This is a genomic window from Salinibacillus xinjiangensis (assembly GCF_009649735.1).
Taxonomy (GTDB): domain Bacteria; phylum Bacillota; class Bacilli; order Bacillales; family Alkalibacillaceae; genus Salinibacillus; species Salinibacillus xinjiangensis.
On record NZ_WJNH01000007.1, the window covers coordinates 57,469 to 113,970 of the forward strand.

74 protein-coding genes and 2 pseudogenes (2 of these 76 cut by a window edge) are annotated in these 56,502 nt (G+C 38.9%); 66 read left to right on the top strand and 10 right to left on the bottom strand.

Annotated elements, in window-relative coordinates:
- From GH754_RS11470 to GH754_RS11480, 3 genes are all read left to right on the top strand, one after another.
- Positions 1-761, top strand: partial view of a carbon starvation CstA family protein gene (locus GH754_RS11470; RefSeq protein WP_153728847.1) — the 3' portion only. Its footprint begins 691 nt before the window's first position; 761 of the gene's 1,452 nt are visible here — the last part of the coding sequence; its start codon lies off the left edge, out of view; it ends in the stop codon at positions 759-761.
- A 516-nt stretch (positions 762-1,277) separates the two neighbouring features.
- Positions 1,278-1,703, top strand: a complete 426-nt coding sequence (locus tag GH754_RS11475; RefSeq protein WP_153728848.1) for a disulfide oxidoreductase — start codon at positions 1,278-1,280, stop codon at positions 1,701-1,703.
- Positions 1,704-1,705: 2 nt separating this feature from the next.
- Complete coding sequence (locus GH754_RS11480; protein WP_153728849.1) at positions 1,706-2,116, top strand: thioredoxin family protein; 411 nt, start codon at positions 1,706-1,708, stop codon at positions 2,114-2,116.
- Positions 2,117-2,161: 45 nt separating this feature from the next.
- On the opposite strand, the gene GH754_RS11485 is transcribed toward GH754_RS11480, so the two are convergent.
- Positions 2,162-2,665 carry an antibiotic biosynthesis monooxygenase family protein gene (locus GH754_RS11485; protein WP_153728850.1) on the bottom strand — a complete coding sequence of 168 codons (504 nt, stop codon included), beginning with the start codon at positions 2,663-2,665 and terminating at the stop codon, positions 2,162-2,164.
- Positions 2,666-2,847: 182 nt separating this feature from the next.
- Here GH754_RS11485 and GH754_RS11490 point away from each other — a divergent pair, with 182 nt between their 5' ends.
- The 4 genes from GH754_RS11490 to hemY all read left to right on the top strand — a co-directional run bounded on the left by GH754_RS11490 (position 2,848) and on the right by hemY (position 8,520).
- The gene (locus GH754_RS11490; protein WP_153728851.1) at positions 2,848-5,016 is read left to right on the top strand and encodes a transglycosylase domain-containing protein; all 2,169 of its coding nucleotides are present in this window, start codon (positions 2,848-2,850) and stop codon (positions 5,014-5,016) included.
- 93 nt (positions 5,017-5,109) lie between these two features.
- Positions 5,110-6,168 carry a uroporphyrinogen decarboxylase gene (gene hemE, locus GH754_RS11495; RefSeq protein WP_228550243.1) on the top strand — a complete coding sequence of 353 codons (1,059 nt, stop codon included), beginning with the start codon at positions 5,110-5,112 and terminating at the stop codon, positions 6,166-6,168.
- 14 nt (positions 6,169-6,182) lie between these two features.
- Positions 6,183-7,127 carry a ferrochelatase gene (gene hemH, locus GH754_RS11500; protein ID WP_153728852.1) on the top strand — a complete coding sequence of 315 codons (945 nt, stop codon included), beginning with the start codon at positions 6,183-6,185 and terminating at the stop codon, positions 7,125-7,127.
- Positions 7,120-8,520 carry a protoporphyrinogen oxidase gene (hemY, locus tag GH754_RS11505; RefSeq protein WP_153728853.1) on the top strand — a complete coding sequence of 467 codons (1,401 nt, stop codon included), beginning with the start codon at positions 7,120-7,122 and terminating at the stop codon, positions 8,518-8,520. Before hemH ends, hemY begins: the two co-directional genes overlap by 8 nt.
- Before the next feature lie 206 nt (positions 8,521-8,726).
- Here the strand turns inward: hemY and yhfH are convergent, their stop codons facing one another.
- On the bottom strand, positions 8,727-8,855 hold the full coding sequence (gene yhfH / locus GH754_RS11510; protein ID WP_153728854.1) for a protein YhfH: 129 nt from the start codon (positions 8,853-8,855) through the stop codon (positions 8,727-8,729).
- A 119-nt stretch (positions 8,856-8,974) separates the two neighbouring features.
- On the opposite strand from yhfH, the gene GH754_RS11515 reads away from it, so the two are divergent.
- Together GH754_RS11515 and GH754_RS11520 are read left to right on the top strand one after the other, a co-directional pair.
- Positions 8,975-9,712, top strand: a complete 738-nt coding sequence (locus tag GH754_RS11515) for an MBL fold metallo-hydrolase (protein WP_323741986.1) — start codon at positions 8,975-8,977, stop codon at positions 9,710-9,712.
- Positions 9,713-9,836: 124 nt separating this feature from the next.
- Positions 9,837-10,841, top strand: a complete 1,005-nt coding sequence (locus GH754_RS11520; protein ID WP_153729080.1) for a lipoate--protein ligase — start codon at positions 9,837-9,839, stop codon at positions 10,839-10,841.
- 59 nt (positions 10,842-10,900) lie between these two features.
- On the opposite strand, the gene GH754_RS11525 is transcribed toward GH754_RS11520, so the two are convergent.
- Positions 10,901-11,464 (bottom strand): hypothetical protein, encoded by a 564-nt coding sequence (locus tag GH754_RS11525; RefSeq protein ID WP_323741987.1) that lies wholly within the window; start codon positions 11,462-11,464, stop codon positions 10,901-10,903.
- 274 nt (positions 11,465-11,738) lie between these two features.
- Here GH754_RS11525 and GH754_RS11530 point away from each other — a divergent pair, with 274 nt between their 5' ends.
- From GH754_RS11530 to GH754_RS11555, 6 genes and pseudogenes are all read left to right on the top strand, one after another.
- The gene (locus GH754_RS11530) at positions 11,739-12,950 is read left to right on the top strand and encodes a CynX/NimT family MFS transporter (protein WP_153729081.1); all 1,212 of its coding nucleotides are present in this window, start codon (positions 11,739-11,741) and stop codon (positions 12,948-12,950) included.
- A 215-nt stretch (positions 12,951-13,165) separates the two neighbouring features.
- Positions 13,166-14,707: a fatty acid--CoA ligase family protein gene (locus tag GH754_RS11535; RefSeq protein ID WP_153728857.1), complete on the top strand. Its 1,542-nt coding sequence runs from the start codon at positions 13,166-13,168 to the stop codon at positions 14,705-14,707.
- A gap of 176 nt (positions 14,708-14,883) precedes the next feature.
- Positions 14,884-15,906 carry an ABC transporter substrate-binding protein gene (locus tag GH754_RS11540; protein ID WP_153728858.1) on the top strand — a complete coding sequence of 341 codons (1,023 nt, stop codon included), beginning with the start codon at positions 14,884-14,886 and terminating at the stop codon, positions 15,904-15,906.
- Positions 15,907-15,920: 14 nt separating this feature from the next.
- Complete coding sequence (locus tag GH754_RS11545; protein WP_153728859.1) at positions 15,921-16,919, top strand: ABC transporter permease; 999 nt, start codon at positions 15,921-15,923, stop codon at positions 16,917-16,919.
- A complete protein-coding gene (locus GH754_RS11550; RefSeq protein ID WP_153728860.1) occupies positions 16,912-17,709 on the top strand; it encodes an ABC transporter ATP-binding protein in 798 nt (265 codons plus the stop codon). Before GH754_RS11545 ends, GH754_RS11550 begins: the two co-directional genes overlap by 8 nt.
- Positions 17,710-18,703: 994 nt before the next feature.
- A pseudogene (locus GH754_RS11555) lies at positions 18,704-19,916 on the top strand (glutamate synthase-related protein).
- 82 nt (positions 19,917-19,998) lie between these two features.
- On the opposite strand, the gene GH754_RS11560 reads toward GH754_RS11555, so the two are convergent.
- Together GH754_RS11560 and GH754_RS11565 are read right to left on the bottom strand one after the other, a co-directional pair.
- Entirely contained in the window at positions 19,999-20,586 is a 588-nt protein-coding gene (locus GH754_RS11560) for an SCO family protein (protein WP_153728861.1), read from the bottom strand.
- 101 nt (positions 20,587-20,687) lie between these two features.
- Complete coding sequence (locus GH754_RS11565; RefSeq protein ID WP_153728862.1) at positions 20,688-21,149, bottom strand: DUF3939 domain-containing protein; 462 nt, start codon at positions 21,147-21,149, stop codon at positions 20,688-20,690.
- A 242-nt stretch (positions 21,150-21,391) separates the two neighbouring features.
- On the opposite strand from GH754_RS11565, the gene GH754_RS20100 reads away from it, so the two are divergent.
- Entirely contained in the window at positions 21,392-21,604 is a 213-nt protein-coding gene (locus GH754_RS20100; RefSeq protein ID WP_153728863.1) for a competence protein ComK, read from the top strand.
- Here the strand turns inward: GH754_RS20100 and GH754_RS11575 are convergent.
- The 4 genes from GH754_RS11575 to GH754_RS11590 all read right to left on the bottom strand — a co-directional run bounded on the left by GH754_RS11575 (position 21,601) and on the right by GH754_RS11590 (position 24,384).
- Positions 21,601-23,040, bottom strand: a complete 1,440-nt coding sequence (locus tag GH754_RS11575) for a recombinase family protein (protein ID WP_153728864.1) — start codon at positions 23,038-23,040, stop codon at positions 21,601-21,603. The genes GH754_RS20100 and GH754_RS11575 overlap by 4 nt on opposite strands.
- Positions 23,037-23,405: an ImmA/IrrE family metallo-endopeptidase gene (locus GH754_RS11580; RefSeq protein ID WP_153728865.1), complete on the bottom strand. Its 369-nt coding sequence runs from the start codon at positions 23,403-23,405 to the stop codon at positions 23,037-23,039. The genes GH754_RS11575 and GH754_RS11580 overlap by 4 nt, the downstream gene beginning before the upstream one ends.
- A gap of 145 nt (positions 23,406-23,550) precedes the next feature.
- On the bottom strand, positions 23,551-24,015 hold the full coding sequence (locus GH754_RS11585; RefSeq protein ID WP_153728866.1) for a hypothetical protein: 465 nt from the start codon (positions 24,013-24,015) through the stop codon (positions 23,551-23,553).
- Positions 24,016-24,384, bottom strand: coding sequence for a helix-turn-helix domain-containing protein (locus GH754_RS11590; protein WP_323741988.1), 369 nt, complete (start codon positions 24,382-24,384; stop codon positions 24,016-24,018).
- Between the two features lie 167 nt (positions 24,385-24,551).
- Here GH754_RS11590 and GH754_RS11595 point away from each other — a divergent pair, with 167 nt between their 5' ends.
- The 18 genes from GH754_RS11595 (at position 24,552) to GH754_RS11680 (ending at position 34,014) form a co-directional block, all read left to right on the top strand.
- A complete protein-coding gene (locus GH754_RS11595) occupies positions 24,552-24,800 on the top strand; it encodes a helix-turn-helix domain-containing protein (protein WP_153728867.1) in 249 nt (82 codons plus the stop codon).
- Positions 24,801-24,955: 155 nt separating this feature from the next.
- Positions 24,956-25,219: a hypothetical protein gene (locus tag GH754_RS11600; protein ID WP_153728868.1), complete on the top strand. Its 264-nt coding sequence runs from the start codon at positions 24,956-24,958 to the stop codon at positions 25,217-25,219.
- A 4-nt stretch (positions 25,220-25,223) separates the two neighbouring features.
- Positions 25,224-25,973, top strand: a complete 750-nt coding sequence (locus GH754_RS11605; RefSeq protein ID WP_153728869.1) for a Rha family transcriptional regulator — start codon at positions 25,224-25,226, stop codon at positions 25,971-25,973.
- The gene (locus GH754_RS11610; protein WP_153728870.1) at positions 25,970-26,107 is read left to right on the top strand and encodes a hypothetical protein; all 138 of its coding nucleotides are present in this window, start codon (positions 25,970-25,972) and stop codon (positions 26,105-26,107) included. The genes GH754_RS11605 and GH754_RS11610 overlap by 4 nt, the downstream gene beginning before the upstream one ends.
- Before the next feature lie 73 nt (positions 26,108-26,180).
- Positions 26,181-26,459 (top strand): helix-turn-helix domain-containing protein, encoded by a 279-nt coding sequence (locus GH754_RS11615; RefSeq protein ID WP_323741989.1) that lies wholly within the window; start codon positions 26,181-26,183, stop codon positions 26,457-26,459.
- Entirely contained in the window at positions 26,456-26,740 is a 285-nt protein-coding gene (locus GH754_RS11620) for a hypothetical protein (RefSeq protein WP_153728872.1), read from the top strand. Before GH754_RS11615 ends, GH754_RS11620 begins: the two co-directional genes overlap by 4 nt.
- 340 nt (positions 26,741-27,080) lie before the next feature.
- Positions 27,081-27,338: a hypothetical protein gene (locus GH754_RS11625; protein ID WP_153728873.1), complete on the top strand. Its 258-nt coding sequence runs from the start codon at positions 27,081-27,083 to the stop codon at positions 27,336-27,338.
- A 101-nt stretch (positions 27,339-27,439) separates the two neighbouring features.
- Positions 27,440-29,407 (top strand): hypothetical protein, encoded by a 1,968-nt coding sequence (locus GH754_RS11630; protein ID WP_153728874.1) that lies wholly within the window; start codon positions 27,440-27,442, stop codon positions 29,405-29,407.
- A 1-nt stretch (position 29,408) separates the two neighbouring features.
- Positions 29,409-30,344: a recombinase RecT gene (locus GH754_RS11635; protein WP_228550244.1), complete on the top strand. Its 936-nt coding sequence runs from the start codon at positions 29,409-29,411 to the stop codon at positions 30,342-30,344.
- Entirely contained in the window at positions 30,344-31,045 is a 702-nt protein-coding gene (locus GH754_RS11640; protein ID WP_153728875.1) for an MBL fold metallo-hydrolase, read from the top strand. The genes GH754_RS11635 and GH754_RS11640 overlap by 1 nt, the downstream gene beginning before the upstream one ends.
- Positions 31,046-31,058: 13 nt before the next feature.
- Entirely contained in the window at positions 31,059-32,123 is a 1,065-nt protein-coding gene (locus GH754_RS19445) for a Lin1244/Lin1753 domain-containing protein (RefSeq protein ID WP_194841340.1), read from the top strand.
- A 5-nt stretch (positions 32,124-32,128) separates the two neighbouring features.
- Positions 32,129-32,341, top strand: a complete 213-nt coding sequence (locus GH754_RS11650) for a helix-turn-helix domain containing protein (RefSeq protein WP_153728876.1) — start codon at positions 32,129-32,131, stop codon at positions 32,339-32,341.
- Positions 32,341-32,514 (top strand): hypothetical protein, encoded by a 174-nt coding sequence (locus GH754_RS11655; RefSeq protein ID WP_153728877.1) that lies wholly within the window; start codon positions 32,341-32,343, stop codon positions 32,512-32,514. The genes GH754_RS11650 and GH754_RS11655 overlap by 1 nt, the downstream gene beginning before the upstream one ends.
- 249 nt (positions 32,515-32,763) lie before the next feature.
- The gene (locus GH754_RS11660; protein ID WP_153728878.1) at positions 32,764-32,970 is read left to right on the top strand and encodes a hypothetical protein; all 207 of its coding nucleotides are present in this window, start codon (positions 32,764-32,766) and stop codon (positions 32,968-32,970) included.
- Entirely contained in the window at positions 32,970-33,242 is a 273-nt protein-coding gene (locus tag GH754_RS11665) for a MazG-like family protein (protein WP_228550245.1), read from the top strand. Before GH754_RS11660 ends, GH754_RS11665 begins: the two co-directional genes overlap by 1 nt.
- A 4-nt stretch (positions 33,243-33,246) precedes the next feature.
- Complete coding sequence (locus GH754_RS11670) at positions 33,247-33,453, top strand: hypothetical protein (RefSeq protein ID WP_153728879.1); 207 nt, start codon at positions 33,247-33,249, stop codon at positions 33,451-33,453.
- Positions 33,454-33,457: 4 nt separating this feature from the next.
- Positions 33,458-33,616, top strand: coding sequence for a hypothetical protein (locus tag GH754_RS11675; protein ID WP_153728880.1), 159 nt, complete (start codon positions 33,458-33,460; stop codon positions 33,614-33,616).
- Positions 33,613-34,014: a DUF1064 domain-containing protein gene (locus tag GH754_RS11680; protein WP_323741990.1), complete on the top strand. Its 402-nt coding sequence runs from the start codon at positions 33,613-33,615 to the stop codon at positions 34,012-34,014. The genes GH754_RS11675 and GH754_RS11680 overlap by 4 nt, the downstream gene beginning before the upstream one ends.
- Before the next feature lie 98 nt (positions 34,015-34,112).
- On the opposite strand, the gene GH754_RS11685 is transcribed toward GH754_RS11680, so the two are convergent.
- On the bottom strand, positions 34,113-34,586 hold the full coding sequence (locus tag GH754_RS11685; RefSeq protein WP_153728881.1) for a CBO0543 family protein: 474 nt from the start codon (positions 34,584-34,586) through the stop codon (positions 34,113-34,115).
- A 306-nt stretch (positions 34,587-34,892) separates the two neighbouring features.
- On the opposite strand from GH754_RS11685, the gene GH754_RS19810 reads away from it, so the two are divergent.
- The 32 genes and pseudogenes from GH754_RS19810 to GH754_RS11840 form a co-directional block, all read left to right on the top strand.
- Positions 34,893-35,024, top strand: a complete 132-nt coding sequence (locus tag GH754_RS19810; protein WP_267206660.1) for a hypothetical protein — start codon at positions 34,893-34,895, stop codon at positions 35,022-35,024.
- Positions 35,025-35,088: 64 nt separating this feature from the next.
- A complete protein-coding gene (locus GH754_RS11690) occupies positions 35,089-35,286 on the top strand; it encodes an XtrA/YqaO family protein (RefSeq protein WP_153728882.1) in 198 nt (65 codons plus the stop codon).
- Complete coding sequence (locus GH754_RS11695; RefSeq protein ID WP_153728883.1) at positions 35,283-35,924, top strand: hypothetical protein; 642 nt, start codon at positions 35,283-35,285, stop codon at positions 35,922-35,924. Before GH754_RS11690 ends, GH754_RS11695 begins: the two co-directional genes overlap by 4 nt.
- A 277-nt stretch (positions 35,925-36,201) precedes the next feature.
- Positions 36,202-36,651, top strand: a complete 450-nt coding sequence (locus tag GH754_RS11700; protein WP_323741991.1) for a helix-turn-helix transcriptional regulator — start codon at positions 36,202-36,204, stop codon at positions 36,649-36,651.
- 150 nt (positions 36,652-36,801) lie between these two features.
- A complete protein-coding gene (locus GH754_RS11705) occupies positions 36,802-37,011 on the top strand; it encodes a hypothetical protein (RefSeq protein ID WP_153728884.1) in 210 nt (69 codons plus the stop codon).
- A 92-nt stretch (positions 37,012-37,103) separates the two neighbouring features.
- Positions 37,104-37,298 (top strand): hypothetical protein, encoded by a 195-nt coding sequence (locus GH754_RS11710; RefSeq protein WP_153728885.1) that lies wholly within the window; start codon positions 37,104-37,106, stop codon positions 37,296-37,298.
- A gap of 59 nt (positions 37,299-37,357) precedes the next feature.
- Entirely contained in the window at positions 37,358-37,720 is a 363-nt protein-coding gene (locus GH754_RS11715; RefSeq protein WP_153728886.1) for a DUF1878 domain-containing protein, read from the top strand.
- 71 nt (positions 37,721-37,791) lie between these two features.
- Positions 37,792-38,529 carry a phage terminase small subunit gene (gene terS / locus GH754_RS11720; RefSeq protein ID WP_153728887.1) on the top strand — a complete coding sequence of 246 codons (738 nt, stop codon included), beginning with the start codon at positions 37,792-37,794 and terminating at the stop codon, positions 38,527-38,529.
- A complete protein-coding gene (locus tag GH754_RS11725; RefSeq protein ID WP_153728888.1) occupies positions 38,522-39,829 on the top strand; it encodes a PBSX family phage terminase large subunit in 1,308 nt (435 codons plus the stop codon). The genes terS and GH754_RS11725 overlap by 8 nt, the downstream gene beginning before the upstream one ends.
- 11 nt (positions 39,830-39,840) lie before the next feature.
- Positions 39,841-41,331 (top strand): phage portal protein, encoded by a 1,491-nt coding sequence (locus GH754_RS11730; protein WP_153728889.1) that lies wholly within the window; start codon positions 39,841-39,843, stop codon positions 41,329-41,331.
- Positions 41,331-42,434, top strand: a complete 1,104-nt coding sequence (locus tag GH754_RS11735; RefSeq protein ID WP_153728890.1) for a phage minor capsid protein — start codon at positions 41,331-41,333, stop codon at positions 42,432-42,434. The genes GH754_RS11730 and GH754_RS11735 overlap by 1 nt, the downstream gene beginning before the upstream one ends.
- 252 nt (positions 42,435-42,686) lie before the next feature.
- Positions 42,687-43,274 carry a phage scaffolding protein gene (locus GH754_RS11740; protein WP_153728891.1) on the top strand — a complete coding sequence of 196 codons (588 nt, stop codon included), beginning with the start codon at positions 42,687-42,689 and terminating at the stop codon, positions 43,272-43,274.
- An 18-nt stretch (positions 43,275-43,292) separates the two neighbouring features.
- Complete coding sequence (locus GH754_RS11745; protein ID WP_153728892.1) at positions 43,293-44,276, top strand: major capsid protein; 984 nt, start codon at positions 43,293-43,295, stop codon at positions 44,274-44,276.
- Between the two features lie 20 nt (positions 44,277-44,296).
- On the top strand, positions 44,297-44,632 hold the full coding sequence (locus GH754_RS11750) for a hypothetical protein (RefSeq protein WP_153728893.1): 336 nt from the start codon (positions 44,297-44,299) through the stop codon (positions 44,630-44,632).
- 14 nt (positions 44,633-44,646) lie between these two features.
- Positions 44,647-45,030, top strand: coding sequence for a head-tail connector protein (locus tag GH754_RS11755; RefSeq protein ID WP_153728894.1), 384 nt, complete (start codon positions 44,647-44,649; stop codon positions 45,028-45,030).
- The gene (locus GH754_RS11760; protein ID WP_153728895.1) at positions 45,020-45,355 is read left to right on the top strand and encodes a putative minor capsid protein; all 336 of its coding nucleotides are present in this window, start codon (positions 45,020-45,022) and stop codon (positions 45,353-45,355) included. Before GH754_RS11755 ends, GH754_RS11760 begins: the two co-directional genes overlap by 11 nt.
- Positions 45,355-45,705, top strand: a complete 351-nt coding sequence (locus GH754_RS11765; RefSeq protein WP_153728896.1) for a minor capsid protein — start codon at positions 45,355-45,357, stop codon at positions 45,703-45,705. Before GH754_RS11760 ends, GH754_RS11765 begins: the two co-directional genes overlap by 1 nt.
- A gap of 10 nt (positions 45,706-45,715) precedes the next feature.
- Positions 45,716-46,108, top strand: coding sequence for a phage tail terminator protein (locus tag GH754_RS11770; RefSeq protein ID WP_194841341.1), 393 nt, complete (start codon positions 45,716-45,718; stop codon positions 46,106-46,108).
- A gap of 6 nt (positions 46,109-46,114) precedes the next feature.
- A complete protein-coding gene (locus GH754_RS11775) occupies positions 46,115-46,549 on the top strand; it encodes a phage tail tube protein (protein WP_153728898.1) in 435 nt (144 codons plus the stop codon).
- A gap of 10 nt (positions 46,550-46,559) precedes the next feature.
- Positions 46,560-46,814 (top strand): annotated as a pseudogene (locus GH754_RS20105) (fibronectin type III domain-containing protein); the annotation flags it as partial.
- 43 nt (positions 46,815-46,857) lie between these two features.
- The gene (locus GH754_RS11785; protein WP_153728899.1) at positions 46,858-47,256 is read left to right on the top strand and encodes a hypothetical protein; all 399 of its coding nucleotides are present in this window, start codon (positions 46,858-46,860) and stop codon (positions 47,254-47,256) included.
- Positions 47,257-47,261: 5 nt separating this feature from the next.
- Complete coding sequence (locus GH754_RS11790; RefSeq protein WP_153728900.1) at positions 47,262-47,921, top strand: Gp15 family bacteriophage protein; 660 nt, start codon at positions 47,262-47,264, stop codon at positions 47,919-47,921.
- On the top strand, positions 47,922-50,072 hold the full coding sequence (locus GH754_RS11795) for a phage tail tape measure protein (protein WP_153728901.1): 2,151 nt from the start codon (positions 47,922-47,924) through the stop codon (positions 50,070-50,072).
- A gap of 4 nt (positions 50,073-50,076) precedes the next feature.
- Positions 50,077-51,498, top strand: coding sequence for a distal tail protein Dit (locus GH754_RS11800; protein WP_153728902.1), 1,422 nt, complete (start codon positions 50,077-50,079; stop codon positions 51,496-51,498).
- A gap of 11 nt (positions 51,499-51,509) precedes the next feature.
- Positions 51,510-54,023 carry a phage tail spike protein gene (locus GH754_RS11805; protein ID WP_153728903.1) on the top strand — a complete coding sequence of 838 codons (2,514 nt, stop codon included), beginning with the start codon at positions 51,510-51,512 and terminating at the stop codon, positions 54,021-54,023.
- Positions 54,020-54,163, top strand: a complete 144-nt coding sequence (locus GH754_RS11810; RefSeq protein WP_153728904.1) for a hypothetical protein — start codon at positions 54,020-54,022, stop codon at positions 54,161-54,163. Before GH754_RS11805 ends, GH754_RS11810 begins: the two co-directional genes overlap by 4 nt.
- The gene (locus tag GH754_RS11815; RefSeq protein ID WP_153728905.1) at positions 54,120-54,527 is read left to right on the top strand and encodes a DUF1617 family protein; all 408 of its coding nucleotides are present in this window, start codon (positions 54,120-54,122) and stop codon (positions 54,525-54,527) included. Before GH754_RS11810 ends, GH754_RS11815 begins: the two co-directional genes overlap by 44 nt.
- Before the next feature lie 216 nt (positions 54,528-54,743).
- Positions 54,744-54,956, top strand: a complete 213-nt coding sequence (locus GH754_RS11820; protein WP_153728906.1) for a hypothetical protein — start codon at positions 54,744-54,746, stop codon at positions 54,954-54,956.
- Positions 54,957-55,017: 61 nt separating this feature from the next.
- On the top strand, positions 55,018-55,308 hold the full coding sequence (locus GH754_RS11825; protein WP_153728907.1) for a hypothetical protein: 291 nt from the start codon (positions 55,018-55,020) through the stop codon (positions 55,306-55,308).
- Complete coding sequence (locus GH754_RS11830; RefSeq protein ID WP_153729085.1) at positions 55,292-55,537, top strand: phage holin; 246 nt, start codon at positions 55,292-55,294, stop codon at positions 55,535-55,537. Before GH754_RS11825 ends, GH754_RS11830 begins: the two co-directional genes overlap by 17 nt.
- Positions 55,538-55,576: 39 nt before the next feature.
- The gene (locus GH754_RS11835) at positions 55,577-55,900 is read left to right on the top strand and encodes a DUF6527 family protein (RefSeq protein ID WP_153728908.1); all 324 of its coding nucleotides are present in this window, start codon (positions 55,577-55,579) and stop codon (positions 55,898-55,900) included.
- 22 nt (positions 55,901-55,922) lie between these two features.
- Positions 55,923-56,502 carry the 5' portion of an N-acetylmuramoyl-L-alanine amidase gene (locus GH754_RS11840; RefSeq protein WP_153728909.1) on the top strand. 230 nt of this gene lie beyond the right edge of the window, so only the first 580 of its 810 coding nucleotides appear in the window; its start codon is at positions 55,923-55,925; its stop codon lies off the right edge, out of view.

A 56,502-nucleotide genomic window follows, 5' to 3' on the forward strand; every position in this document is an offset into this window, starting at 1 on the left:
TATTCTTAACCATCTCTTGTGGAGCATTATCTGGTTTCCATGCAACACAAACACCAATTATTTCTCGTACAACACAGGCTGAAAAGCAAGGACGTAAGATTTTCTACGGTATGATGATTGCTGAAGGTGTTATTGCGATGATTTGGGCAGCTGCCGCTATGAGCTTATTCAATGGTTCAACAGGACTAAACGAATTAATTGCAAATGGTGGGGCCGCTGCAGTTGTTAGTGAGGCGTCTACTCTAATGCTTGGTGCTGTTGGTGGTACCCTTGCTGTGATTGGTGTAATTGTGCTTCCAATCACATCAGGAGATACAGCCTTCCGTAGTGCTCGGATGATCATTGCTGATTATGTTAGTTTCTCACAGAAGAAAATCGTCAATCGTTTATGGATTGCAGTTCCGTTGTTTGCGATTTCCTTTGCATTAACCAAAATTGATTTCGAATTGCTATGGCGTTACTTCTCATGGGCTAACCAGTCCACGGCTGTCATTGCCTTGTTTGTCGGGGCCATGTACCTGTATATTGCAAAGAAAAATTACTGGATTCCGTTAATTCCAGGTATGTTTATGCTTATGGCAACGACAACATACATTTTGAATGCACCAATAGGATTCGGAATAGAATTGAGCACATCTTACGTGGGAGCAGCTATCATTTCCGCTATTCTAATCGCATTGTTCTTCTACGCTGCCAAAAAGAATCGCGCGAATAGCATTCCATTAGAGGATGATGTTTCAGGATGGAATAAAGTAGCATAATAGAGAAGGCTAGGGCAACGCATCTCAAAGGTGCGTTGTTTTTTATTTATGTGCTTACAATGGGGCATGGGGGGGGGGGGGGGGGGGGGCGGAGCGGAATTATGTGTGGTTTCGACTGTATTACGAGAATCCTGACGGAATTATAAAGTGATCTGGCATGAATATCATATGGTGACAGAAAGAAGGTGATAAGTGACAGGAAAAGAAGCGAAGTTGACGTGAATAGAAGCGAACCCAACAGGTTAATCGACAAAACTAACTGATATAATTACAAAAGTCGATCGAATGCCATCCTGGTGAAGATACAATAACAAGAAATGTGAGCAATATGACGGGATTCCTATTGTAACTGACAGAATAAACTAGTTAACTGAACGAATTCAAGCAAAACTAACAGGATCTCCCACTCTAACCCGCAAAGCAAGAAACTCTTCTATTGAAAATAAACATGGTATGATAAGATAGAATAAAAATTCTTACAATAGACTGAAAGATTAACATGTGAGGAGTTCTGCCATGACAGTAAATAAAACGATTGAAAATTTACTTCTTATCATGTGGGGAGTAGCTTTTATTGCAACATGTGGAAGTTTATTTTACTCTGAAATTATGCATTATGAGCCTTGCAAATTATGTTGGTTTCAACGGATTCTAATGTATCCTTTGGTTATCATTTTAGGTACGGCTATAGCGAAAAAGAACCTACATATGGCATGGCCGGGATTCATTCTTAGTTTAATTGGTGCACCACTGGCGTTATATCATTACATCGTACAAAAAGTAGAAAGTGCATCTACAGGCGACTTTTGTGGTCAGGTATCCTGCACAGCTGAGTATGTGAACTATTTTGGTTTTGTTACTATTCCGTTTATGTCCTTTGTCGCATTTACAGCCATTCTCATTATGTATATGGTTATATTGGTGAAAGGTAAGGAGAGATAATTATGAAAAAGCTAATCATCTTTGGAGCAGTCATTGTGGTTTTGTTTGGAGCTTTGATTTTTGTGGTTCAGTATCAAAAAAATCAGGATGCGGATTTGTACAATAACCAAATCACACCTGGTGAATTGCAGCTGTCATTAGATGAAGGGGAAAATAAAACGATTTATTTTTACAGTCCTGAATGTTCACACTGCCAAAAGGCTACTCCAGTGGTTGTACCGCTAACAGAGGAATTAGGTGTGAATATGGAGAAAGTAAACGTTCTTGAATATGATGAAGCTTGGAATCAGTTTGATATTAAGGCAACACCAACCATTATTCATTATGAAAATGGGGAAGAGGCTGCACGCCTTGTTGGTGCTAAACCAGAAGAAGAATTTCGGGCATTTTTTAAAAATGAAGTTTTGAATTAAATAAAAAGCTAGACAGTTAGAAGCTCAGCTAACTGTCTAGCTTTTTTATTCCCCTACTACCATGTGATATTGAGTAACATAAGAGTCGCCTGCACTATAGGATGGTTTTTCCTGTTTTTTTGCATCCTGCTGTTTATGGGCTTCCTTGAAGGAGAGAGAGTTTTTCCAAGAGATAAAGCTATCCTCATCTGCCCATTGACTAAGTACGATATAGGTATTCCTTTGTTCAGGACGGAGAATACGTAGGGCTTGAAATCCAGGCATATCTTCAATTTTTCCACTGCGGTTTTTAAATCGATCCTCAAAAATAGGTCTGCCTTCGTCGGTGACCGGAATATGGTTCATCACTACAAAGCCTTCATCCTGCATTTCACCAACCATATCTACTGTTTCGTAAATACGTTCTTCCTCAAAGACCTCGTCATTGTTCCCTTCATAATAGGCTAATCCACTAGTAACGTTTTGCATAACTTGAATATTGGCTTCGGGGTATTTTTGTTTGATTTTCAGTAAATAATCTACGGTTCCACTCGTCATTAAGACCTTCATATGCCATGCTCCTTTCTCTTACTATTATATTCAGTTTCACATATTTTGTCCGAGGTAAACCTCCTTTTTCCATCATAGCCAAATTATCCCCAATTATAGACATTTTGTTATTAGATTCGACATTCTTATCGTATAATAAGAGTATAGTGTAAAATTTGCATCGGAATAAGAGGTGCATGTCAATGAAACAACGTAGTGGGAAACATAATGCCTCAAAAAAGCACCCCGCCTTGAAGTGGGGTGGGATTCTCATTTTAAGCACCCTGCTTCTAGGTGTCATCGGATACCTTATTATTATTATCGGTGGGAAAATGGTTGTAGATGACCGAGGATTTGTTTTTTCCGAGGCAACGGTCATTGAGACAGCTGAAGGAGTTGAGGTTGCCACCTTATATAGTGAAAATCGGACCTTTATCCCAATTGACCAAATCCCCAAGCATGTGCAAAACGCTTTTATAGCCATTGAGGACCAGCGATTTTATGAGCATGCAGGAGTCGATATGGTTTCGGTTGGACGGGCCTTATATAAAGATATTCTAGCGCTTGAAAAGGTGGAAGGTGCAAGTACTATCACCCAGCAATTAGTGAAAAACTTATTTTTAACCAATGATAAATCCTGGCTCCGTAAGACCAAGGAAGTAATGGGGGCAATTTACCTAGAACGAACGCTAAGCAAGCCGAAGATTTTAGAGTACTACTTAAATGAAATTTATTTCGGTCATGGGGTTTATGGTATTGAAAAAGCAGCTCAGTTTTATTTTGGGAAGAGTGTTTCTGAACTTACTTTGTCAGAAGGAGCTATGTTGGCTGCGATTCCGAAATCTCCTACACATTATTCACCTATTGACCATCCTGAACAAGTAAAGGAAAGACGAAATCTGGTGCTTGCAAGCATGCAGGACCTGAATATGATTGATGCTCAGGAAATGACCTCCCTACAAGGGCGAACTACAGAAATTAATCAGGGAGAACAGGTAGAGCGCCCATGGATTGAATCCTATGTTGATCTTGTCTTAAAGGAAATGGAAGATAAATATCATATTAGCGCCAAGGAGGTTTATCGTGGTGGCTATAAGATTGTAACGGGGATTAATCCAACCATTCAAAAGGTAGCTTATGAACATTTTCAGAATGACCAATATTTTAACGGCTCAACCGAGGGGATGGAGGGTGTATTTATCTTAATGGACCAAGAAACAGGTGCCATTGTCGCTGCTCTTGGCGGAAGACAGTTTGAACGTGGGGACCTAAATCGGGTTTTTGTGAAGCGACAGCCTGGGTCTATCTTTAAACCACTTGCTGTTTATGGCCCTGCTTTGGAAACGGGAGATTACCATCCATACTCGTTGCTAGTAGATGAAAAGCTTACATATGGAGAAACATATACACCGGAGAATTTTAATGATGTATATGAAGGGCGAGTTTCCATGTATGATGCTGTTAAGGATTCTAAGAATGCAACTGCAGTTTGGCTGTTAAATGAAATGGGGGTACCCTTTGCCAAACAATATTTATCATCAATGGGCATGAAGATTCCTGATAAAAATTTATCAATTGCCTTAGGTGGGCTAACAGAAGGGATAACACCATTGGACATGGTCAAGGCGTATCGTGCCTTCGCTCATAAAGGAAGTACAGTAGAGCCCTATACAATCCTAAAGGTTAAAAATCGTGATGATGAAATATTAGAGAAGGCAGAGATCCAGGAAAAAGAAGTATTTCATCCACAAACGGCCTGGAACATGACCAAGATGCTCCAAGCGGTTGTCAAAAGTGGAACTGGAAGTAGTGGAAATTTTCCCAAAGCATTGGCAGGAAAGACAGGTTCAACAGAGCATCCCCATCATCCAAAAGCCTATAAAGACGTTTGGTTTACCGGCTATACCCCGCAGTTTGTCGGGGCCGTTTGGATGGGGTATGATCGAACGGATGAGGATCACTATGTGAAGTCTGGTAGCCGTATGCCGACAGAACTGATGAAGGACATTTTAACTGAGGTAGATAAAGAGCAGAATTTAGCAAGTCATTTTAAGCAGCCCGACAATGTTCATGATCTTCCTGATCCGATATCCCTTCCCGAAATCACTGATCTTCATGCTGAAAAAACATTTGGCTTTTTTAAAGGGGTATCAGCTAAGCTAACGTGGACCCCAGTGGAGGATGAGCGTGTGGTGTATCATGTTTATCAAAGAACCAATGATGGATCAGAGCGGATTGGGACAGTAGAAGGACAGGGAGAATTTCAAGATTTTGATTTACGAATGTTTGATGAGAAAACTTATTATGTCATACCGTATAATCCATTGACGAAACAAGAGGGTAAGCGTTCCAATGAAGTGACCTTAGATTAGGGCTTAAGCTCTTCAAATAAGGCAATTTGGTGACAAACATAGCGCTTTTGTGTACAGTCAAAAGGAATTAGTTTACCATAGAGTAGGTATGAGATGATAGAAATAAAGGGTGAACACTTTATGCAGTTTAATGATACGATTTTAAAAGCTTATCGTGGGGAAGAAACATCCTACGTTCCATTATGGTTTATGCGTCAGGCAGGGAGGTCTCAGCCTGAATATCGCAAACTTAAGGAAAAATACTCATTATTTGAAATTACCCATCAACCGGAGCTGTGTGCCTATGTGACGAAGCTTCCCGTTGATCAATACGATGTAGATGCTGCAATTTTATATAAGGATATTATGTCCCCATTACCTCCAATTGGCGTAAATGTGGACATCAAGCCTGGGGTTGGACCTGTGATTGATAATCCAATCGGTTCCAAGGCAGACATTGACCGTTTAGGTGAAATTGATCCTGAACACGACGTTCCATATGTGTTGAAAACGATTGAAATATTAGCGCGTGAGCAACTAAATGTCCCACTAATTGGATTTAGTGGTGCCCCATTTACTCTAGCCAGCTATATGGTAGAGGGTGGTCCATCGAAAAATTATAATAAAACAAAAGCAATGATGTATGGAGATTCTACAACTTGGTTTGCTTTAATGGATAAGCTCGGCGACTTAGTGATTCGCTATTTAAAAGCGCAAATCCATGCTGGCGCCAAGGCGGTACAAGTGTTTGATTCTTGGATAGGGGCTGTGAATGCCGACGACTATCGTTATTTTATCAAACCGACAATGGACCGTATCTTTACAGAACTTAAAGATGAAGGGGTGCCAACTATTATGTTCGGCGTAGGGACAGGTCACCTCATCAAGGAATGGAATGACCTGCCTGTTGATGTCATCGGATTAGACTGGCGTACCTCGATTCAACAAGCCAGAGCAATGGGTATTACAAAAACCGTACAAGGAAATTTAGACCCAGCTGTATTAATGGCTGATTGGTCAATTATTGAAGATCGTGTAAAACGCATATTAGATCAGGGAGTTAGTCAACCAGGATATGTCTTTAACCTAGGGCACGGTGTATTTCCAGAAATTCACCCTGAAACATTAAAGCGATTAACAGCATTTATTCATGAATATACTGCGCAATCTTAAAAGAGGTGTTGGAAATGGCAAAGAAAAAAGTAGGATTATTAGTAATGGCATATGGGACTCCATATGAGGAAAAAGATGTGGAGCGTTATTATACGCACATTCGACATGGAAGAAAGCCAACATACGAAATGCTGGAGGATTTAAAAAACCGATATAAGGCAATTGGTGGAATTTCTCCACTAGCCCGAATTACACAGGAGCAAGCTAAGTCCCTAGAGCAAAAATTAAATGAACTGCAGGATGAGATGGAATTCCACATGTACTTAGGTTTGAAGCACATTGAGCCCTTCATCGAGGATGCTGTGAAGCAAATGAACGATGATGGCATTGACGAAGCGGTAAGTATTGTTCTAGCCCCTCATTACTCAACCTTTAGTGTGAAAGCCTATAATGGTCGAGCACAGGAAGAAGCTGAAAAGTATGGCATCCAGATGTCATCAGTTGAGGATTGGTATGATGAGCCAGGTTTTATTGATTATTGGGTCGAGCAAATCAATAAAGTATACGCAGAAATGACAGACGAACAACGAGACAAGGCCGTGCTTATCGTTTCTGCGCATAGTTTACCAGAGAAGATTTTGCAAAATGGTGATCCATATCCAAAGCAATTGCAATCAACTGCTGATTTGATTGCCGAAAAGGCTAATATCAAGAATTATGAAATCGGCTGGCAAAGTGAAGGGAATACACCCGATCCATGGCTAGGCCCTGACGTTCAAGATTTAACCAGAGATTTGTATGAACAAAAAGGTTATCGTACATTTGTGTATGCACCTGTTGGATTTGTTTCCGATCACTTAGAGGTACTTTATGATAATGACTATGAATGTAAGGTTGTTTGTGACGAACTAGGGGCAGATTATTTCCGTCCTGAAATGCCAAATAGTCACCCTCAATTTATCGGAACTTTAGCAGATGTTGTACTTAGAAAAGTCCAAAGCGGGGATCATCATGAGTGATAAGCAAATTGTCATAGTCGGCGGTGGGATAGCAGGTCTAACCGCTGCCTACTATTTGCAAAAGGAGATCAAGAGCAAGCAACTCCCCTATAAGCTTCGATTGATTGAAGCAAGCAATCAATTAGGTGGAAAAATTCAAACCGTACACAAGGATGGCTTTACTATTGAACGTGGTCCGGATTCCTTTTTAGCACGAAAGGAAAGTGCTGCTCGGCTAGCTAAAAATGTCGGATTAGGGGATGAACTTGTTCGGGTTTCATCAGGAAAATCCTATATTTTAGCGAATGGAAAGCTTCATAGCATGCCAAAGGGTGCATTTATGGGGATACCAACTCAGATTACACCATTTGTTTATTCTAGTTTGTTTTCCATACCGGGTAAGCTACGAGCTGCTGGTGATTTCATACTTCCTAAGGGGAAACCACGGGAGGATCAATCATTAGGAGCCTTTTTCCGTCGACGGTTAGGAGATGAAGTGGTAGAAAACTTAATTGAACCACTACTCTCAGGGATTTACTCCAGTGATGTCGATCGTCTGAGCATGATGGCTACATTTCCAAATTTTTATCAATTGGAGCAAAAGTATGGCAGCTTAATTAAAGGTCTGAAAAAGACGATGCCTAAGCCGTCTAAGGCTAGTCCGAAAAAGAAACAAGGGATGTTTTTAACATTGAAAAACGGTTTGACGTCCTTAGTTGATGCCCTTGAGCAAGATTTTGGGGGGATTGTCACTAAGGGTGTAGCTGTTAGTCATTTGACGAAGAATGATCAAACCTACGAGCTTTTATTAAGCAATGAGGAAAAAATTACCGCTGATGCTGTAGTGATGGCAGCGCCTCACAAAGCAGCACAAAAAATATTAAGCCAATACAACTTTATGAATGAATTTAAAGATATGCCAGCGACCTCAGTTGCAAATGTGGCGATGGCTTTTGATGAGAAGGATATTCAAAAGGATATTGATGGGACAGGCTTTGTCGTCTCACGTAATAATGACTATCGAATCACAGCGTGTACGTGGACACATAAAAAATGGCCGCATACAATACCAGAGGGAAAGGCGCTTGTGCGTTGTTATGTAGGTCGTCCTGATGATCAGGAGGTAGTTGATTTCTCTGATGAAGAGATTGAAAAAATTGTCCTGAATGATTTGAATAAAACGATGAACATCACAGCAAAGCCATTATTTAAAGTGGTCACACGGTGGAAAAATGTCATGCCCCAATATACGGTAGGTCACAACCAGCGTGTGGAACGTGTACAGACCAACATGCAACAGCATATGCCAGGTGTTTTTTTAGCAGGGAGCTCCTTTAAAGGAATTGGATTACCCGATTGTATTGATCAAGGAGAAAAAGCTGTAGAGGATGTATTGGCACATTTAAGTGAATAATCTATAGTTCCTTCTAAGCCTTTTGAGTTAATCAAAAGGCTTTTTTATAATCAAATTTAGAATATAACAGTAGATCAGTGAATGGTTTGTAGTGATTTGCTGTATTATAACAGTATGGTTTAAATTACACAGAGAAGTAGAGCAGTTTTATAACTGCTCTACTGGAGAGGAAATTTGCACATTATCTTTTTAACGTTCCATTAAACTTATCGAGCTGGATGATCACATTCATCACAAAGATTCCCATAACAATCGGCTTTCTCGTCAATCTGGCTACCGCAGTTCATACACTTTTTCTTTGGTAAATTACGGAAAAATTCTAAAATACTCGGCAAGGTTAATCCCTCCACTGTGTGTGTTATTTGATGTTGATTTACTTACATTGTATTATAACACAATGGAAAACGCAATATTCTGTTTTATAACAATTTTATTTTTTTGGGGAGGAATAAAAGTGAATGTCCAAATTATTGGTTATTGGGGTGCTTTTCCTGAGGCGGATGGTGCCACGTCATGCTATTTAATCGAAAAATCTGGTTATAAATGTTTATTGGATTGTGGAAGTGGTGCTTTATCGAGATTACAAAAGTATATGAATCCATTTGAATTAGATGCGTTACTTTTATCCCATTATCATGCTGACCATGTTGCAGATGTAGGTTCATTACAATATTTATATCTTGTTCAAAATATGATTCAAAGTAAAGATAAAGTGTTGCCAATTTATGGTCATCAGCTGGATCAGAATAAATTTTCATCTCTAAGTCATAAAGCAACGAAGGGGATCGCTTATGACCTGAACTCAACTTTAACTTTGGGGCCATTACAAATTCGGTTCCTAAAAACGCATCACCCTGTACCTTGCTATGCGATGAGAATCACAGATGGAGAAACCACAATCGTTTATACTGCAGATACGAGTCACTTTGAAGGATTGGTCACGTTTAGTGAGGGTGCTGATTTGTTAATTGCCGAATGTAGTTTGTATGCCGGGATGGATGGGAGTGGTCCAGGTCACATGACTAGCGAGGAGTGTGGAAAGTTAGCCCAAGCCGCGGGAGTCAAACAGCTTTGGCTCAGCCACCTCCCACATTTCGGTGACCAGCAGAAATTGAAAATAGTAGCCAAGCAGCAATATCAGGGCCCTATCCAAATCGCTAAAGAAACTCTATCCTTTAACGCTTTACCATAGGGGGGGACAGGCCCTAACTGCTTTAAAGCGCTAAAGCGAGGTGGGTTATGTTTTGATTTATTGAGGGCTTATCATTAAAATAGGTAATGAGTATGATTATAGGTTAGGAGGCGCATCACATATGATGTACTTTATTGATAATGAAGGAATTACAGATCCACGAATTAATTTAGCAATCGAAGAATATGCACTAAATAACATGGATATTGAGGGTGGCAATACCTATTTACTGTTTTACATAAATGAACCATCCATTATCATCGGTCGTAACCAAAATACGATTGAAGAAATTAATACGGACTTTGTGGAAGAGAATGGAATTAAAGTCGTTCGCCGTTTATCTGGTGGTGGAGCTGTTTACCATGACCTGCAAAATTTAAACTTTAGCTTTTTAGCTAAGGACGATGGCGATAGCTTTCACAACTTTGCTAAGTTCACTCAGCCGGTGGTTGACGCTTTACGAGAGAATGGAGTAAATGCTGAGCTATCTGGACGCAATGACCTCGAAGTAGATGGCCGTAAAATTTCTGGGAATGCTCAATTCTCCACCAAAGGCCGTATGTTTAGCCATGGAACATTAATGTTTGATTCTGAAGTAGAAAATGTTGTGAGATCCTTAAAAGTAAAATCAGAAAAAATTAAATCCAAAGGAATTAAATCAATCCGTAGTCGTGTAGGAAATATTTCTGAATATCTAAACGAAAAAATGACAATGGACGAGTTCAAAAATATGATCCTTCGTTATATTTTTGATGTTGAAGATGTAAAGGATGTTCCTAGATATCAGCTTACCGAAGAGGATTGGAAGAACATTCATGAATTATCTGAAAAGCGTTATCAGCAATGGGAGTGGAACTATGGAAAATCTCCTTCATTCGATATTCAACATTCAAAACGAATTGAAGGTGCTGGTACCATTGATGTTAGGCTTGACGTGAAAAGAGGAATTATTGAGGACTGCAAAATCTATGGTGACTTTTTCGGTGTTGGAGATGTCAAAGATATTGAACAAAAATTAATTGGTACCCGTTATGAACGTGACGCTATTTTTGAAGCATTCGAGGATGTAGATCTAAAGCATTACTTTGGTAATGTAACATTAGAAGACTTTGCAACTCTTGTTTACTAAGTGATTTTCCTATAGCATAATAATAAGCATGTGGTTTCGATGACGAAACCACATGCTTATTATTTTGAGTGAACCTCAATGGTTAGAGAAGTGACCGCATGGTTATTTTGTTGCACTGTTAATTGAACCTCTCCACTCTCTACAAACATATATGGAGAGCACCGATAGACTTCCTTAATTCCATATTTATTTTGTAGCTTATCGGGTTCAATTATGGAAACGGTTGGCCACCAAATTTCTTCTTTTCCAGAAGGGTATTCAACAATAAGTTGCACATTCTGATTCAACCCCAATTCTTCCCATGACGCCAAATAAAGATTAGTAGCTTGACCCTGACGTACAAGGCTGTCTGAAAAATACCCTAATTCACCAATCTCTCCAAATATCGTATATTCGTTATCCTCTATCGTAATATCTAAAAAGGGAGGTTGATAGGTTATGCTGTAATAAATTCCATAGGAAATGGATAAAAGGGCTGCAATTGACATACCTATCATAAATTTTTTATAGGTACCTTTTTTAAAAGAACTCATCATAGCAGAGGTAGGTGCGACTTTGTCAGCTATAATAAATATGGCAACAATTCCTAACAAGATAATACCAATGAGAATATACAAGCCCACAACGTCCCCTTTCCCCAAAATGTAATCATCATTTGATTCAGTACTTTCGTATACGAATATCCCATTTGAAAGGTTTCAAAATATATTCCTAAATTTATCCATTGCTTTCCTCATTATAACTTATATACTATGAAAATAGAATTATTTTAAGAAAATTTAATACATTTGAAATATAAAGTAAAATAGTGTTGACTTAAAATGATTTGACATGAACAATAGAAGATATTGCTTCATGTTATTGAAAAAGGAATATACGGAAGAGGAGATTGTGTTTATGAAAAGCACTTCCATTACTCAAACGCAACCAGTAACCACACGGAATGCTTTATTAGTATTTGGCATTATTCTAGTTTCATTTAATTTACGCCCTGCCATTACAGCTGTTGGTCCATTAATTGGGTCCATACGCCAAGACTTGGGCATTTCAAATGGTATAGCGGGATTTCTTACAACCTTACCCCTACTTTCTTTTGCGGTATTTTCTTTCTTAGCTCCGCGGCTAGGTATCCGATATGGTCAGAAAATGATGATATTAGCTGGTTTAATAGCATTACTAATGGGTATTTTGGTTCGTTCCATAGGGATGGTTCCAACTGTGTTTATTGGAACCATGCTAGTAGGGGTTGGCATTGCTATTATGAATGTCCTACTGCCGAGTATCATTAAAACTCACTATCCTGAAAAAATTGGGCTAATGACTGGAACCTATACAGCCTCAATGAACGTCTTTGCAGCTTTAGGTTCTGGCATAAGTATTCCACTGGCTGTTCATCTTGGACTTGGATGGGAGAAATCTCTTCTCTTTTGGGCATTTGTCTCGGTTCTAGCTATGGTCGTATGGGGGCCTCAAATCAGAAAGTCTTCAGAGCAAAAAAGGAATTATCAACCTAAATTAGACCTCTCGGAACCCTCGATTTGGCGATCTGCTATTGCCTGGCAAGTGACTGTTTTCATGGGGCTACAATCGTTCCTTTTTTATTGTACGATTGCCTGGCTACCTGAAATATTAAATGGAAGTGGCCTAGATATTTCCACAGCAGGGTGGATGGTTTCCATTATGCAGTTAGCAGGCATACCAATGGCGTTTTTTACTCCTATTCTTGCTGACAGATTTCGAAACCAAAAGGTGATTGTAATACTTATTGGCATCGTTTATTTTACTGGTGTCGCCATTTTATTTGTTGATGGAGGAAATTTTGTATTCGTTACGTTAAGTGTTCTTTTAATTGGTCTCGGGCAGGGAGCTTCCATTAGCTTATCTTTAGTACTTTTGAGTCTACGGGCTAGCAGTTCAGAGCAGGCTGCCCAACTTTCTGGAATGGCACAATCTGTAGGTTATTTATTAGCTGCTATAGGACCAACCTTAGTGGGGGGCTTATTTGACTGGACACATTCGTGGACTATTCCATTGCTATTATTCATGGCAATCGTTATCATCATGGTCGGAGTCGGTCTTGGTGCTGGACGGGATCGAAGCTTATATTGAGTAAAATTATCAAATCGTGTTGGATAAACATGTAAACCTTTTCTTGTACATATCCTGTTCCTATCTTATAATAGAGGCAGGTCCTTATACTATCATATTAGTTGATAGTATAAGAAAAAACTTAGGCTATTAGTAATAGCCCAAGTTTTTTCTTATTATACCAATATGAATGATTATTCATTCATATTTTAAAATTGCTGGGGAGGGATTATTACATGAACTTAAGTGATCAACTAACATGGACAGCTAAGAATCACTTAAGGAAGACCGCTTATATTTTCCAAGGAGAAGAAAAAACATACCAAGAACTAGAAGGAGCTGTGACTAAGTTTGCCTCAAGCTTAAAGCAATTAGGGTATGGGAAAGGAGACCATATCGCATTAGTAGTGGGAAATACGCCACATTTTGTGATTAGCCTATACGGCGCACTTCGAATTGGGGCAACTGTTATCCCGATTAATCCCATTTATACACCTGATGAGATTTCGTACATTATTAATAACGGGGATGTAAAGGGTGTTATTACGTTAGACGTCATATTAGAAAAATTTGAGCATATGGAAAAGTTGATTCCAAATGTCAAGCATTACATTGTTGGTGAGACCAATCCAGAGCTAGAATTTTCAGAATCTCCCTTATCTTCAAAATTGAAATCGTTTACACAGATTGTCCAGGAGGGATCGATAGAACTGGAGAGACCAAACTTAAATGATGAGGATACCGCTGTTGTTCTTTATACATCTGGAACGACTGGCAAACCAAAAGGGGCAATGCTTACCCACAAGAATTTATTTTCAAACGCAAAGGACGTTGCGGATTACTTACAAATTGGACCAAGTGATAAGGTGATTGCGGCTTTACCAATGTTCCACGTTTTCTGTTTAACGGTTGCCCTAAATGCTCCACTCATGAATGGGGGAACTGTACTCATTATGCCGAAGTTTTCACCTGCTGAGGTGTTTAAGGAAGCAAAGAAACACCAAATTACCGTTTTTGCAGGTGTTCCAACGATGTACAATTACTTACTTCAACAGCCTGATGGAGATGTATCAGCTTTTGAGAGCATGCGCCTCTGTATATCGGGTGGAGCGGCCATGCCTGTTGCTTTATTAGAGAACTTTGAGAAAAAGTTTAATGTGAAAATATCAGAGGGGTATGGACTATCGGAAGCATCACCAGTAACGTGCTTTAATCCTCTTGATCGCGAGCGGAAGGCAGGTTCAATTGGACAGAGTATAATAAATGTTGAGAATAAGGTTGTAGATGAATTTGGTGAAGAAGTTCCTGTTGGGGAAGTAGGGGAGCTCGCGGTTCGAGGACCAAATGTAATGAAGGGCTATTATAAATTGCCAGTAGAAACTCAAGCTACGTTAAAGGATGGTTGGTTATATACTGGTGATATGGCCCGTATGGATGAAGAAGGTTATTTTTACATTGTAGACCGTAAGAAAGACTTGATCCTTGTTGGCGGCTACAACGTTTATCCGCGTGAAGTGGAGGAAGTATTGTACGATCATCAGCAGGTCGCTGAAGTGGCGGTCATCGGCGTTCCTGATCCTGATGCAGGTGAGGCAGTTGTGGCATTTGTTGTCTTAAAAGAAGGAGAACAGGCAAGTGAGGATGAATTATTTACTTACAGCTCACAACGACTAGCCAAATATAAGGTACCAAGCAAAATTGAATTTTTGGATGAGCTACCAAAAAATACAACTGGAAAAATCTTGCGTAGGGCTTTGAAGGATGTTGTACGAAATTAATGTAATACGTGTATAAAGGGGGTGGGCGACCATCCCTTTTTTTATTTTTACTATAAATCTACTTACATCGTAAATTTAGGCTTGAAAATTAGGTTAATATTCTTTACACTTTAATACATAAAAGCATAAACGCATAAAAGCATAAAAGCGCCGAAGTGCTAAAGGGGGAGCTTGTAATGAAAAAATTAGGAATGATTCTATTATTTGGTTTACTATTATTCCTTGCAGCTTGCGGTACTGATTCAGAAGATACTTCATCCTCTGATGAGCAAGGTAATGCAAGTGGTGGGGAAGATGCAGGTTCTAAAGAATATGTGGTTGGAGTACTCCAGCACGTTGAGCATCCATCATTAGATGCTGCAACAGAAGGGTTTAAAGCCGCATTAGATGAGTCGGATTTGAATGTGCAATTTGAAGAAGAAAATGCACAAGGGGATTCTAAAAATAACCAATCGATTGCTAGTAAATTTGTTGGTGATGAAGTAGATTTAATATTTGCAAATGCAACACCAAGTGCTCAAAGTGCTGCCAATGAAACGGAAGAAATTCCAGTCGTGTTTACATCTGTTACCGATCCAGTTGGCGCAGGACTAGTAGATAGCATGGAAAGCCCAGGTGGAAATGTAACAGGAACTTCAGACTCTAATCCAGATGCGATTCCAAGTACAATGCAGCTAATTAAGGATATGGGCTATGAAACTGTAGGTACAGTTTACAATTCAGGAGAACAAAACTCTGTTACACAGATTGAGCAAATGAAAAAAGTAGCCGATGAGCTAGGATTGACAGTAGAAGAGGCAAGCGCTGCTACCTCTGCTGACGTAAAACAAGCGGCCGAATCACTTGTTGGGGAAGCTGATGTATTTTATATCATCACAGACAATACAGTTGTGAGTGCACTTGAATCAGTTATTATGGTCAGTGAACAGGAAAAGCTTCCACTATTTGTTGGTGAACTAGATTCTGTTGCACGTGGAGGGTTTGCCGCTTATGGATTTGATTATTACGATATTGGTTACGAAGCAGGTCAAAAAGCCATACAAATATTAAAAGGTGAAAAAGAACCTGGTGAAATTCCAGCAGAATATCCACAAAACTTAATCCTTAATGTAAATGAGGATGCAGCAGCAAATATGGGTGTAGAAATTACAGATGAGATAAAAGAACAAGCAACAATTGTCCAAACACAACAAGAATAAAAGGGTGAATAATTATGGTTGGTGCACTTTATGGTGCCTTTGAGTCTGGACTTATATATGCCTTAATGGCTTTAGGTGTTTACTTAACATTTCGAGTGCTAGACTTTCCGGATTTAACAGTAGATGGAAGCTTTGTTACAGGTGGAGCCGTTAGTGCGATTATGATTGTAAATGGTTCAGACCCCTTTCTAGCCACGTTGCTAGGAGGGGTTGCTGGCTTTCTCGCAGGCTGTGTAACAGGACTTCTCCATACAAAGGGGAATATCAATCCTTTACTAGCTGGGATATTAATGATGACGGCCTTGTATTCTATTAATCTTAGAATTATGGATATGCCAAATATACCACTGCTCAATCAATCTACTATTTTTACAAAGATTGAAGCATGGTGGAATAGTCTTCAGTTAGATGAAATTCTCATGAAACCATTTACGGCTTTAGGAATTTCCGATTACGCTCCAAGAACGTTTCTAGTGATTGTTAGTATGGTCGTTTTCGTAATAATCATTAAATTTGTGATGGATTGGTTACTGCAAACAGAAGCAGGATTAGCACTAAGAGCAACAGGAGATAACATTCGCATGGTAAGAAGTTTATCCGCTAATACAAACCGCTACATTGTGATGGGATTAGGGCTTTCCAACGGCCTTGTTGCTATTAGTGGGGCTCTTATCGCTCAATACAATGGCTTTGCTGATGTCAATTTAGGAATTGGGATGATTGTCGTCGGTTTGGCGTCGGTTATTATTGGGGAAGGGCTATTTGGTACAAAGAAAATTGCCCGAACCACTCTTGCCGTTATTTTAGGTGCTATTGCTTATCGAATCATTATTGCATTAGCTCTACGGGTTGATTTTGTCGATGCTAGTGATATGAAGCTGATCACAGCGGTGATTGTTGTTGCTGCACTTGTAATACCTCATTGGTGGAAGCAAGTAAAAGAAAACAACCGAAGACATACAAAGAAGAGACAGTTACATCAGAATGGAAAGGGGGAAAATACACATGCTTAACTTAAAACAGCTAGAGAAGGTCTTCTATGAGGGCACCCCTGATGAAAAGAAAGCCTTGCAAGGTGTAGATTTAACCTTAAATGAAGGTGATTTTGTCACTGTCATTGGTAGTAATGGTGCGGGGAAATCAACCTTGCTTAATATTATTGCGGGCGTTTTATTCCCGGATTTTGGTGCAATTACGATTGATGATAAGGATGTTACCTTTATACCAGAGCAAAAACGTTCCAAATGGATTGGCCGTGTATTCCAAGATCCCATGGCCGGTACGGCGCCTAATATGACGATTGAGGAAAATCTAGCTCTAGCATTAGGGCGAACGAAGAAACGTTCATTCTTACGTGGTGTGAATGCCAAAAGAAGAGAGGAGTTTCAGGACCTACTATCGTCCATTGATATTGGCTTAGAAGATCGTTTAAATACGAAGGTCGGGCTCTTGTCAGGCGGTGAACGTCAAGCGCTCTCACTTGTTATGGCGACCTTTACCAAACCAAGAATTCTCCTCTTGGATGAACACACAGCAGCACTTGATCCGGCTCGAGCAGAACTCATAACGAACATCACAAAGGATATTGTGAAAAAGCATCAGCTCACAACATTGATGGTGACACACCAAATGGATCAGGCGATTGAGCTAGGAAATCGACTATTCATGATGGATGCAGGACAAATTATTTTTGATGCAGATGAAAAACAGAAGAAAGATTTAACTGTTGAGCAATTGATTGAAGAGTTTCAAAAAATCAGAGGAAAACAATTTACAAACGATCGGGCCATGTTGTCTGTATAAGAAAAGGAAAAGGTCGGTGTATTCACTGACCTTTTCCTTTTTTGTTTATGCTTTTTCTAAGAGAATGTTGTTTTTGACTTAAAAGAGATAAAATGCGACATAGTTAGACTTTTTTAGTGTTGCTTAAGTCGTTCTGATGATTATTGAGTGCATGCATACCGTTCCGGCAGAATACTCCGCTTTCCATGGGCGCGGCCTCAGCCTCCTCGGAAGCCCAGACCGCTTCCTGCGGGGTCTTCACCACGCTTCTTCCCATAGGAGTCTCCGTATTCTGCCTCCACTATTGAAGTGTTCTGATGAATGCAAAGTTAAAAAGCTTTTGATTAACCAATAGTTCAGCTCTAAATAAACGAATGAGGCAATGTTTTAGCGGAGGAAATACACGGAGACTCCTGGTCGGTTAAAAACGGCCACGTCCTGTGGCCAACACCGACACTTGAACGTCAGGTTCTTCGTGGGAGAAAAGAGACAGGTGAGACCCCGCAGCGAGGGTACGACGTTGAATGGACTCCTTTGCTCCCTTGCGCCGAGAAAGCCTACTTCGAAGCGATACGAGTAGACGCAGGCGCACACGAACTTCGAGGAGGCTCACCGCTCGCCCGCGGCAAAAAAGACACTATGAAAACGACCAAAGGGAGTTTGAGTAGATGTCGCACTTGTGCCCTTGGGTGAAAGCGAAGTGTATTTCCGGAGCGATGGTTGTGCACTCATCTTATCGATCATTGGAAAATACGCTAGAGTTACGTCGCATTTTATATCTACTGCACAGTACAAAAGGCAGTAAAGTTTTACAGAAACAGCCTTTATTTAAAATGAAAGTTTGGTCTGCTGATTAAATAATCGAAACTGATGTGCTAGATTGATTACTGGCTATATCATACTTAAAATATACAATCAGGATATTAATATTCCGTAGTATTCTTTAGGCGGATATTTTTTTGTTGCAATATACATGCTAAGCATATAAACAATATGCTAAAGGTGGAATTGTGGCATGAATTTAGCAAACGTAATGACAGTAATTGGATTTATTGTCGTTCTTCTAATTATACTGATTCTAATTGCAAGTGGCATTTATTTATATTTTGTGGATCGCACACAAAAGCAGCATCCAATTCTACGAAATTACCCATTAATAGGCCGGGCACGTTATCTTTTTGAAAATATTGGCCCCGAACTACGGCAGTATTTTTTTAATAGTGATACTGAGGGGGAGCCCTTTTCACGGAACGAGTTCCAGCACATCGTACGGAAATCAAAATATAAGCGTGATGTAATTGGTTTTGGCTCCCAGCGCGACTTTGAAGAAGAGGGTTACTATGTACGGAATTCCATGTTTCCGAAGTTGGCGGACGAAATGAAGATGGACAGGGAGACCAAGGTGAAGACGAAGCGATATCTCCTGATTAAAGATTGCCAGAATCCGTATGGTTGAACCATTTAAATCCATTGACAGTCCGAACAGGTTCCCTGAATTTAATGATTATCCATCCCTTTTTGACTTTATCGAACGGGTGAGGGAGCATTCTGGCAAGCCTGTTGGGATGAAGGTGGTAATCGGCAGTCATTCAGAGGCAGATGAACTAGCAAAACATATTCGGGACACTGGAATGGGTCCGGATTTCATTACAGTTGATGGCGGTGAAGGAGGAACAGGAGCATCTTATCAGGAACTCACCGACAGTGTCGGCCTGCCGATTCGATCAGCCCTACCGCTTGTACACCACGCACTACAAAAATACGATGTTCGTGATACTATTAAGATTTTTGCCTCTGGTAAACTAAGCTCACCTGACCGTGTTGCCATGGCACTTGCAATGGGAGCAGACTTGGTGAATATCGCACGTGGATTTATGATAACTGTGGGGTGCATCCAGACACTTCAATGCGCTTCAAATATGTGTCCTGTTGGTGTTGCAACGACCGACCCGGATTTACAGAAGGCCTTGGTAGTTGACGAGAAAAAACACCGGACAGCAAACTATGTCATTACGATGCGTAAAGGATTATACCGAATTGCGGCTGCAGCAGGAATTGACTCTCCAACCCAATTCAGACGTGAACACGTCGTCTATAAGGATGAAAAAGGGAAAACATGGTCCATGGATGACATCTATCAGAAAATGGTTGCGCCTGGAAGTGAGGGGCAGCGAATGCTTGATTTAGCAAAGAGGATGTATGGGACTATCGGGCAAGCCACTATGTAGAGGTTAAAATTTATAAAAGGTAAAAAACATCGACTTTCACCAATACTGGTCTTAAGTCGATGTTTTCTTTCGCATTCCTTATTTAATCTACTAAATCAGTGACACGGTCGTATACCCGTTCTTTGTCAAATGCCTCACCCATAGGAAACTTTTCAATTAGCTGGTTATCTTCATTCAACAAGTATGCAAATGAGGTGTGGGTAATAAAATCAGTTCCGACATCTTTAAATTGAAAACGAAATGGCTCAGCTAGCCTTTCCGTATCTTCTAAACTTCCGCGCAGAAATACCCAACCGTCATTTTCTTTAATTCCATAACGATCCATATATTCTTGGATTTCTTCTCTCGTATCATTCTCTGGGTCAATCGTAACAGATATATATTCTATCTTATCCTTAAATACGCCATCCTCTTCAAACATCTTCTTTAAGTGCATCATTCGTTGTGTCGTTAATGGACATACATCAGGGCACTTGGCATAAAAGAATTCTACTAGCTTTACCTTTGGCTCCATTTCTCTAAAGGAATAACTTTCTCCACTAACCGTCTCCATCGTAATGTCTTCAGGTAGCTCAATTCCTGCATCACGCCAAAACTCGAGATATAAAATTCCTAAGGCGATTCCAACCGCAATCACAGTTGCGAAAATGACATTATACTTCTTTGGCATAAAATCTCCCCCAAAACCACTTTAAATCATCTAAGCTACTTTCATAATAGCTTGAATAGGCGAGGTATAGCGGGGAGAGATGTGAAAAATAATCGACGATTCTATTTCGGTTTTGTGTACGTCACTAAGAATTCCTCATCTGTTATATAAAAAGCTTGATCGGGGCGCCGAGGTAAAAGGTTTAATTTTTCCAGTTTAAAATAACTAACCTTCTCATATGGATCCCCGTCAATCACGGGTACCTCCTTCGTTTGCTCTATATACTGGTCGACAGCCCTTTGAATCAAATCCAAATCCATTGCTAATTGTTTCTGACTTTCTGGAAATAGTTCGTAGGTTTCCTTAGACATATAGTAGGTTTCTTGTGGGATGCATTTCAAGAACGGGGCTAATAAGGAATAATCAAGCGTTAAATCATCCTTAATAATAACGGATAATGGAACATTAGAATGGAGCTGGTCTCCGTATTGACGTATCGCTTGGCGTAACTCATCAATGGTCACCGAGCGAATAGGGTATGTCGCTTTAGCTTGATTCTCTTTCTTGTTTTTTCTCCAAATCATATTGAATTTCCCTTTCCGTTTATTTTTTATTATAGACAACTTTAGCCCATAGAGGAAAATTTGTTAAAAATCCTTTTTTGTTGTAAGTATTTTATAAAAATTTAATTTTGTGAAGACGAAATTAAGAAAATAAAGCTTACATAACCAATATTTTTCTGAAAACATATTATTTTCTGAGTATATCATTTTTCTTACTTTTATGATATATTATGGAAGAAAAATAGGAGAAAGGAATGAAATGAATGACCTTGTTGAAAAAAGAATATGAAATCACCCCATTTACACTCGCAGTCATTCCAGAACGAATTGACGATATTCGAACCGGAACACGAGTACTGGAGGAGCATAACCAGTATGTTTTGCGATACAGTCCAAGGAAGATCATGGACAATGCGTGCAAATTCTTTGGCAGCAGTTTGCGAGGTCTCAAAGTTATGGTGGTAATCAAAATTTAATAAAATTCTACATTTTTAATGTAAAATTCTTTGTTTTCATCATAATCGTATTCAATGTTCTTTACCACGATTTGCACAAGGTTTTTCTTATTCCGATCATCTAGATTGTTCCAATTTGAAGTAAACTCCTGGAGGGTTCGATAAAACTCCTCCCGATCTATCGATACATTTTCTTCAGATTGCACATTACTTAAAATCGCTTTTGCTTCTTCCTCAATTTTATTTTCCTCGCGCATTCTCTTTTCGAAGTCACTGTCACTCATCCCCATGTTGTTAGCCCATGCGTACTGCCATTTCTTTTTGCGCTTTTCGACTTCTTTAAGGTCCTTCTCAGCTTGTTTGATTTCAGCCGATTTATCTTCTGCTTTTATATTACTAACAGAAACTTCTTTCGCTTCATTTTCTAAGTTTATTTTCTTCATGCAATGAATAAACTGCTTTTCTAATTTTCTTTCAGATATTGTCTTTACTCCTGAGCATTGACCGGTTTTTTTGTGTAAGCAACGATAATTTTTGTAAGAGACTTTTTCGCCTTTTGCGTTTTTTGTATACACTCTATACCCAGTTAAAGAATAACCACACTTATTACACTTCAATTTTCCTGAGAAGATATGATCACTATATATTTGCATAGGTGAAAGGCCCCTACGCTTTTCAATCGTCTTTTGAACCCTTTCAAAAGTTTCTTTATCGATTATAGGCGGGTGAGCATCCTCAATCATTATTTCGTTTTCGGTTCCTTTTAACCAGGTAGCTGTCCCTTTATATGTTGGATTACGTAGTAACTGTATTAAGGGTTTATCGTTCCAAGTATTACCGTCCCTTGTAGTGATGTTCCTGGCATTTAAGTACTTACAAACACTGTTTGCTCCCTTACCATCTAAATAAAGCCTAAAAATCAGTCTAACAATCTCTGCTTCATCATCTTTTAAGGATAAAACTCCATCTTTAAGCGTGTACCCAAAAGGTCTTTGGTTATGTGTATACTTTCCTTGTCTAGCCTTTTCCTGCAACCCCATACTAATACGCTCAGCCATGTTTTCTCTTTCAAATTGCGCCAATGCAGCCACCAACGTGATAAACATTCTTCCCATAGCTGTTGAAGTTTCATAAACCTCTGTAGCCGATTCAAATTTACAACCGTATTTTTCAAATGATTCTAGCAGCTTGTACAAATCTAATACGGATCTAGTCAATCTATCTAACTTATAAACTAATACACACTCAATTTCTCCGGTCTCTATATCTTTCAGCATACGTTTTAGTTCAGGTCTGTTTGTATCTTTAGCTGAAATCCCTTCATCTACATAAAAACCTACGATATCCCAACCCTGAGATACACAATAAGCCTTTAATCGTTCCCTTTGAGCAGAAATTGAATAACCGTGCTTGGCTTGTTCATCTGTACTTACACGTATGTAGATACCAGTTTTCATATCACCACACCCCCGTTAAAGATTCTTTGCACAAACATCCCCATTCGTTTTTTAGCAAAACAATAATCTACATTAAATGTCTCCATGATGTTGTATACATTTACATCCTTCAATTCCAACAACATAAAGGTTGGAGCACAAAAATGATGGGCAAAATTTATGGATTGCCATTCTTGTAAATCTCTAAAAGGCAATGGCATATTTAATTGATTACCTTCGTGCCATAAAACATGACATAGTTCATGACCAAAATCTTGCCATTCTTTTTGCTTGGAAGACTTTTTGAGAACAATGTTGTTTCCAAAGCGAAAACTTGAATCTCCGTAATAAATGTTTATATTAAGTTTTCGTGCAATTTCCTCCATTTCTAATTGAGACGGCTTTTCTATTGATAGATACGAGTATAATTGATTAATATAATCTTCAACGTGTGTATATATTTCAATAACCCCCTACAAATGAGAATATACGTTCTGTTTTCGCCTGAAAAGAAAACCCCTAATTATGGGGTTATTCTGCAATATATAATTTGTCAGTTTCATCTAGCCCAGTGATTGGCAGCCCCTCACTCCTGTAAGCAATCCTCGAATCCAATATCAGACCTCCGTATTCTGAATCATCAGAAGGGGAGTGAATCCTTATATAAGCTGCGTATGTATTCAAACCTTCAAAGGTATCGGAGTTTATAATTTCCTTTGAAAGATGTTCAGCTAATTCTTTTAGTTCTTGCTGTTCTTCAGATTCTGTAACAGCTCTCACGGATAGTACGTTATCCCTGCTTTCATCTCTTTCTACAATTTCGTATTCCGGAATATTCGAATTAGATAACGTAACACTAACAGGTATCAAAATAAATGCTACTAAAGTGAGAATAATTGGTTTTGCTTTACTAGATTTTTTAATGAAAGATCTAATAAGCAGAATTACTCCTCCAATAAGTCCAAGAATTCCTACAATCATAATAAACGGCCCCATCTAATCCTCCTTTTTATGTAGTTTAAATTTAATAAAATCATAAACCTCTTCTAATTGCTCAGCAGACATGTTCGCTAAATCATTAAACATTAAATCTGCATCGGGGAATTCATCCGAAATCTTATTAATTATTTTTGTTTTATTATCCACATTTTCATTATATGTGGGACTTTCAGATTTACCCAGTAAATAATCAGCTGTACACTCAAGCGCTTCAGCTAACTTAGAAACATCCTCGTAATCCGGATCAGTATAACTTCTTTCCCAATTAGATATAACTTGCGGAGATTTATTCACCCTTTCTGCTAGTTCTTTTTGAGTTATTCTTTTCTTTTCTCGTAATTCTTTAATCTTTTTATTAATAGACACTAGAAACCCCGCCTTAACGCTACTGTTTTCCTAAATAATACCACCAACTAACGGAATATGATATAAAACTAACGGTATATGAGAATTTTTTTAAAATACTGCTTGACATTAACGGAATGCGTTAGTATTATATTTGTAACGGAAAACGTTAGTTGGAGGTGAGACATATGATTCATGAAAATGTAGAGAAAATCCGTAAAGCTAAAGGAGTAACTAAAACACATTTAGCTAAAAAGCTTAATCTATCACTACAAGGGTACCGTCACATTACTTCTGGAGAAGTGAAATTGGATGTTGAACGTTTGAACGTTATTGCAAAATCGTTAGGCGTAAGTCCAGCCATTTTTTTTGACAACAAACTAACGGAATCCGTTATAAAAGATTTGAACCAAGCGAATTCCAAGGAGGTGATCTAATTGAAATCATCCATAGATCGCATTCGCTATTACACCAGGAAAGTTACGCAATACACGGCGATTCACCCAAGCAAGATAAAGAATCCATATCGGTGTCGGCGTTTAATGGCTTATAAGAAAGCGATGCACAAACAAATCTGCAAGGAGGGCGTTTGATGAATCAATTCCCAAAAGTTTTAAAAGGTGCACAATGTCTTAACGATAAGTACCGCATGATTCAAATGGATTTAGATCAAGTGAATTCTGTGGATGATGTATTGTTTCAAGTTCAGACCGAAATCGATTCTATTACTTTCGATAATAATGATTGGCTCCTAGATGAATTAGAAGAAGAAGGGAAGACCGAAAAGCAAATAGATCGAATGAAATCAACTGCATTAAAACATCTCAATAACTTTTTAAGTTATACAAGGAGGTAATCAAATGAATCAATTAGTTTTTATTCAAGACAATCAGGTTGTAACCGACAGTCTTACAGTATCTGAAGTATTTAATAAACGTCATTCCGATGTTTTGAGAAGTATCCAAAACCTTGAATGTAGTACTGATTTTACTGAACGCAATTTTGCGTTGAGTGATTATACGGATGTAACAGGAAGAGTATTAAAAAAGTATTTCATTACTCAGGATGGATTTTCTTTTTTGGTTATGGGCTACACCGGAAAAAAGGCTGCTGAATTCAAAGAAAAGTACATTACCGAATTCAATCGGATGAAACAGCAACTCCAAGAACAAAACAAACCTTCATATATGATTGATGATCCAATTAAACGAGCTGAGAAATGGATCATGGAAAGAAAAAAATTAGAAAGACTCGAAGAACAACGCAAACTGGACGAGCCTTTCACAACATTCGGGAAAGTCGTATCAAACTCCAACGCAGCCATTAACGTCGGAGCGTTCGCCAAAATGATGTACGACAAACACGGAATTAAAATGGGGCGGAACAAAATGTTCCAATGGCTGCGTGATAAAGGTTTTCTAATTAAATCAGGCCGAGAAAGAAATAATCCAAAACAAAAATACATCGAGCAAGGGCTGTTTGATACTTCAGTAACGGTTGTTAGCCGTACTCATGGTGATGTGGAAAGTGTAACCACATTGATTACTGGTAAAGGCCAAGTCAAGATAGCTGAAATGCTCACGAAAGAAAAAGGAGTGATGGTCTCATGAAAAAAGATGTGAAGGAACCACAAATCAGCCATGAAACCAAATTAACAATTGTTCGTTTTTTCGCTGAGCATTCAACTCCAAAACTGATAGCCAAAAAAAGAAAGGAAGATTCAAAGAACACAAAGGCTGTTTAACCCTATAAATCTATAATACTACCTTTCTCTAAGGATGAGTATTCCAATGCGGCATATAAGAGGGGGTGAAAAAGTGAAAGTCGGAGCATTATTAAAAGCATGTCGCGATCGGGCTGGGTTCAACCAAGAGGAATTAGCGCACAGATTACATATTAACCAGTCAGACATATCCAAGTATGAAAACGATGTGAAGGAACCACCGTTATCTATCTTTCAACAATGGTGTGTAAACACTCAAACACAAGAAGTTATGGTGGCATTCACATGTGGCATGGACGGGCTATCGATTCTACAAGATTTACCTAATTTGATTGTAGTAACAATATCACCAATTTTAGGAGGGATAGCGTGAAGTTTGAAAAGCAATTTTTACCGGAAGATATTAAGGAAGCCGAAATTGAAAAGGCTTGTGCAGATTACTTAATAGCAAGAATGGATTTAGAGTTTGAACACTGCAACTATGAAATGGTTAATCGTTTGGCTGTGGATCTAGTTAAGTCATCTAATAAACTTGCTAGTTTAAAAGAGAAAAAGGAAGTTCGTGAACGATTTGAAGGAATACTTGTCAAAGCGGTACCGTTAAACCCATTTACCATCCAGAAGATTAAGAGGGGATTGAGTGGGGATGAGTAATAAAGCTACTGATTTAGTGTTCTACGTGGGGTTTGCCTTATCCCTGGTCATTCTTTACATCTCTATAGCTATGAACGCATAAAAAAATCAGCAAGCTAAAAAGCTTACTGAAAAGGATTACTCTATTGATTTAAATTTACCACAACTGAATATAAACGGCAAGGCTTGGCTTTGCCGTCATGCCCGGGAATGGATTCCTCCCTTCAAAAGTAGCGTCTAGAAATAAAGTGATCGAATTCCCTTGTCCGTCCTTTGTGTTGTGTATTGTTTATTTTGCCATAACATTCCCGGGTATGATGGTGCGGCTAAGCACACTATAAAACGAAAGGAGGGCAAGTCTATGACTCTAGAACAACTAGTAAAACACGCTCAAGCTGCTAAGGCGGCAAACGACAACGGCATTTCAGTCATGTGGGGAAATGAGGTATTGGTTAATCCTCAAGTATTTCTAGAAATATTAGAAGCTAACAATTTAAGCAGAACAGTAAATCCAGTACCAGGCGGTAATGTTCAATTGAAATTTGAATTGGGTGGTTTTAAATACTTCACGATTGTTAACACGAAAACTTATGCTCAAATGTTCGAAAAAACGGCATAAAAATAGACCCTCGCGTAAACGTGGGTCAAATAAGGGATTTTGCTAAAATCTAATACCTTTAGTTTAGCTGATAAAGGGCGAAAAAACAAGGAGGAATACACATGGTTAACCAATTAAAACTCCTAGAATTACATCTTAGTAATTTTAAAGGGATTAAGCAATTTGATTTAAACGCAGCTGGGAAGGACATCAAAGTATTTGGTGATAACGCTACTGGAAAGACGACCATTTTCGATGCGTTTGTATGGCTCCTGTTCGATAAGGACAGCCAGAACCAAAAGGATTTCGGTATTAAAACCTTACAAGGCGGCAAAGTCGTTCATAACTTAGAACATGAAGTGGAAGCAACCTTCCTGGTTAATGGGAAAGAGTTAACGCTCAAAAAAGTGTTTAAAGAAAAGTGGACGAAAAAGCGTGGATCAATAACCAGTGAATTTTCTGGTCACACTACTGATTACTTTATTGATGGGGTTCCTAGCAAAAAGAAAGAGTACACGGAAAAGATTGCATCGATAGTGGACGAGGATATTTTTAAACTGTTAACGAGTCCAAGCTACTTTAATGAACAGCTGCATTGGAAAAAACGTCGGGATTTATTGCTAGAAATTGCTGGAGACGTAACTGATGATGATGTGATTGAATCCAATAAGGATTTAAAGGAGTTAACGGACATTTTGAGTGGTCGTAGTATTGAGGACCATCGAAAAGTTATTGCAGCTAAAAAGAAGGAAATTAACCAGGAACTCGAGCGAATTCCAATTCGAATTGATGAAATCAATCGTAATCTTCCCAATCTGAACGGCATTGACCAAGCGGCCATCAATCAACAATTAGAAAGTATTAATCAGCAGATTGAATCTAAACAGTCGCAAATCAACGATATCAAGAACGGTAGTCAAGTGAATAATCTACGAGCTCAAATTAGCGACCTAGATTTAAAGATTGCTAACGTCAAAAATGAACACGCTAACCAAGGACAACAAGAGGTTTTCAAGCTTAAGACACGTCTTCAGGAAGAGCAATCGAACGTGAACATTTTGAAATCAAAAGTCAGTAATCATGAGCAACGAAAAGACATGAATGAAACAAATATAAAGGCTTTTGAAAAGCAAATGCAGAAGCTCCGTGACCAGTATAAAGAGCAAAATGCACAGGAGTTTGATCATCAATCCAACTGCAGTTGTCCAACTTGTGGTCAAGACCTACCAGAAGAACAGTTAGAAAACGCGAAGGCTAACTTTAACCGTAACAAGTCTAGCTTACTCGAAAAAATCAACAAACAAGGCGTTGAGCTTAAAGAAAAAGTGGAGTCCATTAAGCAAGATAACGTCGGTATTGACTCCGAAGTTCAAAAGCTTACTGAGCAAATCGAGAAAAAGCAATCAGCGATTTCAGGCCTTGAGAACCAAATCGCTGATGCTGAGAGTAATGTAAAACCAATAACTGATAACGCTACTTATCAACAGCTTATGAAGGATAGACAAGCCATAGAACAACAAATTTCAGAAATTCGGCAATCGGTTCAAACATCAGTCCAAGAAGTACAAACAGAAATTACATCGCTAAAAGAAAAACAAAACGCACTTCAAATTGACCTAAGCAAGATTGAGCAATCAGCGCAGTCTCATAAGCGTATTGCAGAACTTGAAAAGCAAGAAGAGCAGCTGGCAAAGGAATATGAGGAATTAGAGAAAGAGCTCTATCTTACAGAAGAATTCATTCGTACTAAGGTTGATCTCCTGGAAGAAAAGATTAATAGCAAATTTAAGTATGCCAGGTTTAATCTATTCAAACAAAATATCAATGGCGGCTTAGAAGAGATTTGTGACACTACATTCGAAGGAGTACCTTATGATTCAGGTTTAAATAATGCAGCACGTATCAACGTTGGTTTAGACATTATCGACACACTTTCCAAGCATTATGGGGTGCAAGCTCCAATTTTTGTTGATAATGCGGAATCGGTTACGAAGTTAATTGATATAGATTCGCAGGTTATTAGCTTAGTGGTTTCAGAGAGTGATAAGCAATTACGAGTTGAAAATAAAGCAGAAGTAGGGGTGGCGTAAATTGAGCAAAAACAAAAATGAATTAGCAATGGTTAAAAAAGATACCGTCGATGTTGTGGCTAACAAGGTTAAAGAATTTCAAGAGGCCGGGGAACTTCACTTCCCGGCTAACTACAGCCCAGAGAATGCAATGAAGAGTGCGTGGCTCAAGCTACAGGAAGTAAAAGCGAAGAGTGGTAATTCTTATGTTCCTGTTTTACAAAACTGTACGAAAGATAGTATTGCGAACAGTTTGCTAGATATGGTCGTTCAAGGACTCAACCCAGCAAAAAATCAAGGCTACTTTATCGCTTATGGTAAGACGTTAACATTCCAACGCTCCTATTTTGGGACCATGGCTGTAACAAAAAGAGTGACCGGAGCAAAGGCGATAGATGCAGCTGTCATTTACGAAGATGATGACGTTGATTATGAAATGGTAAACGGACGCATTAAGAATCTAAAGCATAAACAGAAGTTTGGAAATAAGGATAAAGACAAAATCACTGGCGCTTATTGTGTGATTGATCTAGGTGACGATAATGTTTACACCGAGCTCATGACCATAGATGAAATTCGCCAAGCCTGGTCTCAGTCTCAAATGTGGGGGAAGGACCAAAAACAAGAAAGAAAGGGCAGCACTCACGACAACTTCAAACAGGAAATGGCTAAGAAAACAGTCATTAATCGTGCTTGTAAGAAATTCTTAAACAGCTCAGATGATAGTAGTTTAGTGCTTAACCATTTCAACCGACAAGATGAAGTTATGGAAGAAGCCAAGGCCCAACAGGAAATTAACGAAAATGCCAATTCGGAGTACATCGATGTTGAAGTTTCAGATGTAGAAGAAACTCCACAACAAGAACCAGAACCACAACCGGAGGAACAAACCACAGTAGACCAGGTTATGGATGATATGGAATCTCAAGAGAGCCAAGATGAAGGACTGGCATTTTAATGATTGATATAAAGACCTTAGCGAGCAGCAGTAAGGGGAATTGCTACCACATTACAGATGGTAGTACCCCTTTACTTCTTGAATGTGGAATAGGGTTTAAGGAAATCAGAAAGGCGCTCAAATTCAATACTAGCAGTCTAGCAGGATGTATGGTTACTCATGAGCATGGAGACCATACCAAAGGCTTAAAAGATGTTGTGAAGGCAGGAATTAATGTCTATATGTCTCCAGGAACAAAAGAGGCCCTAAATATTGACCACCACAGAATAAAGCCTGTGGAGCCTAAGAAACAGTTTCAGATAGGTACATGGACCATATTACCTTTTGATGTTGAACATGACGTAAATGAGCCTGTTGGTTATCTGTTGGCCAATCAATCAGGGGATAAACTTCTTTTTGCAACAGATACCTATTACATCCGGTATAAGTTCAAAGGGCTTACACATTTGCTTGTAGAGGTTAATTATAGCCGAGACATTCTAGACCAAAACATTCTTGAGGGTACAGTTCCCCAAATGATGAGAAAGCGTCTTATACGGTCTCATTTTAGCCTGGAGAACTTCAAAGAGTTTTTAAAGGCTAATGATCTAAGCAAGGTTGAGGAAATTCACCTGCTGCATTTATCGGATAGTAACAGTGATGAGGAACGGTTTAAGCGAGAGATACAAGAACTGACAGGGAAAGTAGTTTATATAGCATGAATGGGGTGAGGTAATGGTTAGGCCAATTAAAGAAGGTCTCGATTACTTCCCACTAGATGTTGACATAGATCAGGACGACAAAATCGCATTAATTGAAGCAACTCACGGACTTGAAGGTTTTGGTGTAGTGATAAAGATATTAATGAAAATCTATGACAACAGTTATTTCTATGAGTGGGGAGAAAAGGAACAATTATTATTTTCTAGGAGAGTTAATGTAGACATTAACCAAGTTAATGAAATCATTAATGATTGTTTAAAATGGGGATTGTTTTCAGAACCACTATATGAAAAGCACCAAATCCTTAGTTCTAAAGGGATTCAAAAGCGATATTTGGAAGCATCTTCGCGAAGAAAAAAGGTTCAAATCGACAATGAATACCTCTTATTGAATAAAAAAGAGGTTAATTCATACAAAAACCTAGTTATCGTCAACATTAACTCGATAGATGACAACATTAGTACACAAAGGAAAGTAAAGGAAAGTAAAGGAAAGGAAAGTAAAGCAGAGGAAACAGAAACTGATCATTCAGAAACAACTTCCGATGCCATTGTTTTTTATCAAAATAACTTTGGAGTCGTAAATCCTTATGTAACCCAAGAGCTATTGTCCTGGATAGATGATCTAGGAGACGAAATGGTTATTGAGGCATTAAGTAGAGCCCTAGACAGAAATAAACCTAATTGGAGCTATGCTAAGAGCATTTTACAATCCTGGGTGAAAAAGAACATCACTACTTTAGAACAGGCGAAAGCTGAAGAAGTCCAATTTCGAAATCAGCAGCAAAAACGTTATGGATCACCAAAAGAAGATGTCCAACCGGATTGGTTTAAAAAGCAGCTGGAAGATGAGCAAAAGCAAGAACCTGAGAAAGAACAAAAGAAAAGTCAGGTTGAACTTGATGCGGAGAGGATAGAACTGTCACTTTCCCTTAACAAGGATCCCATGACCATTGTTCCAAGTTTAGAAAAATTGTATGGAGTGACAGCTGTAGATATTCAAAGAGTCGTAGATAAAGAGATATCAGCTCTAGATTTACTCAACAGCAGAACTAGCACGTCGGTTCCAGGAGGTTAATCAACATGACGGTTTACATAGCTCATGAGAAACGAAACTTTGGTTGGGAACCTGAAGAGCTAGTGAAGTTTAGAGAATTGTGGAATGCAGGAGCGTCTATTTTTGATATAGCGAAAGAGTTAAAAAGACCAAAGATGGAAATTGGGTTAATCATATTAGATCAGGCAGATGAAGGAATGATTAAACCGCGAAAAGGCGGACTATTTGGAGGTGCCTAATGAAAGCTGTAGATGTGCTGGAAAAGGCTAAGAAGAATCACATCATTGAACAGCTTCATGAGAAAGGTTTTAAAGATACCGAGGGCAAGGATTACAAGGAATTAAGGCACAAACTAGCTGTGATTAGGGCGATGGAGATTGATGTTAGTAAAGACGAGAACAGGTGGGTTTAGCAATGAATCAACTAACTATATTTGATGTGCAAGTATGTGAATGCGGGTATCCCGAATGGTATGTTGAGAGGTTTGGTTCTTACGGTTACTTGCATTATGGAAAATGTATTGATTGTTGGAAACCATTATCCCAATCACAAGTAAATAAGTTTCTTAATGTTGATAAGGAGCCATGGATAGCCAAGAAGTTAAGTTTAACAGGCTATTCAGTAAATTCAGGGAAAGGCAGAAAGCCAAGGAGGTCATCACATGGCCAAAAATCCAATCTTGAAACAAAAGTATGAGGAAGGTTATTTAGATGGGTTTGCAAATGGGGCAGATTACGGCAGAAGTCGGACGGTGGATTTCTTCGTTGAAAGATTCAATGGGTTAGAGAATGTACCAGGCATTGGAAGTAAGACACTTGAGAAAATACGGAAACAGCTAGGGGAAGAGTATTTTAGGAGGATTGAGTGATGGATTCATATACAGAAAGAATGCACCAGGTCAATAAGGCGGTATTTGAAGAGCGCGAAAGACAAAACGAAAAGTGGGGAAGACAAAAACACTCTTACCTTAGATGGTACACCATTCTAGGCGAAGAAGTCGGGGAAGTAGCTGAAGCGTTGCAACAGGATATGGTAAATGCAAAAAGCACGGATGCTGATGATCTATACAAAGAATTAATTCAGGTGGCAGCTGTAGCAAGTGCATTTGCGGAACAGGTGAAATCAGAATCCAAGAGGTGATTCAATGGCCATTATTAGCAAAGTGCGCCACTCGGATAAATACAAATGTGTGAAGCTTTGCATCCAGAAAGAAAAAGAAGGCTTTGAATGTGTGAAACCCATTGAGAGAAAGTATTCATTTCAAAAGCAATTTAGGCGTGATGGGAAGTTCTTTGATTATCAAACTACAAGTCTAGATAGCTATTACGAGGCGATTTATAGAAAAGGGTGAGGACATGAATAAAAACTATCAAATTAGCAGTTTAGAAATCGAAAATCAGCAATTGCGAGATACCTTAGATCAATACCAGAAACGTGAAAAGAACCACTTTACGAACTATGTGCTGTTTATTTTCTTTATCTTCCTTTTTGTCGGGATGTGGATGATGCTGTGAAACGTCGTAACAAATACGGGAATCACAAAATTAAGGTGGATGGTCACACCTTTGATAGCAAAAAAGAGGCCCAATTTTATCAGGAGCTCATCTACAGGAAACGCGTGGGAGAAATCAAAGGTTTTACCCTTCAACCCCGTTACGAACTCTTAGAAGGCTTTAAAAAGCAAAATAAGACGTATCGAAAAATGGAGTATGTAGCCGATTTTGAAATTGAGCATCTAGACGGGTCCATAGAGGTTGTTGACATCAAAGGACATGAGACGGAAGGGTTTAAGCTCAAGCGTAAGCTATTTGATTATAAATACCCTTTGAAGCTATCGGTCTTAGCTTATGACAGGAGATTTGGTGGCTGGATTGATTTGGACGAGCTGAAGAAGGTGAAAAAGAAGGGGTGAATGTCATGGCAAAGGATTGAGGTTGTGTATCTGAAAGAAGATGTTGATGATTAGAGACATCACAACAAAAAGGAAGGGGAGTAAATCCCCTTCAAAAGCTATGTAGGATTCTTATTATATTGTTTCTTAAATAATTCCAAAACACCCCTTGATATTAATTTAACGATAACTACGAGGAAAGCAGAGTAAAACCATTTCCATCTTCCAATAAATTTAAGAGTTTTGGTTTTTCGCTCTAATATGATTTCATACACAGCTTGGGGTATTCCAAATAAAAATAATTTACCTATAAGGCCAGATAACCTTGAATTATAGGTAGACTTACAATACCAGACGGACAGATAAGGACAAACTAAAAAATCATATACGATATTTATTTTAAAGAGCTTAGGGAGAAATCTGACAGGATATTTTACTTGCTTAGTTTCCACTAAAATCTTATCAAAAATAAAATTAACAATGCAGTTAATAAAGTAAAGTGGTAGCCAAATTGGAGATGATTTTTTAAGTAATGTTGGAAATGAAGCTACACCAAAGATGATTCCGAAAAGTATGATCATCCGATTAATCATAAGTACCAAGCACCTACCTTTAAAGATAGGTTGTCCTATTTAGTGAAAAAAATTAAGGTTAAGATTTACGAATTTGAAGTTATTATTCACGAACCACTTCGCCCTAATTTATGGCAAAAAAAAGAACCCGAAGTTGTAGGGTTCTATTAAGGGTTAGGACATGATGTACCCGCTAAAAGAAAATGAAGAGTTAATTGATATTAATAATTGTATGTAACATTGCCAAAGTTTGTAACGGACAAGTAAATCAGGCTAAAAGTGGAGATTGCAATACATTAATAATCTTAAGTGATGGAGGACGTGTATATGACTAGTAGAGAAAATGAATGCTCTTTAAAAATAAGGAAAGAAGTATATGGCGATAAACCGATAGAGGAGGCATATAGAGAGGCATTAGAACCATATTTCAACCCGGGCCAATACTGGAAAACAAAATAAAAAGCCGAGAGACAGGCTCCCGACTTATACCCTGTAAATCTATTATATCATGGGGGCCTGCTCTATGCGATTAGAAGATGTCAATGTAAACATAGTTTCAAAGAAAATGGAAATAGAAATAAAAGGAAATCAGCCGTTTTGTGTCGTATATTGTAATGGGAAGGCGAGAAAGACTTATTTACCCGTCCATGGGGAGACGAAAGTGATCACACACCAGGGTAAGGTAAAGCGGGTGAAGTTTGATGAGGGGGAAGAGTTTTGAATTCAATACCTATTAGCATTGAAAGGTGTAATAGCATTAATTGCATATCACTAGAGACGTGGTTAACAATAGGTGGAACTATTTTAGGAACATTAATTGGTACCTTAATAGCCGGAGTTATTACACTTAAAACTCTAAAAAAACAAATAGAATATAATCATGATTTGGAAAGAAAAAAGGAGTTGGAAAATTTTTTAAAAGTGTTTTCTGATATAGGAGTGACTATTAATAGATCAATCCAGGATTTAGGTTCAATGATAGAAAGATTAGAAAAGTGTAACGAGGATGATTTTGTAAAAGAATATAGTAAGATTGGCCACTCATTAGAGCCATTTATGAATATTATAGATACTATTAATTATTTTGATATACCAGTAAATTTATACGCAAGAATAAGTGGAATTAGGTTTCTATTTAACAATCTAATAGAACTTACTAATAAAGTTGAATATAGTAAGAATAAGAAATTAGATCATGAGGAGAAGAAATTATTTGAAGAACAACAAGAAAAAATTTTAACAAAATTAAAGGGATTTAAAAAAGATGCTAATGACTTTTATGAACAACTTGTTGAACATGATCGCGAAGCTGTACAAGAATTAAAACTAATTCAAAAAAAGTGGAAAAAGAAGATTTAGTCCCACCAGCCCACTGGAGGACACTGATTGAGTTAGCTGTTAACGCGGCTGCTTGATTGGTGTTCTTTTTTATTTGAAGAAGGAGAGGTCTTATGTCCGAGCAATTCAGGAAGCAATTGAAACAATGGTCTAAGCAGAATAACTTTCCTCAACATAGAAAACGCAGCAAGAAAAAAAAGAGAAACTGTCTCAGCGTGATATTGAAGATTTGATGGTACTAAACGTCCTACGTACAAAAGAGGTCGTGGGGGTGCTTATAAACAAAAGGGGTGATGGTGTGAATAAGAAACAGATAGAATCGATTCTAAAAGATTATCACTGGATGATGAATTCAATCAAGCTATTACGTGAATCTATGGAAGATGCAGGAGAAAACATCACAACTAAATATGGAATCGAAAGCAGCATGCCAAAAGCACAAGGCCGGAATTCTGACCCCGTATTCCAGGAATATAAACGTCGAGAAAAGCGCTGGGCGATTGTAGAGAAATACGAAAAGAAGGTCAAGATCATCCAGGAACGGATCCATTTAATTCAAGATGAAAGGGAATTAGAAGTCCTTCACTGGCTCTTGGAAGGTAAAAGTTATCGTTGGATTGCATTACACATGGGATTATCACACTCACATATCAAAAGATTGAGAGATAGCATTGTTGATCAATTTGTGAAAAATGTTCCAAATGTTACAAAAGGTACGAAATTGAAAAAAGAAAAACAATGCGTGTAAACTGGAAGGCAGGAACGGAGAGTTGTTAATATTTCGCGTACTAGATGCCCAGCTGACGGCCACCTCCTCCGTTGGTTGGGTAATTTTGGATATAAAAGAGGAATTATATTCCTTTTTGTCGAAAGTTGGTAATTGAGGGGGGTGAATGATTTGAATTACTTTAACATTCATTTTGAATTCGTTAACGGAAAAACAAAGGACTACATTGGTTATAGGGCTCAAAATTATAACTACGTAGCTGGTGAAGTGATGGGCGATAACGAAAGATGGTTTGGTACTAAGGGAGATTTGGTTAATTTAGATAATGTTATAACCTGTGAAATCTATGAAGTTGATGAAAATGGATATTCAAAAGAATAAACCACGAATAAGAATAGCACCCAATGCGGTGCTTTTTCTTTTGAAGGATAATATTCTCTTATGTCGAATTTATTCGATGGAGGAGGATGCAAATGGAAACACTTCAAGAAACATTAAACGGATTAGCATTAAAATTGACTGTATTAGGCGGTATTATACTATTTTTGGTTGGTATAACAGTGGTCATTTTAAGATTCATACCTCTATTTTCTGAAATCAAAAGATATATTATAGGCCTATCAACACTGTTAGGTATGTACATATGGGCCCAGATATATTTTTATTAAATTAAAAAAAGGGAAATAATTCCTTTTGTCGAAGTGTATCGATAAAGGAGGGTGAGGAATTGGAAGATAAAGAATTATTGGAGAGGTTAAATTTTATCGAGTTTAGGCAACGTCTGTTATTTGAGAACAATTCATATTCTAGACTTCTTTTTGATCATAATATAACAGAAAAGCAGAGCAATCGTATTTATGACTTATTAGATGAATATCGCAACCGTATTGATAATGGTGAAGATGTACATCATGGTTCATTTGAACAAAGTATTTATGAAATAGCTCCACACAAACAAGGTGATTATCACTTTGCTGAAGATGTTGCTCAGATAAATCATGAAAGAGGAAGCTATGAAGAAGTATTTGAACAACTTTATGGTGATATGCCAAAATTTCAAAATTACATGAGTAATCACAAGAAGGATTAAGCACCCACTGAGGTGCTTTTTCTTTTGCTCCAAAACAAACGAATATATATTGGAGGTGGGTGAGGATGTAGATGGCCAGGAAAAGAGATCCACGTAGAGATGAATCCTTTGAATTATGGAAAAAACATGGCGGAAACATTACTAATAGGGAAATTGCTAAACAATTAGATTTACCTGAAAAAACAATTGGTGGATGGAAATCTAAAGATAAATGGAATAGCAAATTGAATGGAGTACTCCAAAAGAATATACGGAGTACTCCAAATAAAAAAGGCGGGCAACCAGGAAACCAAAACGCTAAAGGTCATGGTGCCCCCAAAGGAAACAGCAATGCGGTCCTTCATGGGTTGTTTGCTAAATACCTGCCTGATGAAACTAGAGAGATAGCTGAGCAGGTCGAATCTATAAACCCGTTGGATATCCTCTGGACGAATATAAGAATTCAATTTGCTCAAATCATGCGAGCTCAACAAATTATGCACGTTGAAAATAAGGATGATCTCACTAGGATACTGAAAAAGAAAAAAGACGGTGACACCTTCACCGAAAAAGAATGGGAGCTGCAATTCGCTTGGGATAAACAGGCGAATTTTTTAAACTCTCAAAGCCGAGCGATGGGTGAGCTCAGGAGCATGCTAAAACAGTTTTATGAACTTGCCCATGCTGACGATACAAGATTGCTAGAGCTTAAGAAAATGCGAGCTGTTATAGATAAAACAGAAGCCGAAACTGAGAAACTCACAAAAGATGATACCAATACAAATACAGTAATCAACATCATTGACAGTTGGAGTGATGAGGATGAATAAAACAACTGTCAATATTCAAAAAGAAGTGAACCCTCATTTTAAGCCTGTTTGGAATACTAAAAAGCCTTACAACATATTAAGGGGCGGGCGTAACTCATTTAAATCGTCTGTCATAGCTTTATTACTTGTTTATATGATGGTTAGATTTCTCAATAAAGGCGAAAAAGCAAATGTGGTTGTTGTCCGAAAAGTAGCAAATACCATTCGAGATTCCGTGTATTTAAAAATACAATGGGCCATATCTAAGTTTGGATTGCTGGATGATTTTGATTGCACGGTATCACCTTTTAAAATCACACATAAGGCTACAGGATCTACATTCTATTTTTATGGCCAAGATGATTTCCAAAAACTAAAATCGAATGACATTGGAAATATTATAGGGGTTTGGTACGAAGAGGCAGCAGAGTTTAAAGATGCAGAGGAATTTGACCAAACGAACACAACATTCATGCGGCAGAAACATCCATTGGCTGATATGGTTCGTTTCTTTTGGTCCTACAATCCACCAAGAAACCCTTACTCATGGATAAATGAATGGTCTGAGAGCTTGAAAGGTGAACAAAACTACCTGGTACATCATTCCAGCTACCTTGATGACGAGTTAGGGTTTGTTACAGATCAAATGCTGCAAGACATTGAGAGAATAAAGAAAAACGATGAAGATTATTACAGATATTTATATTTGGGTGAACCAGTTGGACTAGGCACAAACGTTTATAACATGAATCATTTCCAACCGTTGCAAGAATTACCGGAAGATGATGATATTTTATTGATTGATACTGCATCAGACACCGGACACCAAGTATCCGCAACAACGCATGGAGCTTTTGCGTTAACGAAAAAGAGAAATGTCGTCTTACTGGACACTTATTACTATTCACCAGAAAACAAAGTAAAAAAGAAAGCTCCTAGTGATCTATCTGAAGAATTCTATGAATGGCTGCAGAAAATACGTGATTATAAAAAGCCGATTGATATACAAACGATAGATTCAGCAGAAGGCGCTCTTAGAAACCAGGTTTTTAAAGACTACTCCATTCGATTACACCCAATCGCAAAAAAGAAAAAAGTAGATATGATTGATAACGTCCATGACCTATTGGCTCAAGGGCGTTTTTATTATTTAGATACACCAAATAACAAAATATTCATAGAAGAGCACAAGAAATATCAGTGGGATTCAGACACGCTTGAAAGTGATGATCCAAAAGTAGTAAAAGAAGATGACCATACGTGTGACATGTTCCAGTACTACGTGAATGACAATCTACGAAAATTAGGGCTTAAATTCTAGGTGGTGATGCAATGTTCAAAAAACTACTCAATGCACTGAAAAGGGGGTTGGTGAAAATCGGACTAATCAAATCCATTGAAAAACTTTCTGACCACAAAGATATAGCCATGAATGAGGAACTGTACGAACACATCGATGTTTGGAAGGACCTTTATAAAGGCTACCATGAACCATTTCATAAAATTAAATATCACACGCTTGATGGCCAGAAAACCCGAAAAATGTACACGCTTATGATGGCTAAAACGTCAGCTGCCGAAATGGCGAGTCTCGTTTTCAATGAAAAATGTGAGATTAGTATTAGCGATGAGCCATTATCTGAGTTTATTGACGATGTATTTAAGAAAAATAAATTCTACAAGAAGTTTCAGGACCATTTAGAATACAACTTTGCTTTTGGTGGGGCTGTTATTAAGCCATATGTAAAAGACGGGAAAGTGATGTTGTCATTTGTGACGGCTGATTGTTTTGTTCCTATATCATGGGTAAATGACACGATAACAGAAGGTGTCTTTGTTAGTGAGTATAAGCAAGGAAACAAGACATACACTCATCTGGAATGGCATTTGCAAAGTGTTGATGAAGTAAAAGGTCCTGGATACACAATCAAAAATGAATTGTATGAATCGCAAGGCACTGATCTAGGGACAAAAGTATCTTTATCAATTTTGTTTCCGAACCTTGATGAGCAAATTGGGATACATCCATTAGAAAAGCCCGTTTTCACATACATTAAACCCAACACAGCCAACAACGTAGACACCCAGTCACCATTGGGAATTAGTATTTATGCGAATGCCTTAGATACCATGAAAGCCATTGATACTGCTTTTGATAGTTTCCATCGTGAATTTAGGTTAGGGAAAAAGCGGATTATTGTACCTAGTCACATGGTCAAATCTGTTGTGGATCCGCAAACAGGTGAGATGCACCGTTACTATGATCCAACAGATGAAACCTATGAATCTTTTAATGGTGATATGGACAATGACGAAATTAAGGATATAGAGATTACCTTACGGGTAAATGAACACATATCTGCAATTAATGCCTTATTAAACCTATTCGCCATGCAAACAGGATTCTCAGCTGGTACATTCTCTTTTGATGGGGATTCGGTTAAAACAGCAACAGAAGTTGTTTCTGAGAACAGCAAAACATTCAAATCAAAGAAATCTCATGAAACGATCATTGAGGCAGGTTTACAGGAAGTTATTGAATCCATTGTGGCTGTAGCTGAATTATATGACTTATATAGTGCACCAGAGGATTACGAGGTAACAGTCACCTTCGATGATTCCATCGTTGAAGATAATGCTGCAGAGCAAGCTAGGCAGATTCAGTTAGTGATTAATAAGCTCCAACCTAAAAAGAGAGCCATGATGGTTATTCATGGTGTTACTGAAGAGGAAGCTGAACAGCTCATGAAAGAAATTAACGAGGAACAAGCTGCAGCCACAGCCGAGCAAGTAGACATGTTTGGGACTGGCGGCGGTAACTGATGGATAAACGCAAGCTACAGAAACTCTCTCAGCCACTCACAGACGTTTATTTAGGAATTGAGGAACAAATACTTATGAACATTGCAAAACGTCTCAGAAAGCACGATTCTTTGCTCACAGAAGATAATATTCAGGCATGGCAAACCCGAGCACTGGATGAATTAGAGTCATTGAGTGATGAAAACATCCGTTTCCTGGCTAAACAATCTGGAAAAACAGTTGAAGAAATTCAAAAAACACTCAAAAAAGCGGGTTATGGTGCTCTTATGGAGCAAGAGGATGACCTAAAAGAGGGTGCCAAGGCAGGAAAACTAAATGAAGCACCACCAATTGAGGAAAGTGCTGCATTACTTGGAGTTCTAGAAACATATGAAAGACAGGCTAAGAACAATTTTAATTTAGTGAACACAACAATGTTAGATCAGTCTAGGCAAGCTTATCTAGATATCATCAACCAAACTACAGGACAGGTGTTAGCAGGAGCGACAACAGCTAGACAAGCACAAAGAAGGACGATTCGAGAATGGTCTGAAAATGGTATTCCAGCTTTGATAGATAAAAGCGGCAGACGATGGAGCACCGAGGCTTATGTGAGCATGATTACGAGGTCCACAAGCAATAACGTGGCTAACAGTATGCAAGACACTCGAATGGATGAATATGGCGTTGACTTAGTTGAAATAAGCTCACACGCAGGGGCTAGGCCTTTATGTGCTCCATATCAGGGGCGGATATTCTCTAGAAGTGGCAATCACGAAAAATACCCACCCTTGAGTAGTACAAGCTATGGTGAGCCTGCAGGCATCAGAGGTGTTAATTGTGGCCACATTTTCTATCCGTTCATTGAAGGCGTTTCAAAACAGAGGTATAGACCAAGAGATCCAGAAGTGAATGACCGAGTTTACGAGAATTCCCAAAAACAAAGATACCTTGAAAGGCAGATTCGCTATGCTAAGCGAGAGGAAATGATGTTGAAGGAAGTTGGAGATTCAGAAGGTGCTGAGAGAGCCCATAGGAAGATGTTAGATCGTCAGGCCAATATGAGGTCGTTTATTAAAGGTACCGGAAGAACGCGGCGTTATGACCGTGAGCAAATCTCTTAGGAGGTGCTACATGAAAAAGAAAGAGTTAGAGGAAAAGGTGAAGCAACTGGAACGCATGTTTCTGCAGTTAGCGCAAAAAGTTCATGAGATGGAGCAAAAGGATAAAGAAACACAGTATTTTGGATAACCACCCCTAGCGTGAGACTCGTTAGGGGTTTTATTATGCCCTTTTTAAAGGCTTGGGGTAAAACTAAGCGGATTCCTTTGCGTGGAGGGTTACACGTCAAAAAAACTAATAAGGAGAGATTATAGATGGATTTAAAAGAATTGTTAGGTGAAGAACTTTATAGTCAAGTGCAAGAAAAAGCAGGTGACAACAAGATAGCTATCGTTTCGGATGGTTCTTACATTCCGAAAGAGAAGTTTGACGAGGTAAACAAGCAGAAGAATGACTACAAAAAGCAAGTAGATGACCGTGACGAGCAGATTAATGACTTGTCGGAAAAGGCCAAAGGCAACGAGGAATTAACTAAGACAATTGATAGCCTAAAGCAACAGAACGAGGACACCAAGAAGCAATATGAAGATCAAATTAAACAGCAACAGTTTGATTATGCTCTAAAGGATGAATTAACTGCTGCTAAGGTTAAGAACCCTAAAGCCGTTAAGGCGCTTTTAGACACTGAAGCTATCAAACTTGATGGTGACAAATTACTAGGTTTAGAGGAGCAGCTGAAAGGCATTAAGGAAAGTGACCCTTACATGTTTGAAGAATCTCAAGACCCACAAGACCCACCAAAACCTAGTTTTACACCAGGAACACATCAAAGAGGAACAAATAATGGTGAGCCTTCAAGTCTAGCGGATGCGCTAGCTCAAAAATTTACACCAAAACAATAATATTTAGGAGATGATTAAATGCCAATCACATTAGAACAAGCTAAAGTCGGTATGGCCGACCACATTGATCAACAGGTAATCGATGAGTTTCGTCGTGCTTCATTTTTATTAGACCAATTGACTTTTGATAACGCGGTTTCACCAGGTACCGGTGGTTCAACACTTACTTATGGTTACACTCGATTAAAAACACCTTCTACTGCTGGATTCCGTGCATTGAATACAGAATACAGCGCAAATGAAGCTGATCGCGAGAACCAATTTGTAACGCTTAAACCATTCGGTGGAGCATTTGAGATTGATCGTGTCATTCAAGATACTAGCGGCCAAATCAACGAAATGGAATTCCAAATGCGCCAAAAGATTTTAGGTGCTGCAAACTTATTTCATAACACCGTTGTAAACGGGGATTCAGCTGTAGATGCCAACGCATTTGATGGACTAGACAAGGCGTTGACAGGTTCCAATACAGAAATAAATACAGATTCAGTAGTAGACCTATCAACAGCGAGCGCGCTCGATAGCGAAAAATTTACTCTGCTTGAATTAGTGGATGATTTTCTATCTGAATTAGATGGCCGACCTTCTATGTTGATGGGTAACAGTAAGCTCATTAATAAAATTAAGGCCGTTGCTCGTCGTGCTGGATATCTTACAAGCACAGAAGATGCTTTCGGTAGAACAGTTAACTCATACAACGACATTCCTTTAATTGACATGGGGTATTTCTATGACGGCTCAAATACTAGCCATGTTGTAAAGATTGAAGATCGTACCGTTAACTCAACAGCAAGAACAGGATTAACTGATCTATATGCTGTCGGACTAGGAATGGATGGTTTCCATGGTGTTTCTCCAACAGGGAACGGCGTAATCCAAACATTCTTGCCTGACTTTAATGCGCCTGGAGCTGTTAAGAAAGGTGAAGTCGAAATGGTTGCAGCTGTTGCTCTTAAAGCGACTCGCAAAGCTGGGGTATTACGTAACCTTAAAGTTCAATAATGATGAAGGGAGTTATTCACATGGCTAAAATCAAAGCACCTAATAAGGGTTACACCGGTACTAGTGCCGGTGTTTCTTTTGTTAAGGGTGAAGCAGAAACAGATGATAAATGGTTAATTGAATGGTTTAAGAACAAGGGTTATGAAGTTGATGATTCTGCCGAGAAAGAGGCGGAAAGAAAAGCTAAAGAGGAAGCGGAACGATTAGCAAAGGAAAAAGCTGAAGCAGAGGCAGAAGCCAAATCAAAACAAGAAGCGGAAGCCAAGGCTAAGAAAGAGGCGGAAGAGAAGGCAAAACAGGAAGCCGAAACAAAAAAGAAAACTGCCAAAGAAGATAAGAAAGCATCCTCTAACTAGGGGGTGCTTTACTTATGACATATATCGACAAAGCATACTATGACGGTGAATATAAAGGGACTCCAGTGGGTGATGTTGACGAATTTGCACGTCTTGAACAACGAGCGGGCGAGGTCATCGATGAGCTAACGAATTATACGATAGCAAACTATGAATTTACTCAACTAGCAACCTTTGTCCAAGAGCAAGTAAAAAAAGCAACCGCAGCACAAGTTGAACACTATGTTCTAAACGGTGGTTATGAGGCAATTCAGGGCGAAAACCTCTCAAATGTTCGCATAGGCTCATTCAGTTATACAGAAGAAAGTGCTAGTAATGAGGTTAGTCAAAAGGCTTATAAGTTACTGGCTCCTACTGGATTGCTATACAGAGGATTAGGTGTTCGTCATGGCTATTAAACCAATTCCTAAACAGTTGCTCATTCACACCATTGAATATGAGGAATTCACAGAAAATAACGGATGGGATGATAGCTGGGCACCGCCTGTCACCATTCAAAATGTTCGTGTAGAACCTATTAGTAGATTAAATCGAAGTTCTAATTCCGAAGGTGAACAAGCAAACCATGTCGTTATTGTAGATCGTGTTCACTCCTCTCATTATCCAGAGTTTAAAGAGAAATCCAAGATTACGTTTGATGGGAACTCAAGGGAAGTAGTCGAGGTTAAACCGTTCTACGCTTTCGGCAAGACTCCGCACCACTATGAACTGGGGTTGGGATAATGTTTAGAGTCAAAGTGGATTTAGGAGACATTCAAGGGAAGGTTAGTAAAGCTGTAGGTTTTGGTCAATTTGCGTTGGATGAGCAAGTGCTAAAGGATAGTAATTTTTATATTCCGAAAAATGAGGGGACGCTAGAAGAAAGCGGAGTTATTCACTCACAGCCGTTAAGGGGCAAAGGTGAGGTTGTTTGGAATACACCTTATGCCAGAAGACTTTACTATAACCCACAATATGATTTTTCAAAGGACAAGAACCCAGAAGCGCGTGGGCTTTGGTTTGAACATGCAAAGTCTCAGCATTTAAAAGAGTGGTTAGAAGTAGCTGATGATGCTACTAAGAAAGGTTTATAGGAGGCGTGTTATGGACTTTCTAGATCGATTAAAGGAGCATATAGAAGGATTGTCGTTCACACCTTCTACTGTGGGTATTGGGATGTATCAAGAAGATGGGAACAGCGTAGCCATACGACCAAGTCCAGCAAATCCAAATGAACGTTATATGAACAAAGGAAAGATCTATCCTTTCTCTTTTCAAATCTTAGTACATCATCAAGAAAATGTGACTGCCTATGACACTATCGAAAAAATAAATAGCAATCTAGATAATTTAGTACCAGGGGCGATCACATCAAGTGATGGCTCTTTTAATTTGGTTACTATGCAATGCACGACAACTCCTAACTACGTTCAGAAGACCAGTTACGGAGTATTATGGACGGCCTTATTCGAGGCTGAATTAGACATGAAGGAGTGATAGACAATGTCAGATTTTTTACTGCAATCTAAACATAAGTTCGAGATTAATACGACACCAAGCGGAACTGCGACGTATGCAGTTATGGGTCCGGGATTTTCAAGTGTTGAACCAGGCACAAACGAAGAAACCGACCAAACAGCGTATTTGAATGACGATGGTTGGTTAACCACTACAGTGCTAGGTGGACAACTTACTTTAACGTTTTCTGGTCATCGCTACTATGGTGATCCAGCTCAAGACTTCATTTTCTCTAAACAAATTGGTTTAGGGGCAGAACGTGAAACGGATTATCGTTGGACTTTGCCAGATGGCACGGTCATTGAAGGACCTATTACATTAGCTGAAATTACAGGTCCAAGTGGAGAAGCGAATGCAAAAGGTGAAATATCTGTAGCCGTACATTTCAACGGTAAACCAGAAGTGACGTCAACTCCCTGATGAACCCCAAAATCTAGCAGTAGATAGTACCACAGCAACAACCGTTGATTTATCGTGGGATGCTGTTAGTGGGGATATCACCGAGTATCGTATTTACCGTGACGGAGCACAAGTTGGAACATCTACTACAGCTACATTCTCAGATAGTGGCTTAACTGCATCAACAACATACACCTATGAGGTTACAGCTGTAATTATTACGGAATCTGAAGCAGTAGTTGAATCAGATAAGAGTGATTCAGTGGATGCTACTACCACAGCATAAGGAGTCGCCTTGGGCGGCTCTTTTCATTTAGGAGGGATACTGTATGGCTAATTTAAATTTCTCATTCGAGAAAGCTTACGACACTATTTCGATTAACGATAAAGACTACAAACTCTATTATGACGATGATAGCTTGCGTAAGTATCAGGATCAGGCTTTAAAGTACAAAAAAGAGGTAGATAAATACCTCAAAAAACAAAAGAAAATTGAAAACATGACCGAACAGCAGCAAAAGGAACTCGAGGAAAAAGGCATGGTGTTTGTTCGGGAGTTTGTGGAAACATTTTATGGAGAAGGTTCATATGAAACCCTTTATCAAGCTAGCGGGAAATCGATGATTAATTTTATGCCACTTATCGAATACACGCTTGATTGGTTAGACTCCAAAGTACCTGATTTAGACGAGAAAAAGAAAGCTTACTATACGAAAAAGCGTAAGTGATAGCTATGAAACTCACAGATCGTTTTGAAGGTGATTTTATCACCATTAACGGAACCGAATACGAATTAGATTTCTCATTCGATAACATTCTACGAATCAAAGAATTAGAGATAGATGACGAAGTGCATGATCATGACAAAATAGCCTTTATGTTTGAAATGTTAGTCATCGATTGCGAGTTGAACTTAGACTTAGAACAAAAACGAGATATCGTGGAACATATATTAAATCATCTACTGGTTAAAGAAGATGTCTCAGACCGATTTGAAGAGGATGAACAAGAGGAAGCAGGGGAGCAAGAGACAGCTCCACAAAAGAACACATATGATTTTGACCAGGACGCGGAGTTGATATTCGCGTCTTTTTTAATGGATTACAACATGGATTTGATCGAACAGCAAGGAAAGCTCCATTGGAATAAGTTTATCGCTCTATTCAATGGACTAAGCGAAAAAACGCCATTCATGCAAGTGATCCACATTCGAACCATGGAAGTTCCTAAGCAAAACAAACATAACCAAAAAGAACGTGAACGAATTTTAAGGTTGAAGCGGCATTATGCGCTCAATCAATCAGAAGAGAATGCTGTTAAAGAAATTGATAACACATTTGATGCGCTGGGTGAAGCGTTTAAGGCAACCGCCAAAAAGGCAGGTGGTAAATAGATGGCAGATGGAAAAATTACAATAGATACGAAAATAGACCAATCGGGTGTCAAACAAGGAACAAAAAAACTTGAAAAAGGTCTACAAAGGACCGCGAAAAAAGCCCAAAAGATTGGCGGCAATATGACCAAGTATTTAACAGCTCCTTTCGTTGCGCTTGGTGGAGCTGCTTTCATGGCTGCAGATGATATCGACAAGGCTTTTCGTAATATACGGGTAGGAACGGGTGCCACAGGAGATAAACTTGAGGACCTAAAAGAGTCTTTCGAAAATGTATTTACGAGTGTGCCTGAAAGTGCTGATCAAGTATCCAATGCTTTAGCTACTGTTAATACCTTAACAGGAGCAACAGGCGGAGTGTTAGAAGATCTAACTAAAAGCGTGCTAGATGCCTCACGTTCACTTGGAGAGGATGGGGTAGCGAATGCTGACGCTTTCGGTAAAGCCATGCAACAATGGCAGATACCTGCAGAAGAAGGACCAGCTAAACTAGATAAGTTGTTTAAAGCGACTCAAGACTATGGTCTAGGATTGGGGCAAATATCTAGCCATTTAACGGAATATGGTTCCGTTCTTCAAAATGCAGGTTTTAACATGGATGAATCAGCAGACCTATTTGGACGTTTAGAAGCATCCGGGTTAAAAGTATCCAGGGTAATGCCAGGTCTAAACATGGCCTTCCGTAATTGGTCAAAAGAAGGAAAAAACTCTAGAGAGGAATTTCAAAAGATCATTCAAAAGATGCAAGAGGCTGAAACAGAAACAGAAGCCTTAGCCATTGCGACAGATCAATTCGGGGCAGAAGGTGCTCAACGTTTAACAACGGCAGTTCGTACAGGTGCCATACCTGCATTAGATGAGTTAGGTGGTGCCTTGGAAGGTACTAAGGGGCTTGTGAATGATACTACTGAGGATACAAAAACTGTCGGGGAGCAATTCAGCGAATTAAAGAATCAATCCATGATGGCACTACAACCTTTAGGAGAAATTCTTTTAGAGTTAGCAAGAACAGCATTACCACCTTTAATAGATGCGGTTACAAGGTTGGCTGAGTGGTTTTCTAATCTTCCAGGTCCAGCACAAATGATAATAGCTATACTAGGTGGTTTGTTAGTAGTTCTTGGACCTTTATTATCAATGTTTAGTGGGCTGATAATTGCAGTTACAGCTCTCAGTTCAACTGTACTTATGTGGGGCGGAATAATCCTTGGAGTTGTAGCCATTGTTGCAATAATAGTTGTTCTAGTAATTAAATACTGGGACCAAATCAAAGCATTTACTATAGCGGTTTTCACAGCAATATGGGATTTTCTCAAAATGGTTTGGAATGCGATTTGGACAACCATTAAATTTGTTGCTACAGCCATTTGGAATGGACTGAAAGCCATTTGGAATGGAATATGGAACACAATAAAGGCGGTAATAACTGCAATTGCGGATGGAATTAAAGCTGTTTGGAATGGAATCAAAAAAGTTACTTCGACTGTATGGAACGGTATAAAAGACTTCTTTGTAGGTTTGTGGGATTGGTTTTGGGATTTGTTTAACAGAAGACTAGAGATGATTAAAAACATCTTTTCAACAGTCTGGAACACAATCAAGAAAGTAACCACATCCGTTTGGAATGGTATTAAAGATTTTTTCTCTGGTATATGGGATGGAATCAAAGCAGGTGCCGAAAAGTTTAAGGATGTTTTCTTAGGAATCTGGGAAGCCATCAAAAGCGGTATTCGTGCTGTTGTTAATCCTATTGTGGGAATCATGAATGGGCTAATCGGCGGTATCGAATCAATGGTAAATGCAATATCAGGCGCGATAAACGGACTTCCTTCATTCGATATTCCTTCTTGGGTGCCGGTTGTCGGCGGTGAAAAGTTTGGGTTGCCCAATATTCCTGAAATATCTCTACCCAAAATACCTAGTCTGGATGTTGGTACAAACTTTGTTGCGCAGGATGGATTAGCTATGCTGCATAAAGGTGAAGCGGTTGTACCGAAAGAGTATAACCCAGCTGCAGGTGGAGGAAATAAGCAACCACAATCATTAACACTATACCTGCAACTAGGCATGAATGACTTTGTAACTTTTGTTAAAGACATATCAACCGTGCAGGAACGAGAACAGCTCACGCTAGAAATGTTTAGGGGGTGATAATTTGTTATTTAACGGATTGGATCTTACACCATATTTAAAAATTAAAGCTATAAGTGGTCGAGGGATATCCCAAACCGAATTGGCAATGCTTGAAGTTCCGGGTATGAATGGTGCTCATTTACAGAGAAAAAGGCGTCCTCCTAGACCACTAGAAATCGAGGCTGATATTAGAGCAAACAATCCAGAGGAATTACGTATTAAAATGGATGAACTAAACGGCATTCTAGCTGTTGATGAGCCTGTGCCTATAGTGTTCCTCGATGAACCAAATATTACTTATTATGGTATTCCAGAATCAACAGGGGAAAATGATGAATTTCCGTTTATGCACCAGGGACAATTAACCATCATCTGTCCTGACCCCTATAAATATGGACCCGAACTCACAGCCGATATTCCAAGTGATACCGTTACACTTACCAACGAAGGAACAGCCGATGCCGACCCAATTTTTGAAATGGAAGTCCTGGCACCTGTCACCTTTGCCATGATCCAGAATCAAAACAATGAGTATATGATGATTGGGCAACCTGTTGATGTGGACGCTACTGTTCCCTTTCAAAGATTCGAACGCATTTTTAATTCAAGTGGTTCTAGCTTAGTCGGATGGACTGATGCAACAGCCGTAGATGGTGGAAGCGTTGCTGGGACAATGGAAACAAACGGTACACGTTTCCAAGCAGCTGATTACGGAACAGGAACGTCATGGCATGGGCCAGCCATTAAAACATCATTATCTGAAGTGCTAACTGATTTCCGATTAGAAACAACGATAGGTTTTTGGAATAAGCAGCCTGACGAGGTTGGGCGTGTGGAAATATACCTTCTCGATGTTAACGGCAATCAAGTGGCTAAGGTAGCAATGAAAGATACACAAAGCGGGCATGCGCTGGCTGTTGGTGAAGCAAGGGCAGGGGAAGTCAATAATGGCCACTTCCTTATAAAAGAATACGGGGATAGCCCTGGAAACTGGAATAACTTCTTCGGTGTACTAAGGATTCAAAGGGAAGGGAATCAATGGTACGCCTATTTTGCAAAAGTAGACCAATCGACAGGTAAACACCACACTAGAAGGACGGTCACTTGGTCTGATAACGAAGGATTATATACCCGTACGGTTGCTCAAGTAGTGGTTCACGTAGCAAGGCATGGAACTCATACAAGTGGTGCCATGGGCGTTTATAGTGTGGAAGTGTTTAAAATCAACCAGGAGTCTACGGGTATTCCTTATATTGCGGATGCCGGTGATATTATTACATTTGACCATCAAAGTGAGGATCTGCTGATCAATGGTGAATCAAGAACCGATTTAAAAGACTTTGGTGGTTCTTATTTCAAACTACAAAAAGGTGAAAATCAGCTAGTAACCCTTCCAAGTGGAAGCTTTAATACAAGTATTAAATATAGGGAGCGTTATAAGTAGGGGGTGAATTGATGATCCATATTACAGACGGACAAACCGACCAAATATTAGATGTGATTACAGTATCAAATATTATTTCTGATAAACACCGTCAATCATTAAAAGACAACCTAGAAACATTTGACTTCACCACTTTTTCCGATAAGAGGTTTTCTCAACATCTAGCTAAACGGAATCGTATTATCATTCCTGGTGAAGATGGTGAATTACGAGAATTCACTATCCATGAGACGCTTAAAGGCTTGAGTAGGCAATCTGAAGTTTACGCAAGTGCTAGTTACCTAGAATTAAAGAAGGCAAAAGTCATTTATCCGCAAACAACAAATGCTGATAGTGCTGAGGTACACGTTTCTAACACCCTATCGGGAACAGAGTGGCAGCCGGGCAATATCGCTTTTAATGGTGTTCGAACACTAACCATTGAAAATCACACAAATCCCTTTGCTCAATTAAAGAGAATTGCTAGTGAATTTGATTTAGAACTACGTTTTAGAGTAGAAGTTTCAGGTAGTCGTGTTATTGGGCGTTATGTAGATTTGGTGGAGCGCGTGGGACGTTGGCGAGGTCGAGAAGTCACGTTTGGAAAAGACTTAGTAGGAATTAAACGCCGTGAAAAAACAGATAAGATTGTGACAGCTCTATTAGGGCTTGGTCCTGTTCGTGAAGATGGTACGCGTTTAGAAGTATTTGTTGAAGATAAAGATGCGCTGGCGCGTTGGGGACGTAATGGTCAACATTTAATCGAGACTTACGAACCACAATCTACAGACCAAAACATGACCGAGAGCAGGCTTAGGTCTTTAACTGAAAATGAGTTAGAAAAACGTGTGAAAGCTGCATTGGAGTATGAGTCGAACATTGCTGACTTAGAATATGTTCCAGGTATGGAGAATAAAAAAATTCGATTCGGTGACACGATTAAAATTAAAGATACAAAATTCAATCCTCCATTATATCTAGAAGCTCGTGTCCATACACAGGAAAGAAGTATTGTTGATCAGTCTAATAAGAAGGTGACGTTGGGAGACTTTATCGAGTACACCGAGGAAGAGGTAACAGCAATATGGAAATCTCTTCAGAAACAGGTTGCATTCAAAATTGGTCAATCGGAGCTTGCTGATTATACCTATACCAAAACCAAAATTGACGATAAAGACAGTGCCATTTATACCGATAGTACATCTTATGCTTACAATCAAGCACAAACGGCTCAAAGCAACGCTGAAACCTATGCCTATAATCGATATGAGAACACGAAAACAACAGTTGAAAATAACGCTGCTACTTGGGATAAAGCAGGGGTATTCAATGCGGATGGTACGTTAAACGTGGATTGGTTAAGCGGTCTTTTGACCGACGATCAAATAGCTAGCGCCGGTACGTGGAATGCACAAGGTACTTATATAGACGAAACAGGGGTTTATACGGGAACTATTTTAGCAAACCAAGTAATTGCCGATAATTTAAGTGCAATATCGGCTAATCTAGGAACGGTAACGGCAGGCACTTTAAAAGCAGTAACGTTGGAGGGGGTTACTGGTACATTTTCAGGTCAATTAAAAACGAAAAACGCTATTATAGGTGATGGGGACGGTTCTAAGCTAAACTTGCAATATACCACGGGTAGATACATTAGGTTAGAGGGCAACTACCCATCGGACACAGTATCAGAATTAAAAATTGGCGACGTGACAAGTGCTACCGATACAACTCTTGGTCAATTTGATAGTTTAACTTTACACACACTTGATTTAACGGTAGGAAGTAGCGGTGACGGCTACATCACCGCAGGGACAATATATTCAGATAAATTATTCGCAAATAACGGGGCGACTATTGATGGCGATATAGTATCGGACGGCGCGCTTTTAATAGGCGGTTCATTTACAAGAGAGTATTCATCCACAAGAAAATTACATGAAAACAGCACAAGCGATAATAATAGACACTACTTCGCGCCAACAGATGATAATGGAAATTGGAATTGGGGTAGAGAGTTCGGTTACGACTGGAACTTAGATACATGGTATGTAGATAACGCATTGAGAGTAAGTGCGTCTGAAATACTATCCGCAAATGGGTATTTTCGATTGAGGTCTAAGGACGGTCAGCATAACGGAAGTATTATCATTAATAGAGCCACCGATGAAATTTCCTTTTACCAAAATGGGGCATTTAGACACTCCTTTAATCCGGACGGTTCCAAAGCCGGTGGTTCGATTGATGTTGACGGTCAAACACTAGGAATGTCACCTATCGATAGCCCGCAAATATTGCTAGAGTACGTTGAATTTGATGTACCAATCACCTCAGAAGGCACCAAGATTTACTTGGATCCAACGTACCTAAAAACCGTAGAGAATTTTGCTGCTTTCCCGAACAATGGAAAGATTGTTGAAAAGGGAATCGACTACGTTGTGATTTCAGGAGAAGGGATAGCCGATATACGATTTATTGGTGAACGTATTGGCTATGCAGGTGCTTTCTACTCTGATATGAATGTTGATGGGGAGGCAGCTGCATGATTAATAATCGATGGTTTGAACGACCAAAACGAGTTGAAACTGAGGAAATCAATCTACAAGGGAAGAAGATAAAGGTGATTAAGAGGAGGAAACCAAATGCAAGTCAAAATCGAAAACGGTCAACTAGCGCAGGTGAGTAACCTGCTTTTTAATTTGTCTTTAAAAGGGAAGCAGTCTAGGCACCGTACGAAGTTTATTAAGCTACTAAATGAAAGAGTGAAAGAAGTTGAGGAGCAACGCATTGAATTAGCTAAAGAACATAGCAAGGTGGATGAAGGTGGTGAACCCATCATAAATGGTAACCAATTTGAACTAAAAGACGTTGAAGAGTTTCAAAAAGAATTAAAGGAGCTCTTTGACGAGGAAATGGTGATTGAGGGTGGTGATTATCAAGGAATGCTGAAAACCGTTCAAAAAGTGTTAGAAGAGTGTGATAAGGAGTTTAGTGGCCAAGAGGCTTTTACCTATGATTACATTTGTGAACAGTTTGAGAACGCCGAATAAGGCGTATTTTTTATGTCACAAAATGAGAGGAGGCTCAGAAACATGGGTGAATATAATGGAATGAGATTCAGAATGACACCTATCGATAGTCCAGAAATTAATTTGGAAAAACTTCAGATAGAACAAGCAGATTAGATAGAATGCGGTATCAAAATTCAATTACAGGATTTCCCCTCCTTTTGACGAATTATGTAGAAGAAAGGAGGGGAGAAGTTTATGCCTGATAATAACAACAAAATGTCTTTTGATGATGCAGGTTTTTTTGTTAAAGCAATTAATAAAGCTAAAGATGAAGCCGTTTCTGATGTGTTTGCTTTAGCAAATATATTGATTAGACAGGGAGTTATTGATGAGCAAGAGTATAGGGAAGAAAGGTTAAAAATGAAAAAGGAATTTGAAGAGCATAGAAAAAAAGAAAATGAATCTTAAAATCTTAAGAACGCCAATCTAGGCGTTCTTCTTTTTATGCCAATAAGTTAGGGGGTCGACTATGACCATTGAACTAGGGGTTTTGATATCAATATTATCCATCATTGTAGCTTTTTTAGGATATTCATTAAAGAAGACGAATACAGTCAAATCCGATGCGAGTGAAAGCGCTGAGTTAAAAGCAGGGCTAGACTACATTAAAGCAGGGGTTGACGATATTCGGATTGACCTACGAGCGAATGAAAAACAGATTGGTGACTTAAATGAACGAGTAACAAGAGTTGAAGAATCGAGCAAGCAGGCGCATAAGCGCTTAGATAATTATGAAAAGGGAGCTGAAAAACATGGATAAAGGAACAATCATACGTACAGTCGTGTTGGCTGTGGCATTAATCAATCAAATTTTAGTAGCTAATGGGGTTTCAACATTGCCGTTTACAGGAGAACAAATTGAAGCGTTCTTAACCAATGCTTTTACAGTTGTAGCGGCGCTAGTTGCATGGTTTAAGAACAACTATGTAACTAAAACCGGAGGACTTCAGAAGAAAGCACTCCAGGCACAAGGCTTAATCAAAAAATAAGGCATCCATAACGGGTGCCTTTTTATTTGAGGTGAATAAATGAAAGTACGCAAAACCAACGATGAAAGGTATTTATTTTATTGCGAAGGATGCGAAAACTGTCATGGTATAAACGATAGTTGGAGTTTTAACGGTGATTATGATAATCCGACATTTTCTCCTTCAGTATTAGTTAGGGGAACAAGACCTATTACAGATGGAGAATACGACAGACTTATAAGTGGAGAAAAAATCGAACCGGAAAAGTTTGTTTGCCATTCGTTTATCAGAAATGGAGAAATCCAATATCTAAATGATTGCACTCACAAGCTTGCTGGTAAAACAGTTGATTTACTAGATGAGAATTATTGGTTTGAAGATTAAGATTTAAAGGAGGGAGTAAATAATGGCCGGTATAGCAGAAAATATCATTTGTATTGACCCAGGTCATGGAGGTAAAGATCCAGGTGGAGGTTCTAATTCTCACTTTAAAGAGAAAGACATGGTACTTAAAATTTCGAAAGAACAGCGTAAACATTTTAAACGGAATGGGATTACTGTAGTTATGACTCGTAACGATGATGAGTACCTGGACTCTTATCAACGTACAACCAGGGTAAAACGAAGCGGTGCAAAACATTGTATATCTAACCATATCAATGCTGGTGGTGGTGAAGGGGCTGAAGTCATCCACTCCATTTATTCGAATGGTAAAATCGCTGAAGGCATTTTAAAAGCTTTAGTAAATGCAGGGGCGAAATATCGTCGTTACTTTAGTAAAAAAGGTTCAAATGAGTTGGACTATTATTTTATGCATCGGATGACTGGACCTGTAAAAACAAACATCATTGAATACGGGTTCGCAGATAATAAATCAGACACTAGAAAGATACTTAATGATTGGAAAAAGTACGCTGAAGTCGTTGCCAAATATTACATCGAACATGTATTTAAAAAAGAATACAAGCCTAAAAGTGAAGTGAAAA

Coding starts and splice junctions, on each gene's coding strand:
- GH754_RS11530 (WP_153729081.1), top strand. CDS start 11,739: ATGAAAAGCACTTCCATTACTCAAACGCAACCAGTAACCACACGGAAT.
- GH754_RS11820 (WP_153728906.1), top strand. CDS start 54,744: ATGCCTGATAATAACAACAAAATGTCTTTTGATGATGCAGGTTTTTTT.
- GH754_RS11540 (WP_153728858.1), top strand. CDS start 14,884: ATGAAAAAATTAGGAATGATTCTATTATTTGGTTTACTATTATTCCTT.
- GH754_RS11730 (WP_153728889.1), top strand. CDS start 39,841: ATGTTCAAAAAACTACTCAATGCACTGAAAAGGGGGTTGGTGAAAATC.
- GH754_RS11560 (WP_153728861.1), bottom strand. CDS start 20,586: ATGCCAAAGAAGTATAATGTCATTTTCGCAACTGTGATTGCGGTTGGA.
- GH754_RS19445 (WP_194841340.1), top strand. CDS start 31,059: ATGGTTAGGCCAATTAAAGAAGGTCTCGATTACTTCCCACTAGATGTT.
- GH754_RS11665 (WP_228550245.1), top strand. CDS start 32,970: ATGGATTCATATACAGAAAGAATGCACCAGGTCAATAAGGCGGTATTT.
- GH754_RS11490 (WP_153728851.1), top strand. CDS start 2,848: ATGAAACAACGTAGTGGGAAACATAATGCCTCAAAAAAGCACCCCGCC.
- GH754_RS11725 (WP_153728888.1), top strand. CDS start 38,522: ATGAATAAAACAACTGTCAATATTCAAAAAGAAGTGAACCCTCATTTT.
- GH754_RS11750 (WP_153728893.1), top strand. CDS start 44,297: ATGGCTAAAATCAAAGCACCTAATAAGGGTTACACCGGTACTAGTGCC.
- GH754_RS11475 (WP_153728848.1), top strand. CDS start 1,278: ATGACAGTAAATAAAACGATTGAAAATTTACTTCTTATCATGTGGGGA.
- GH754_RS11775 (WP_153728898.1), top strand. CDS start 46,115: ATGTCAGATTTTTTACTGCAATCTAAACATAAGTTCGAGATTAATACG.
- GH754_RS11605 (WP_153728869.1), top strand. CDS start 25,224: ATGAATCAATTAGTTTTTATTCAAGACAATCAGGTTGTAACCGACAGT.
- GH754_RS11575 (WP_153728864.1), bottom strand. CDS start 23,040: ATGAAAACTGGTATCTACATACGTGTAAGTACAGATGAACAAGCCAAG.
- GH754_RS11790 (WP_153728900.1), top strand. CDS start 47,262: ATGAAACTCACAGATCGTTTTGAAGGTGATTTTATCACCATTAACGGA.
- GH754_RS11835 (WP_153728908.1), top strand. CDS start 55,577: ATGAAAGTACGCAAAACCAACGATGAAAGGTATTTATTTTATTGCGAA.
- GH754_RS11535 (WP_153728857.1), top strand. CDS start 13,166: ATGAACTTAAGTGATCAACTAACATGGACAGCTAAGAATCACTTAAGG.
- GH754_RS11630 (WP_153728874.1), top strand. CDS start 27,440: ATGGTTAACCAATTAAAACTCCTAGAATTACATCTTAGTAATTTTAAA.
- GH754_RS11740 (WP_153728891.1), top strand. CDS start 42,687: ATGGATTTAAAAGAATTGTTAGGTGAAGAACTTTATAGTCAAGTGCAA.
- GH754_RS11810 (WP_153728904.1), top strand. CDS start 54,020: ATGATTAATAATCGATGGTTTGAACGACCAAAACGAGTTGAAACTGAG.
- GH754_RS11520 (WP_153729080.1), top strand. CDS start 9,837: ATGTACTTTATTGATAATGAAGGAATTACAGATCCACGAATTAATTTA.
- GH754_RS11600 (WP_153728868.1), top strand. CDS start 24,956: ATGAATCAATTCCCAAAAGTTTTAAAAGGTGCACAATGTCTTAACGAT.
- GH754_RS11825 (WP_153728907.1), top strand. CDS start 55,018: ATGACCATTGAACTAGGGGTTTTGATATCAATATTATCCATCATTGTA.
- GH754_RS11585 (WP_153728866.1), bottom strand. CDS start 24,015: ATGGGGCCGTTTATTATGATTGTAGGAATTCTTGGACTTATTGGAGGA.
- GH754_RS11815 (WP_153728905.1), top strand. CDS start 54,120: ATGCAAGTCAAAATCGAAAACGGTCAACTAGCGCAGGTGAGTAACCTG.
- GH754_RS20100 (WP_153728863.1), top strand. CDS start 21,392: ATGACCTTGTTGAAAAAAGAATATGAAATCACCCCATTTACACTCGCA.
- GH754_RS11675 (WP_153728880.1), top strand. CDS start 33,458: ATGAATAAAAACTATCAAATTAGCAGTTTAGAAATCGAAAATCAGCAA.
- GH754_RS11550 (WP_153728860.1), top strand. CDS start 16,912: ATGCTTAACTTAAAACAGCTAGAGAAGGTCTTCTATGAGGGCACCCCT.
- GH754_RS11805 (WP_153728903.1), top strand. CDS start 51,510: ATGATCCATATTACAGACGGACAAACCGACCAAATATTAGATGTGATT.
- GH754_RS11745 (WP_153728892.1), top strand. CDS start 43,293: ATGCCAATCACATTAGAACAAGCTAAAGTCGGTATGGCCGACCACATT.
- GH754_RS11595 (WP_153728867.1), top strand. CDS start 24,552: ATGATTCATGAAAATGTAGAGAAAATCCGTAAAGCTAAAGGAGTAACT.
- GH754_RS11785 (WP_153728899.1), top strand. CDS start 46,858: ATGGCTAATTTAAATTTCTCATTCGAGAAAGCTTACGACACTATTTCG.
- GH754_RS11690 (WP_153728882.1), top strand. CDS start 35,089: ATGCGATTAGAAGATGTCAATGTAAACATAGTTTCAAAGAAAATGGAA.
- hemY (WP_153728853.1), top strand. CDS start 7,120: ATGAGTGATAAGCAAATTGTCATAGTCGGCGGTGGGATAGCAGGTCTA.
- terS (WP_153728887.1), top strand. CDS start 37,792: ATGGCCAGGAAAAGAGATCCACGTAGAGATGAATCCTTTGAATTATGG.
- GH754_RS11655 (WP_153728877.1), top strand. CDS start 32,341: ATGAAAGCTGTAGATGTGCTGGAAAAGGCTAAGAAGAATCACATCATT.
- GH754_RS11770 (WP_194841341.1), top strand. CDS start 45,716: ATGGACTTTCTAGATCGATTAAAGGAGCATATAGAAGGATTGTCGTTC.
- GH754_RS11625 (WP_153728873.1), top strand. CDS start 27,081: ATGACTCTAGAACAACTAGTAAAACACGCTCAAGCTGCTAAGGCGGCA.
- GH754_RS11755 (WP_153728894.1), top strand. CDS start 44,647: ATGACATATATCGACAAAGCATACTATGACGGTGAATATAAAGGGACT.
- GH754_RS11710 (WP_153728885.1), top strand. CDS start 37,104: ATGGAAACACTTCAAGAAACATTAAACGGATTAGCATTAAAATTGACT.
- GH754_RS11735 (WP_153728890.1), top strand. CDS start 41,331: ATGGATAAACGCAAGCTACAGAAACTCTCTCAGCCACTCACAGACGTT.
- GH754_RS11565 (WP_153728862.1), bottom strand. CDS start 21,149: ATGATTTGGAGAAAAAACAAGAAAGAGAATCAAGCTAAAGCGACATAC.
- GH754_RS11480 (WP_153728849.1), top strand. CDS start 1,706: ATGAAAAAGCTAATCATCTTTGGAGCAGTCATTGTGGTTTTGTTTGGA.
- GH754_RS11580 (WP_153728865.1), bottom strand. CDS start 23,405: ATGGAGGAAATTGCACGAAAACTTAATATAAACATTTATTACGGAGAT.
- GH754_RS11545 (WP_153728859.1), top strand. CDS start 15,921: ATGGTTGGTGCACTTTATGGTGCCTTTGAGTCTGGACTTATATATGCC.
- GH754_RS11650 (WP_153728876.1), top strand. CDS start 32,129: ATGACGGTTTACATAGCTCATGAGAAACGAAACTTTGGTTGGGAACCT.
- GH754_RS11685 (WP_153728881.1), bottom strand. CDS start 34,586: ATGATTAATCGGATGATCATACTTTTCGGAATCATCTTTGGTGTAGCT.
- GH754_RS11640 (WP_153728875.1), top strand. CDS start 30,344: ATGATTGATATAAAGACCTTAGCGAGCAGCAGTAAGGGGAATTGCTAC.
- GH754_RS11670 (WP_153728879.1), top strand. CDS start 33,247: ATGGCCATTATTAGCAAAGTGCGCCACTCGGATAAATACAAATGTGTG.
- GH754_RS11760 (WP_153728895.1), top strand. CDS start 45,020: ATGGCTATTAAACCAATTCCTAAACAGTTGCTCATTCACACCATTGAA.
- GH754_RS11795 (WP_153728901.1), top strand. CDS start 47,922: ATGGCAGATGGAAAAATTACAATAGATACGAAAATAGACCAATCGGGT.
- hemH (WP_153728852.1), top strand. CDS start 6,183: ATGGCAAAGAAAAAAGTAGGATTATTAGTAATGGCATATGGGACTCCA.
- hemE (WP_228550243.1), top strand. CDS start 5,110: ATGATAGAAATAAAGGGTGAACACTTTATGCAGTTTAATGATACGATT.
- GH754_RS19810 (WP_267206660.1), top strand. CDS start 34,893: ATGACTAGTAGAGAAAATGAATGCTCTTTAAAAATAAGGAAAGAAGTA.
- GH754_RS11485 (WP_153728850.1), bottom strand. CDS start 2,665: ATGAAGGTCTTAATGACGAGTGGAACCGTAGATTATTTACTGAAAATC.
- GH754_RS11660 (WP_153728878.1), top strand. CDS start 32,764: ATGGCCAAAAATCCAATCTTGAAACAAAAGTATGAGGAAGGTTATTTA.
- GH754_RS11610 (WP_153728870.1), top strand. CDS start 25,970: ATGAAAAAAGATGTGAAGGAACCACAAATCAGCCATGAAACCAAATTA.
- GH754_RS11765 (WP_153728896.1), top strand. CDS start 45,355: ATGTTTAGAGTCAAAGTGGATTTAGGAGACATTCAAGGGAAGGTTAGT.